Source organism: Burkholderia sp. E168m15, assembly GCF_016586105.1.
Lineage (GTDB): Bacteria > Pseudomonadota > Gammaproteobacteria > Burkholderiales > Burkholderiaceae > Burkholderia > Burkholderia orbicola.
Genome location: NZ_BCPO01000070.1, coordinates 1 through 55852, shown reverse-complemented (window position 1 = coordinate 55852; position 55852 = coordinate 1). Strand labels below are relative to the sequence as shown.

The 55852-nt window shown below is 65.2% G+C and carries 57 protein-coding genes, 1 tRNA gene and 1 pseudogene (1 of these 59 cut by a window edge); 37 read left to right on the top strand and 22 right to left on the bottom strand.

Features of this window, described 5'->3' with window-relative positions:
- The 11 genes from JMF86_RS11310 to JMF86_RS11260 form a co-directional block, all read right to left on the bottom strand.
- Window positions 1-199, bottom strand: the 5' portion of a protein-coding gene (locus JMF86_RS11310) for a glycosyltransferase family 39 protein (protein WP_054928016.1). It extends 1694 nt beyond the left edge of the window; 199 of the gene's 1893 nt are visible here — the first part of the coding sequence; its start codon is at window positions 197-199; its stop codon lies off the left edge, out of view.
- Between the two features lie 227 nt (window positions 200-426).
- Window positions 427-1188, bottom strand: coding sequence for an SDR family oxidoreductase (locus JMF86_RS11305; RefSeq protein ID WP_054928015.1), 762 nt, complete (start codon window positions 1186-1188; stop codon window positions 427-429).
- Window positions 1189-1210: 22 nt separating this feature from the next.
- A complete protein-coding gene (locus tag JMF86_RS11300) occupies window positions 1211-1792 on the bottom strand; it encodes a TIGR00730 family Rossman fold protein (RefSeq protein ID WP_054928014.1) in 582 nt (193 codons plus the stop codon).
- Complete coding sequence (locus JMF86_RS11295; protein ID WP_006478243.1) at window positions 1789-2547, bottom strand: TetR/AcrR family transcriptional regulator; 759 nt, start codon at window positions 2545-2547, stop codon at window positions 1789-1791. Before JMF86_RS11295 ends, JMF86_RS11300 begins: the two co-directional genes overlap by 4 nt.
- A 201-nt stretch (window positions 2548-2748) precedes the next feature.
- Window positions 2749-3285, bottom strand: coding sequence for a diacylglycerol kinase (locus JMF86_RS11290; protein ID WP_011694335.1), 537 nt, complete (start codon window positions 3283-3285; stop codon window positions 2749-2751).
- Window positions 3282-4316: a glycosyltransferase family 1 protein gene (locus JMF86_RS11285; RefSeq protein ID WP_043888581.1), complete on the bottom strand. Its 1035-nt coding sequence runs from the start codon at window positions 4314-4316 to the stop codon at window positions 3282-3284. Before JMF86_RS11285 ends, JMF86_RS11290 begins: the two co-directional genes overlap by 4 nt.
- A gap of 28 nt (window positions 4317-4344) precedes the next feature.
- Window positions 4345-5283 carry a UDP-2,3-diacylglucosamine diphosphatase gene (locus JMF86_RS11280; protein WP_006478246.1) on the bottom strand — a complete coding sequence of 313 codons (939 nt, stop codon included), beginning with the start codon at window positions 5281-5283 and terminating at the stop codon, window positions 4345-4347.
- A 225-nt stretch (window positions 5284-5508) separates the two neighbouring features.
- Window positions 5509-6015 carry an RDD family protein gene (locus JMF86_RS11275; protein ID WP_054928013.1) on the bottom strand — a complete coding sequence of 169 codons (507 nt, stop codon included), beginning with the start codon at window positions 6013-6015 and terminating at the stop codon, window positions 5509-5511.
- A gap of 6 nt (window positions 6016-6021) precedes the next feature.
- Window positions 6022-6789: a DUF3106 domain-containing protein gene (locus tag JMF86_RS11270; RefSeq protein ID WP_011545824.1), complete on the bottom strand. Its 768-nt coding sequence runs from the start codon at window positions 6787-6789 to the stop codon at window positions 6022-6024.
- Window positions 6790-6815: 26 nt separating this feature from the next.
- A complete protein-coding gene (locus JMF86_RS11265) occupies window positions 6816-7235 on the bottom strand; it encodes a DUF3619 family protein (protein WP_011545823.1) in 420 nt (139 codons plus the stop codon).
- Entirely contained in the window at window positions 7232-7795 is a 564-nt protein-coding gene (locus tag JMF86_RS11260; RefSeq protein WP_006478250.1) for an RNA polymerase sigma factor, read from the bottom strand. Before JMF86_RS11260 ends, JMF86_RS11265 begins: the two co-directional genes overlap by 4 nt.
- A 355-nt stretch (window positions 7796-8150) precedes the next feature.
- Between JMF86_RS11260 and JMF86_RS11255 the strand changes: the two genes are divergently transcribed.
- From JMF86_RS11255 to JMF86_RS11230, 6 genes are all read left to right on the top strand, one after another.
- Window positions 8151-9914 carry an acetolactate synthase 3 catalytic subunit gene (locus tag JMF86_RS11255; RefSeq protein ID WP_006478251.1) on the top strand — a complete coding sequence of 588 codons (1764 nt, stop codon included), beginning with the start codon at window positions 8151-8153 and terminating at the stop codon, window positions 9912-9914.
- 111 nt (window positions 9915-10025) lie between these two features.
- A complete protein-coding gene (ilvN, locus tag JMF86_RS11250) occupies window positions 10026-10517 on the top strand; it encodes an acetolactate synthase small subunit (protein ID WP_006398781.1) in 492 nt (163 codons plus the stop codon).
- Between the two features lie 105 nt (window positions 10518-10622).
- Entirely contained in the window at window positions 10623-11639 is a 1017-nt protein-coding gene (ilvC, locus tag JMF86_RS11245) for a ketol-acid reductoisomerase (protein ID WP_006478252.1), read from the top strand.
- 127 nt (window positions 11640-11766) lie between these two features.
- Window positions 11767-12411 carry a phosphatidylserine decarboxylase gene (locus JMF86_RS11240; protein ID WP_006478253.1) on the top strand — a complete coding sequence of 215 codons (645 nt, stop codon included), beginning with the start codon at window positions 11767-11769 and terminating at the stop codon, window positions 12409-12411.
- Between the two features lie 15 nt (window positions 12412-12426).
- Entirely contained in the window at window positions 12427-13299 is an 873-nt protein-coding gene (pssA, locus tag JMF86_RS11235; protein WP_006478254.1) for a CDP-diacylglycerol--serine O-phosphatidyltransferase, read from the top strand.
- 342 nt (window positions 13300-13641) lie between these two features.
- A complete protein-coding gene (locus JMF86_RS11230; protein ID WP_011545821.1) occupies window positions 13642-15186 on the top strand; it encodes a 2-isopropylmalate synthase in 1545 nt (514 codons plus the stop codon).
- 72 nt (window positions 15187-15258) lie between these two features.
- Here the strand turns inward: JMF86_RS11230 and JMF86_RS11225 are convergent, their stop codons facing one another.
- From JMF86_RS11225 to JMF86_RS11215, 3 genes are all read right to left on the bottom strand, one after another.
- Complete coding sequence (locus JMF86_RS11225; RefSeq protein ID WP_011545820.1) at window positions 15259-16809, bottom strand: SulP family inorganic anion transporter; 1551 nt, start codon at window positions 16807-16809, stop codon at window positions 15259-15261.
- A gap of 41 nt (window positions 16810-16850) precedes the next feature.
- Window positions 16851-17495, bottom strand: a complete 645-nt coding sequence (locus tag JMF86_RS11220) for a carbonic anhydrase (RefSeq protein ID WP_011545819.1) — start codon at window positions 17493-17495, stop codon at window positions 16851-16853.
- A gap of 383 nt (window positions 17496-17878) precedes the next feature.
- Entirely contained in the window at window positions 17879-18391 is a 513-nt protein-coding gene (locus JMF86_RS11215; protein ID WP_006478258.1) for a hypothetical protein, read from the bottom strand.
- A 166-nt stretch (window positions 18392-18557) separates the two neighbouring features.
- On the opposite strand from JMF86_RS11215, the gene JMF86_RS11210 reads away from it, so the two are divergent.
- The 28 genes from JMF86_RS11210 (at window position 18558) to JMF86_RS11075 (ending at window position 45255) form a co-directional block, all read left to right on the top strand.
- Window positions 18558-19817 carry a branched-chain amino acid ABC transporter substrate-binding protein gene (locus tag JMF86_RS11210; RefSeq protein ID WP_011694333.1) on the top strand — a complete coding sequence of 420 codons (1260 nt, stop codon included), beginning with the start codon at window positions 18558-18560 and terminating at the stop codon, window positions 19815-19817.
- Window positions 19818-19924: 107 nt separating this feature from the next.
- Entirely contained in the window at window positions 19925-20194 is a 270-nt protein-coding gene (gene rpsO, locus JMF86_RS11205) for a 30S ribosomal protein S15 (protein ID WP_006398792.1), read from the top strand.
- A 290-nt stretch (window positions 20195-20484) separates the two neighbouring features.
- Window positions 20485-22632 carry a polyribonucleotide nucleotidyltransferase gene (pnp, locus tag JMF86_RS11200; protein WP_011545817.1) on the top strand — a complete coding sequence of 716 codons (2148 nt, stop codon included), beginning with the start codon at window positions 20485-20487 and terminating at the stop codon, window positions 22630-22632.
- 148 nt (window positions 22633-22780) lie between these two features.
- Window positions 22781-23800: an NAD(P)H-quinone oxidoreductase gene (locus JMF86_RS11195; protein WP_054928010.1), complete on the top strand. Its 1020-nt coding sequence runs from the start codon at window positions 22781-22783 to the stop codon at window positions 23798-23800.
- Window positions 23801-23940: 140 nt separating this feature from the next.
- A complete protein-coding gene (gene tpiA, locus JMF86_RS11190; RefSeq protein ID WP_006478261.1) occupies window positions 23941-24696 on the top strand; it encodes a triose-phosphate isomerase in 756 nt (251 codons plus the stop codon).
- A 72-nt stretch (window positions 24697-24768) separates the two neighbouring features.
- Window positions 24769-25146: a preprotein translocase subunit SecG gene (gene secG, locus JMF86_RS11185; RefSeq protein WP_034201508.1), complete on the top strand. Its 378-nt coding sequence runs from the start codon at window positions 24769-24771 to the stop codon at window positions 25144-25146.
- Between the two features lie 110 nt (window positions 25147-25256).
- A tRNA-Leu gene (locus JMF86_RS11180) sits at window positions 25257-25341 on the top strand.
- A gap of 153 nt (window positions 25342-25494) precedes the next feature.
- The gene (locus JMF86_RS11175) at window positions 25495-25854 is read left to right on the top strand and encodes an NADH-quinone oxidoreductase subunit A (RefSeq protein WP_006398798.1); all 360 of its coding nucleotides are present in this window, start codon (window positions 25495-25497) and stop codon (window positions 25852-25854) included.
- A gap of 62 nt (window positions 25855-25916) precedes the next feature.
- Entirely contained in the window at window positions 25917-26396 is a 480-nt protein-coding gene (locus JMF86_RS11170; protein WP_006398799.1) for an NADH-quinone oxidoreductase subunit B family protein, read from the top strand.
- Between the two features lie 21 nt (window positions 26397-26417).
- The gene (locus JMF86_RS11165) at window positions 26418-27020 is read left to right on the top strand and encodes an NADH-quinone oxidoreductase subunit C (RefSeq protein WP_006478264.1); all 603 of its coding nucleotides are present in this window, start codon (window positions 26418-26420) and stop codon (window positions 27018-27020) included.
- 9 nt (window positions 27021-27029) lie between these two features.
- Entirely contained in the window at window positions 27030-28283 is a 1254-nt protein-coding gene (locus tag JMF86_RS11160; RefSeq protein ID WP_006478265.1) for an NADH-quinone oxidoreductase subunit D, read from the top strand.
- Window positions 28284-28467: 184 nt separating this feature from the next.
- Window positions 28468-28953, top strand: a complete 486-nt coding sequence (gene nuoE / locus JMF86_RS11155; RefSeq protein WP_006478266.1) for an NADH-quinone oxidoreductase subunit NuoE — start codon at window positions 28468-28470, stop codon at window positions 28951-28953.
- Entirely contained in the window at window positions 28950-30260 is a 1311-nt protein-coding gene (gene nuoF, locus JMF86_RS11150; protein ID WP_006478267.1) for an NADH-quinone oxidoreductase subunit NuoF, read from the top strand. The genes nuoE and nuoF overlap by 4 nt, the downstream gene beginning before the upstream one ends.
- Window positions 30261-30342: 82 nt before the next feature.
- Complete coding sequence (nuoG, locus tag JMF86_RS11145; protein WP_054928009.1) at window positions 30343-32673, top strand: NADH-quinone oxidoreductase subunit NuoG; 2331 nt, start codon at window positions 30343-30345, stop codon at window positions 32671-32673.
- The gene (nuoH, locus tag JMF86_RS11140; protein ID WP_006478269.1) at window positions 32674-33741 is read left to right on the top strand and encodes an NADH-quinone oxidoreductase subunit NuoH; all 1068 of its coding nucleotides are present in this window, start codon (window positions 32674-32676) and stop codon (window positions 33739-33741) included.
- Window positions 33742-33751: 10 nt separating this feature from the next.
- A complete protein-coding gene (nuoI, locus tag JMF86_RS11135; RefSeq protein WP_006478270.1) occupies window positions 33752-34240 on the top strand; it encodes an NADH-quinone oxidoreductase subunit NuoI in 489 nt (162 codons plus the stop codon).
- A gap of 112 nt (window positions 34241-34352) precedes the next feature.
- On the top strand, window positions 34353-35003 hold the full coding sequence (locus tag JMF86_RS11130) for an NADH-quinone oxidoreductase subunit J (RefSeq protein WP_011545812.1): 651 nt from the start codon (window positions 34353-34355) through the stop codon (window positions 35001-35003).
- An 18-nt stretch (window positions 35004-35021) separates the two neighbouring features.
- Window positions 35022-35327, top strand: a complete 306-nt coding sequence (gene nuoK, locus JMF86_RS11125) for an NADH-quinone oxidoreductase subunit NuoK (protein ID WP_006478272.1) — start codon at window positions 35022-35024, stop codon at window positions 35325-35327.
- Between the two features lie 17 nt (window positions 35328-35344).
- Window positions 35345-37393 (top strand): NADH-quinone oxidoreductase subunit L, encoded by a 2049-nt coding sequence (gene nuoL / locus JMF86_RS11120; protein ID WP_124464122.1) that lies wholly within the window; start codon window positions 35345-35347, stop codon window positions 37391-37393.
- 18 nt (window positions 37394-37411) lie between these two features.
- Window positions 37412-38902: an NADH-quinone oxidoreductase subunit M gene (locus JMF86_RS11115; protein WP_006484881.1), complete on the top strand. Its 1491-nt coding sequence runs from the start codon at window positions 37412-37414 to the stop codon at window positions 38900-38902.
- Window positions 38903-38938: 36 nt separating this feature from the next.
- The gene (gene nuoN / locus JMF86_RS11110; RefSeq protein ID WP_023476907.1) at window positions 38939-40393 is read left to right on the top strand and encodes an NADH-quinone oxidoreductase subunit NuoN; all 1455 of its coding nucleotides are present in this window, start codon (window positions 38939-38941) and stop codon (window positions 40391-40393) included.
- Entirely contained in the window at window positions 40393-40689 is a 297-nt protein-coding gene (locus JMF86_RS11105; protein ID WP_006478276.1) for a DUF2818 family protein, read from the top strand. Before nuoN ends, JMF86_RS11105 begins: the two co-directional genes overlap by 1 nt.
- A 39-nt stretch (window positions 40690-40728) precedes the next feature.
- Complete coding sequence (locus JMF86_RS11100) at window positions 40729-41319, top strand: NUDIX domain-containing protein (RefSeq protein WP_006478277.1); 591 nt, start codon at window positions 40729-40731, stop codon at window positions 41317-41319.
- Window positions 41320-41455: 136 nt separating this feature from the next.
- On the top strand, window positions 41456-41878 hold the full coding sequence (locus tag JMF86_RS11095; protein WP_006478278.1) for a DUF1178 family protein: 423 nt from the start codon (window positions 41456-41458) through the stop codon (window positions 41876-41878).
- A gap of 54 nt (window positions 41879-41932) precedes the next feature.
- Window positions 41933-43129: an acyl-CoA dehydrogenase family protein gene (locus JMF86_RS11090; RefSeq protein WP_011545811.1), complete on the top strand. Its 1197-nt coding sequence runs from the start codon at window positions 41933-41935 to the stop codon at window positions 43127-43129.
- A 19-nt stretch (window positions 43130-43148) separates the two neighbouring features.
- Window positions 43149-44282: an acyl-CoA dehydrogenase family protein gene (locus JMF86_RS11085; RefSeq protein WP_011545810.1), complete on the top strand. Its 1134-nt coding sequence runs from the start codon at window positions 43149-43151 to the stop codon at window positions 44280-44282.
- 38 nt (window positions 44283-44320) lie between these two features.
- A complete protein-coding gene (locus tag JMF86_RS11080; protein WP_012328898.1) occupies window positions 44321-44782 on the top strand; it encodes a MaoC family dehydratase in 462 nt (153 codons plus the stop codon).
- Window positions 44779-45255: a MaoC family dehydratase gene (locus tag JMF86_RS11075; protein WP_006496999.1), complete on the top strand. Its 477-nt coding sequence runs from the start codon at window positions 44779-44781 to the stop codon at window positions 45253-45255. Before JMF86_RS11080 ends, JMF86_RS11075 begins: the two co-directional genes overlap by 4 nt.
- Before the next feature lie 47 nt (window positions 45256-45302).
- On the opposite strand, the gene JMF86_RS11070 is transcribed toward JMF86_RS11075, so the two are convergent.
- Complete coding sequence (locus JMF86_RS11070; protein ID WP_054928012.1) at window positions 45303-45995, bottom strand: glutathione binding-like protein; 693 nt, start codon at window positions 45993-45995, stop codon at window positions 45303-45305.
- Window positions 45996-46214: 219 nt separating this feature from the next.
- The gene (locus JMF86_RS11065) at window positions 46215-47006 is read right to left on the bottom strand and encodes an oxepin-CoA hydrolase, alternative type (RefSeq protein WP_012328896.1); all 792 of its coding nucleotides are present in this window, start codon (window positions 47004-47006) and stop codon (window positions 46215-46217) included.
- 202 nt (window positions 47007-47208) lie between these two features.
- Between JMF86_RS11065 and JMF86_RS11060 the strand changes: the two genes are divergently transcribed.
- Window positions 47209-47865, top strand: a complete 657-nt coding sequence (locus JMF86_RS11060) for a glutathione S-transferase (RefSeq protein WP_054928007.1) — start codon at window positions 47209-47211, stop codon at window positions 47863-47865.
- Between the two features lie 42 nt (window positions 47866-47907).
- Here the strand turns inward: JMF86_RS11060 and JMF86_RS11055 are convergent, their stop codons facing one another.
- Both JMF86_RS11055 and JMF86_RS11050 read right to left on the bottom strand, forming a co-directional pair.
- Window positions 47908-49080: a pyridoxal phosphate-dependent aminotransferase gene (locus tag JMF86_RS11055; RefSeq protein WP_054928006.1), complete on the bottom strand. Its 1173-nt coding sequence runs from the start codon at window positions 49078-49080 to the stop codon at window positions 47908-47910.
- Window positions 49081-49107: 27 nt separating this feature from the next.
- Window positions 49108-49605 carry a putative toxin-antitoxin system toxin component, PIN family gene (locus tag JMF86_RS11050; RefSeq protein WP_054928005.1) on the bottom strand — a complete coding sequence of 166 codons (498 nt, stop codon included), beginning with the start codon at window positions 49603-49605 and terminating at the stop codon, window positions 49108-49110.
- Between the two features lie 57 nt (window positions 49606-49662).
- Between JMF86_RS11050 and yaaA the strand changes: the two genes are divergently transcribed.
- Window positions 49663-50445, top strand: a complete 783-nt coding sequence (gene yaaA, locus JMF86_RS11045; RefSeq protein WP_054928004.1) for a peroxide stress protein YaaA — start codon at window positions 49663-49665, stop codon at window positions 50443-50445.
- Window positions 50446-50579: 134 nt separating this feature from the next.
- Window positions 50580-51734 carry a M14-type cytosolic carboxypeptidase gene (locus JMF86_RS11040; protein ID WP_011545803.1) on the top strand — a complete coding sequence of 385 codons (1155 nt, stop codon included), beginning with the start codon at window positions 50580-50582 and terminating at the stop codon, window positions 51732-51734.
- Between the two features lie 84 nt (window positions 51735-51818).
- Here the strand turns inward: JMF86_RS11040 and JMF86_RS35030 are convergent.
- The 4 genes and pseudogenes from JMF86_RS35030 to JMF86_RS11015 form a co-directional block, all read right to left on the bottom strand.
- Window positions 51819-52476: pseudogene (locus JMF86_RS35030) on the bottom strand (BspC domain-containing protein).
- 139 nt (window positions 52477-52615) lie between these two features.
- On the bottom strand, window positions 52616-53290 hold the full coding sequence (locus JMF86_RS11025; RefSeq protein WP_011545801.1) for an energy-coupling factor ABC transporter permease: 675 nt from the start codon (window positions 53288-53290) through the stop codon (window positions 52616-52618).
- 76 nt (window positions 53291-53366) lie between these two features.
- Window positions 53367-54203 carry a response regulator transcription factor gene (locus tag JMF86_RS11020; protein WP_054928003.1) on the bottom strand — a complete coding sequence of 279 codons (837 nt, stop codon included), beginning with the start codon at window positions 54201-54203 and terminating at the stop codon, window positions 53367-53369.
- 210 nt (window positions 54204-54413) lie between these two features.
- On the bottom strand, window positions 54414-55631 hold the full coding sequence (locus JMF86_RS11015; protein ID WP_012328889.1) for a DUF2863 family protein: 1218 nt from the start codon (window positions 55629-55631) through the stop codon (window positions 54414-54416).
- Window positions 55632-55852 lie beyond the last annotated feature (221 nt).

Here is a 55852-nt window from a genome sequence, read left to right as displayed (position 1 = left end):
CGGCGATGAACAGCCAGGCGCGCCAGCCGAGCAGCAGCGAGCGGTCGCGCGGGGCGCTGATCGTGGCGGTCGAGGCGGCGACGGGCGTACCGGCGACGTCGAGCGTCGCGAGGACGTCGGTATCGGCGGTCGAGCGGGTGTGCGCGGCCGGGGCGGGCACGGACGTGCGTCGTCGGCTGGGCGCTGCGGTTCCAGGCATGGAAAAGATCTCGGGTCGAGTCGAGCCGGTCCGGCGACATGGGCGGGACCGATAAGGGATTACATCCGGCTAACGGACAGGATGTTTAAGACACCTGTCTGAATGACCGCTAGTAGAGCACGGAATTGTTACGGATGTTTACTGAAACTGTCACGGAATTGTGGAGATTTGTGGCACCGTGACCACGGGGCGTTTTCGTCAGCCGTATTGTTGCGCCGCGTGTCAGCTTAGCGGCCGCCGCCGACGTCGAGCAGGGCGCCCGTCGTGTAGGACGCCGCATCGCCGAGCAGCCAGACGATCGCCTCGGCGATCTCCTGTGCCTCGCCCGCGCGGCCGAGCGGCGTTTGTGCGCCGAGGCGGGCGGCGCGGCCCGGCTGGCCGCCGCTTGCATGAATTTCGGTCTCGATCAGGCCGGGGCGCACCGCGTTGACGCGCACGCCGTGCGGGCCGAGTTCCTTTGCCAGGCCGATCGTCAGCGAATCGACCGCGCCTTTCGAGCCCGCGTAGTCGACGTACTCGTTCGGCGAGCCGAGCCGCGACGCGATCGACGACACGTTGACGATCGCGCCGCCGCGGCCGCCACGGTCGGTCGACAGCCGGCGCGCCGCTTCCCGCGCGCACAGATAGGCGCCGAGCACGTTGGTATCGAACATCCGCCGCAGCCGGTCGACCGGCATGTCGGCGAGCGGCATCGACGGCGCGACGATGCCTGCATTGTTCACGAGCGCGTCGAGGCGCCCGAACTCGGTCGCAACCGTATCGAACATCGCGACGACGTCGGCCTCGTTCGCGACATCGCCCGCGACGATGCACGCGCGGCCGCCCGCGTCGCGCACGGCCTGCGCGGTCAGTTCGGCCGCTGCCGCGTCGCGCGCGTAGTTGATGCCGACGTCCCAGCCGCGTTCGGCCGCGAGCACGGCGGTCGCGCGGCCGATGCCGCGGCTCGCGCCGGTGATGAGGACTGCCTTGCGGTCGGACGGTGCGGTCATCGCGTGCGGTTTCCGGTGAGGATCACTTCGCTGCGTCTGGCGCCCACTTGTCGCGGGCGGGCGGCAGGTAGTGGCGCAGCCGCTCGATCAGCGCGACGGGTTCCGATTCGACGCACAGCGCGTCGAAATAGGCGGGCCGCATGAAGCCTTCGTCGACCGTATGGCGCAGTAGCGCGATCAGCGGATCGTAGAACGAATCGATGTTGTAGAGCGCGACGGGCTTGCGGTGATAGCCGAGCTGCGCCCACGTGTAGACCTCGAAGAGCTCCTCGAGCGTGCCGGCGCCGCCGGGCATCGCGACGAACGCGTCGGAGAGGTCGGCCATCATTTTCTTGCGATGGTGCATGTCGGGCACGACGTGCAGTTCCGACAGCCCCGTATGGCCGACTTCCTTGTCGACGAGCAGCTCGGGGATCACGCCGACCGCACGGCCGCCGGCCGCCATCACTTCGTCGGCGATCACGCCCATCAGGCCGACGCGGCCGCCGCCGTACACGAGCGTGAGGCCCGCATCGACGAGCGCGCGGCCGAACGCGCGCGCGGCGTCGGCATAGACGGGCCGCACGCCGGACGACGAGCCGCAGTAAACGCAGACTGCCTTCATTGCTTGGAATCCTTGGCGGACGCCTGCCCGGTGACGACGGGGCTGTCGGCGGGGCGCGGGGAGCCGTCGCGCGGCGGCAGGTAGTCGGTGAACTGGCGCTTGGGCAGCTTGCCGGAGACGAGGTCGTCGAACAGCTGGCGCGAACGGCCGCGCAGGTACGGGGCCATGATCGAGATCACGTGCATGCTCACCTGGTGCAGCTCTTCGCGGATCGCGTCCTGGTCGTTGTATTTGCGCGGATGCATCACGTACTGGTACGACAGCCAGTAGGTCGAGATCACCGCCATGTTGGTGGCGATGACTTCGATCTCGGCGGGCGTCGCGACCATTTCGGCATCGGAGACGAGCAGCTCGCACATGTCGTGCGCGAAGCGCACCTTGTGGCTGATGATCTGCTTGAAGTGCGTCTCGAGCGTGCGGTTGCGCGCGAGCAGGTCGTTGAGGTCGCGATACAGGAACCGGTAGGTCCACATGAAATCGGCCATGTACTGCAGGTACGACCAGGTTTCGTCGATCGTCGGACGGTGATCTTCGGGGAAGCGCAGCCGCCGTTCGATCTGCTGCTCGAACTGCGCGAAGATGCTGTTGATGATGTCGTCCTTGTTGCGGAAATGGTAGTACAGGTTGCCTGGACTGATTTCCATTTCCTCGGCGATCGTCGTGGTGGTGACGTTCGGCTCGCCGATCTCGTTGAAGAGTTTCAACGACAACTCGAGAATCCGTTCGCGGGTGCGGCGGGGAGGTTTCGCTTCCATGTCGTCCGGCCCTGTGTGTGCCGGACTGGCGGGCGCTGCAATCGATGCTGCGTGATTCGTCCGGCGCGGGTTGCTGTTCTATGTCTAGCGGACGATTATAAACCGGGGTTCCGCCACATCGGGGCATTTCATGATCGCGGCCCCGCGCGGCGCATGGTGCAGCGCCGCATGCGGGCGACGGGAAGGACGCCGGGCGGTTGCCTAGAAGCCGAGCCAGCGTGCGACGACCGGCCCGAGCACGAAGCCCCACGTCGTCACGCACGCGAACAGCGCGACCGTCACAGCCGCGCTGCCGAGGTCCTTCGCGCGCTTCGAGAGTTCGTGGCGCTCGAGCGAGATGCGGTCGATCGCGGCTTCGACGCTCGAGTTGAGCAGCTCGACGATCAGCACCAGCAGCACCGAGCCGATCAGCAGCGCGCGCGATGCGGCCGGCACCGGCGCGAACGCGCCGATCGGCAGCATCAGCGCGGCGAGCGTGAGCTCCTGGCGAAACGCGCTTTCCTCGCGGATCGCGACGCGAAAGCCGTTCAGCGAATGCTTGAGCGCGAACCACGCACGCGTGATGCCGCGGTGGCGCTTGTACGGGTTCGGCGGCAACGGCGCGAGCCGGTCGTCGGGGCCGAGCGGCTCGTGCGGGTGCACGTCCGCATCGGCGTGCGGTTCTTCCTCGTCGAACGGGCGGTGCCGTGACGGCGTCGCGGCGGGGGGCGGGATCTTGTCGTTCAGGTCTCGTTTCAAACGGCGGCACCTTCGGCTGGCGAGTACGCGGTCTTCGGCAGCGGCTTCAGATGCGACGCGAACTGCTCGGATGCCGCGCGCCACGAGAAGCGTTCCGCCCACGCGCGCGCAGTCGTGCGTTCGATCTTCAGCGCCTCGAGGCAGGCTTCCTGCAGGTCCTCGTGCATCGCGCCCGCGTCGCCGCCGCTGAGCACGTCGATCGGGCCCGTGACGGGATACGCGGCCACCGGCGTGCCGCAGGCGAGGGCTTCGAGCAGCACGAGGCCGAACGTGTCGGTGCGACTCGGGAATACGAACACGTCGGCCGCAGCATACACCTTCGCGAGCTCGGTCTGTGACAGCACGCCGAGATAGTTCGCCTCCGGGTAGCGCGACTTCAGCTCCGCGAGCGCGGGGCCTTCGCCCGCGACCCACTTCGAGCCGGGCAGGTCGAGGCGCAGGAACGCCTCGACGTTCTTCTCGATCGCGACGCGGCCCACGTACAGGAAGATCGGCCGCGCGGTGTTGAGCACCTTCGACTCCATCGGCCGGAAGATGTCGAGATCGACGCCGCGGGTCCACAGCACGACGTTCGTGAAGCCGAATTTCTCGAGGTCCTGCTTGACGACCGGCGTCGGCGCCATCACCGCGAGCGACGGGCCGTGGAACCAGTGCAGGAAGCGGTAGGTGGCGGCGAGCGGAATACCGAAGCGCGCCTGCACGTATTCCGGAAAGCGCGTGTGGTACGCGGTGGTGTACGGCAGCTTGCGGGCGCGCGCATAGCGCCGCGCGGCCAGGCCGAGCGGGCCTTCGGTCGCGATGTGCAGCGCATCGGGTGCGAACGCATCGATCCGCGCGCGCAGCTTGCGGTACGGCAGGATCGACAGGCGGATCTCGGGGTAGGTCGGGCAGGGCACCGTGCGGAATTCCAGCGGCGTCAGCAGTTCGACGCGGTGGCCGAGCGCCGTGAGTTCGCGCGCCGTGCTCTTCAGCGTGCGCACGACGCCGTTGACCTGCGGTTCCCACGCGTCGGTGACGATCATGATCTTCATCGCGGCATGTCCTGTAAGTAGGGTTGTGTCAGGCAGCGGCCTTGGCCTTGCGCGACGTGGTCTCCGACGGCGCGGTGCGCATCACCGTCCAGTAGACGATCTTCAGTTCGCCTTCCATCGTTTCGACGAGCGCGGACAGGCTTTCGACCCAGTCGCCGTCGTTGCAGTACAGCACGCCGTCGATGTCGCGGATCTCGGCCTTGTGGATGTGGCCGCACACGACGCCGTCGCAGCCGCGGCGGCGCGCCTCGTCGGTCATCACGGTCTCGAACTGCGAGATGAAGTTGACCGCGTTCTTGACCTGGTGCTTCAGGTACTGCGACAGCGACCAGTACTGGAAGCCGAGCCGGCTGCGGATCCGGTTGAACCAGCGGTTCAGCACGAGGATCAGCGTGTAGAGCGTGTCGCCGAGGTACGCGAGCCATTTCGCGTGCTGGATCACGCCGTCGAACAGGTCGCCGTGCACGATCCACAAACGTTTGCCTGCGAGCGTCGTGTGGAATGCCTCGCCGCGCACCTGGATGTCGCCGAACGCGAGATCGCAGAACTGCCGCGCGCCTTCGTCGTGGTTGCCGGGGATGTAGACGACCTGCGTGCCCTTGCGCGCCTTGCGCAGGATCTTCTGCACGACGTCGTTGTGCGCCTGCGGCCAGTACCAGCCCTTTTTCAGCTGCCAGCCGTCGATGATGTCGCCGACGAGGTACAGGTATTCCGAGTCGTTGTGACGCAGGAAATCCAGCAGGTAGGGCGCCTGGCAGCCGCTCGAGCCGAGGTGGATGTCGGACAGCCAGATGGTGCGGTAGCGATGGGCGGACGGCTCGGGGTCCTCGTGCTGCGTGGTGTGCGCGACGGGCGGCTTGTGCGACACCACGCCGTCGGTTGCCCCCGAGCCGGACAGGAACGCAGTGGCGGCGCGGGCGCCGATGGGGTGACGAAACAGTGAGGTCGCGGACGTTTTCTGGCCCATGCATGACTCGCGCCGGTTGACATTACCGGCATTCCGCCATGCGGGCGTGACTGTGCCATGACAGTCACGAGACGTTCTTATTACGACCGTTGAAGGGTGTTTAGCAGTGAACGAGCGGGCGTTGCGTCATCTGCCGTACTGAACCGCCGACGCTTGTCAGGCAAGGCCGTCTGGCTGGAGGGAAGGGCACCGAGCGAGCGGCTTTCGTCTGGCGAATGCGGCGCGTCAGCGCGGTATCGCGACGACGCGGGTGCGCGCGATCCGGTCGTGCGGGAACTGACGGCCGGCGTGCAATCGGGCGGCGCCGGCCCATACGACGATCCACGCGGCGGCGAGCGCGAGCGTGACGGGTACCGACAGGCCGAGGAGCGGGTGCAGCGCGAGCGGCGGCAGGAACCACAGCCAGCCGAGCACGTAGCGGACGAGCGCGTGGCTGGCGCTCAGCGGTCGGCCGCTGGACGATTCGAGCCGCAGCCGCCAGGTTTTCATCGGCAGCGTCTGGCCGCCGTGCGTCCAGAACCACACGAAATACGCGCCGACGACGAGCGCGATCCACGTGGCAAGCAGGTTGTGATGGACGAGGCCGTTGCGTTGCTGCGTCGCGAGGCTGAACGCGAGCCCGGCGAAGAACACGACGCCGAACAGCAGCACGCCTTCGTAGAGCAGCGCGGCGAGGCGCCGCCGCACGGACGGCGCGGCGGCCGGGGTGTCGGGCGCGCGGACGTTCGCCACGGCCGTTCAGGAGCCCTTGAACAGCGAAGGCGCGTCGGCGGGCGACACCGGCGCCACGGCGGCCGGTGCGGACGCGGTGCCGGACGTCGACGACGCGGGCACCGGCTGCGCGGCGACGCCGGCCGACGCGGGCGCCGGGGCGGCGGCCGCACCGCTGGCCGGGTGTTCGTGCGAATTGACGAGGCGGCGGACGTCACGGTCGGCGACGGTCGGCGGCGCGCTGACGACGCTCGGCTTGCGGCGGCGTTCGGCGGCGGCAAGCCGTTCCTTCTGCTCCTCGGGGAGTTGCTGGTAGGCCTTCCACGCGCGCTCGCGCGCCTGCGCGGACAGCTCCTTCGCGCTCTGGTAGTTCTCGCGTGCGACGCGGCGCTGCTCGGGCGTCATTTTCGCCCATTCGGTCATCCGCTCCTGCAGGCGCTTCTGGTCATCCGGCGACAACTTCGCGAAACGCGATGCGATCTTCAGCCATTTACGCTTGCGGGCATCGCTGAAGCCGTCCCACTGGTCGGCGAACGGGGCGAGGGCCGCATGCTGCGCCGGCGTGAGGCGCGCCCACGACAGCGGGCCGGCGGCGGCCGGCAGCGGCAGGGGAAGCGGCAGCGGGGGAAGTTCGGTGGTCAGCCCGGCCGCGGCCGACGCCGGTGCGGCGGAACTGGTGGTCGCGACGGGCGTCGTCGCGGGGGCCGGGTGGAATCGGGGATACGTGGCGACGTAGGAAACGGCGATCGCGATCACGCATCCGAAAAATACGGCCAGGCCGCGCTTCTGACTCACCCGTACGATCCCCTCGTTATTGTCTGTTAGTGAGCGCGCGAAAGATACGCGTTGAACCCGTGGTCGAGATACGCGTTGAGCGGCAGGTCGTCGCTGAGCATCGCCGCGTCGATGTCGGCGAGTTCGGCGGTGCGCTGCATGTCTTCCCAGTACGCGATGCCGACGAGCCCCGCGAGCAGCAACGCGAGCGGCCATGCGCGCAGCAGGCGGCGGCCGAACGACGTCGGCGGGCGGTTCGCGGGCGTCGGGCCGTAGGCGCCGGCCGCGCCGGCGAAGGCCGGCACGAACACCGGCGCGGTCGCGGCTTCGGGCTTCTTGCGCGCGAGCGCGGCCCGGCGGGCGACGGCCAGCCGATCGGTGGTCGCGGCAGGCAGCGCGGCCGCGCGCTCGTCCAGCGCGCGGCGCACCTTCAGCGCGAATTCGTGTTCTCGGTTTGCGGAGCTCATAGCGTGATTCCTTTGGCCTTGAGCGCTTGCGCCAGGGTATGAGTGGCTCGTGAGCAGTGCGTCTTGACGCTGCCCTCGGAGCACCCCATTGCGGCGGCAGTCTCGGCGACATCCATATCTTCCCAATAACGCATCAGGAACGCTTCCCGTTGACGCGCCGGAAGTTTCTGGATTTCTTCGTCGATCAGGGCCAGAACCTGCTCTCGTTCGAGGCGGTGCTCGCTGCTCTCGACGCCCGCGTTGTCGTCCGCGGATTCGAGTGTTTCGAGCGGGTCGAAGTCGTCGTCGTCGGTGTTGTTCAGCGACGAGAAGAGCGTCACCCACGTATTGCGGACCTTCTGCCGGCGGAACCAGTCGTGGATCGCGTTCTGCAGGATCCGCTGAAAAAGCAGCGGCAGCTCGGCCGACGGCCGGTCGCCGTACTTTTCCGCGAGCTTGATCATCGCGTCCTGCACGATGTCGAGCGACGCATCGTCGTCACGCACGGCGTACGCAGCCTGCTTGAACGCGCGCCTTTCGACGCCCGCCAGAAAGTCGGCGAGTTCCTTGTCTGATGCCATTCCGTGAAGGTATGCGCTGCGGCCCGCTGCGTGGTGTAAAAGGTCGAAAAATTTCGTAAAACCCGCGGATGCTATCAAATTTTCGCGCGGCTTGGCACCGGGTCGGGCGCCGCACGTTGCGCGCGAGCCGCGCCGGCGGGGCGCCCGGCGGCGTGCATGATGCGCTGCGGGATATTTTGCTTGACGGCCCCAGCGCGACCCGCTATCGTCAACGATTCGCAACATGAAGTGATGGTCTCATTTGAGGCTGGCCCAAGAAGCCCGCCCTTCAAACTGGACGCGCCGCTTGAACCCGAGCCACAAGCCCGGCAGAGAGCACCCGATCAATTTTTTGCCGAAAATTCGAAAGGTCAAAATGAACATGCCCAGCGCGGAATTCTCCACGTCGGAACCCCTTTCCCCTCCCGATAGCGACTCCATCGGCGGTACCGTGCTCATGAAGGCACTGGCCGACGAAAACGTCGAATTCATCTGGGGCTACCCCGGCGGCTCGGTTCTCTACATCTACGACGAGCTGTACAAGCAGGACAAGATTCAGCACGTGCTGGTGCGCCATGAACAGGCGGCCGTGCACGCAGCCGATGCGTATGCGCGCTCCACCGGCAATGTCGGCGTCTGCCTCGTGACGTCGGGCCCCGGTGTCACCAACGCGGTGACCGGCATCGCAACGGCTTACATGGATTCGATCCCGATGGTCGTGATCAGCGGCCAGGTGCCGACTGCCGCGATCGGCCAGGATGCGTTCCAGGAATGCGACACCGTCGGCATCACGCGTCCGTGCGTGAAGCACAACTTCCTCGTGAAGGACGTGCGCGACCTCGCGGCAACCGTCAAGAAGGCGTTCTATATCGCCCGCACCGGCCGTCCGGGCCCGGTGCTGATCGACATCCCGAAGGATATCTCGAAGACGCCGTGCCAGTACGAGCCGATCAAGAGCGTGTCGCTGCGTTCGTACAACCCCGTCACGAAAGGCCATTCGGGCCAGATCCGCAAGGCCGTGTCGCTGCTGCTGACCGCGAAGCGTCCGTACATCTACACGGGTGGCGGCATCATCCTCGCCGACGCGTCGCGTGAACTGAACCAGTTCGCGGACCTGCTCGGCTACCCGGTCACGAACACGCTGATGGGCCTCGGCGGCTATCGCGCGTCGGACAAGAAATTCCTCGGCATGCTCGGCATGCACGGCACCTACGAAGCGAACATGGCGATGCAGCACTGCGACGTGCTGATCGCGATCGGCGCCCGCTTCGACGACCGCGTGATCGGCGACCCGGCGCACTTCGCGTCACGCCCGCGCAAGATCATTCACATCGACATCGACCCGTCGTCGATTTCGAAGCGCGTGAAGGTCGACATCCCGATCGTCGGCGACGTGAAGGAAGTGCTGAAGGAGCTGATCGAGCAACTGCAGACGGCCGAGCATGGCCCCGACACCGAGGCGCTCGCGCAATGGTGGAAGGACATCGAAGGCTGGCGCGCGAAGGACTGCCTGAAGTTCGACCGCGAAAGCGAGATCATCAAGCCGCAGTACGTGGTCGAAAAGGCGTGGGAGCTGACGGACGGCAATGCGTTCGTGTGCTCGGACGTCGGCCAGCACCAGATGTGGGCCGCGCAGTTCTACCGTTTCAACAAGCCGCGTCGCTGGATCAACTCCGGCGGCCTCGGCACGATGGGCTTCGGCCTGCCGGCGGCGATGGGCGTGAAGATGGCCCATCCGGACGACGACGTGCTGTGCATCACGGGCGAAGGCTCGATCCAGATGTGCATCCAGGAACTGTCGACCTGCCTGCAGTACGACACGCCCGTGAAGATCATTTCGCTGAACAACCGCTACCTCGGCATGGTCCGCCAGTGGCAGCAGATCGAATACAGCAAGCGCTATTCGCATTCGTACATGGATGCGCTGCCCGATTTCGTGAAGCTCGCCGAAGCGTACGGCCATGTCGGCATGCGGATCGAAAAGACTTCGGATGTGGAGCCGGCGCTGAAGGAAGCGTTGCGCCTGAAGGACCGCACCGTGTTTCTCGACTTCCAGACCGATCCGACCGAAAACGTCTGGCCGATGGTACAGGCCGGCAAGGGCATCACCGAGATGCTGCTCGGATCGGAAGATCTGTAACGGCGCGACGCGCGTCTGGCCCGATGCGGCCGCCTTCACGAAGGGCGGTGCGGCACGCGGCGGCGCGCGGCGCGAGTGAATCGACACGGACACATTCTGGAAGAAGCGAACATGAGACACATCATTTCCGTCCTGCTGGAGAACGAACCGGGCGCGCTGTCGCGCGTGGTCGGCCTGTTTTCCGCACGCGGCTACAACATCGAAACCTTGACGGTGGCGCCGACCGAAGACCAATCGCTGTCGCGGCTCACCATCGTTTCCATTGGCTCCGACGACGTGATCGAACAGATCACGAAGCATCTGAACCGCCTTATCGAGGTGGTGAAAGTGGTGGACCTGACCGACGGTGCACACATCGAACGCGAGCTGATGCTGATCAAGGTACGTGCAGTGGGCAAGGAGCGCGAAGAAATGAAGCGGATGTCGGACATTTTCCGCGGCCGCATCATCGACGTGACCGAGAAGACCTACACGATCGAATTGACGGGCGCGAGCGACAAGCTCGACGCATTCATCCAGGGGCTGGACGCGGGCGCGATCCTCGAGACCGTGCGCACCGGCAGCTCCGGCATCGGACGCGGCGAGCGCATCCTGAAGGTGTGATGCCGACATAGCCAAAGAGGCACGCCGGGTGCGCCGTCATGTCCCGGCCCGCAGTACTCCATCCGAACGAATTATTGAATTTTTTGAATTAGCGAAGGAACCATCATGAACGTTTTCTACGACAAAGACGCTGACCTCTCCCTCATCAAGGGCAAGCAAGTCACGATCATCGGCTACGGCTCGCAAGGCCATGCACACGCGCTGAACCTGAAGGACAGCGGCGTGAACGTGACGGTCGGCCTGCGCAAGGGCGGCGCGTCGTGGAGCAAGGCCGAAAACGCCGGCCTGTCGGTCAAGGAAGTCGCGGAAGCGGTGAAGGGCGCGGACGTCGTCATGATGCTGCTGCCGGACGAGCAGATCGCCGACGTGTACGCGAAGGAAGTCCACGCGAACATCAAGCAGGGCGCGGCGCTCGCATTCGCGCACGGCTTCAACGTGCACTACGGCCAGGTGATCCCGCGCGCCGACCTCGACGTGATCATGATCGCGCCGAAGGCGCCGGGCCACACCGTGCGCGGCACGTACTCGCAAGGTGGCGGCGTGCCGCACCTGATCGCGGTGGCGCAGAACAAGTCGGGCGCGGCACGCGACATCGCGCTGTCGTACGCGGCGGCAAACGGCGGCGGCCGTGCAGGCATCATCGAGACGAACTTCCGTGAAGAAACCGAAACCGACCTGTTCGGCGAACAGGCCGTGCTGTGCGGCGGTACCGTCGAGCTGATCAAGGCGGGTTTCGAGACGCTGGTCGAAGCCGGCTACGCGCCGGAAATGGCGTACTTCGAGTGCCTGCACGAGCTGAAGCTGATCGTCGACCTGATCTACGAAGGCGGCATCGCGAACATGAACTACTCGATCTCGAACAACGCCGAGTACGGCGAGTACGTGACCGGCCCGCGCGTCGTCACGGAAGAGACGAAGAAGGCGATGAAGCAGTGCCTGACCGACATCCAGACGGGCGAGTACGCGAAGAGCTTCATTCTCGAGAACAAGGCAGGCGCCCCGACGCTGCAGTCGCGCCGCCGCCTGACGGCCGAGCACCAGATCGAGCAGGTCGGCGCGAAGCTGCGTGCGATGATGCCGTGGATCGCGAAGAACAAGCTCGTCGACCAGACGAAGAACTAAGCACCTCGTGCTGTTCCGGCCCTTCGAGTGGAGGGTCGGCATCAAAAAGCCGTCCGAAGGCAGCAGTGCCCCGGGCGGCTTTTGTTATGCTACGTGCTTTGCAATTCACCGAACACAGAACGAATCCATGAACTATCCTCATCCGATCATCGCGCGCGAAGGCTGGCCGTTCATCGCGATTGCAGCCGTCGTCGCGCTGTTGATCCATGCCGTCGGGGGCTTCGGCTTCGCGTGGCCGTTCTGGCTGCTGCTCGTCTTCGTCGTCCAGTTCTTCCGCGATCCGCAGCGCCCGATCCCGGCGCAGCCGAACGCGGTGCTGTGCCCGGCAGACGGCCGCATCGTCGCGGTCGAGACCGCGCAGGATCCGTACGCGAACCGCGAAGCGCTGAAGATCAGCGTGTTCATGAATGTCTTCAATGTCCATTCGCAGCGTTCGCCGGTCGATGGCGCGATCAGCAAGGTCGAGTATTTCCCGGGTGCGTTCCTGAACGCGGCGATCGACAAGGCGTCGACCGAGAACGAGCGCAATGCGGTCGTGATCCAGACGGCGAGCGGCAAGACCGTCACGTCCGTGCAGATCGCCGGCCTGATCGCCCGCCGGATCCTCTGCTACGTGCGCGCCGGCGAGCCGCTGTCGCGCGGCCAGCGTTACGGGTTCATCCGCTTCGGTTCGCGCGTCGACGTGTACCTGCCGCTCGGCAGCCGCGCGAAGGTGTCGATCGGCGAGAAGGTCTACGCGTCGTCGACGATCCTCGCCGAGCTCGAACAGTAAGCGGCGGGGCGCACGATGGCCGCATTCAAACCGCGTCGGCCGCGTAACGGCTCCGGCCAGACGCCACGCCCGTTCCGCCGCAACAAGGTGATGGCGCCCGATGCGGCGCCGCTCGAGAGCCGCCGCGCCGCGCGCCAGCGGTTCCTGAAGACGCGCGGCATCTATCTGCTGCCGAACGCATTCACGACCGCCGCGCTGTTCTGCGGCTTCTTCGCGGTCGTGCAGGCGATGAACGTACGCTTCGAGATCGCCGCGATCGCGATTTTCGTGGCGATGGTGCTCGACGGGATGGACGGGCGCGTCGCGCGCATGACCCATACGCAGAGCGCGTTCGGCGAGCAGTTCGATAGCCTTTCCGACATGGTGTCGTTCGGCGTCGCGCCCGCGCTCGTGATGTACGAGTGGGTGCTGAAGGATCTCGGCCGCTGGGGCTGGCTCGCCGCGTTCGTCTATTGCTCGGGCGCCGCGCTGCGCCTCGCGCGCTTCAACACGAACATCGGCGTGGTCGACAAGCGCTTCTTCCAGGGGTTGCCGAGCCCGGCCGCCGCCGCGCTGATCGCCGGCTTCGTGTGGCTCGCGACCGACAACCGCGTGCCGATGAAGCTCGGCTGGCTGCCGTGGGTCGCGTTCGTGCTGACGATCTACGCGGGCGTGACGATGGTGTCGAACGCGCCGTTCTACAGCGGCAAGGCGCTCGACGTGCGGCACCGCGTGCCGTTCGCGGCGATCCTGCTCGTCGTCGTCGCGTTCGTGCTCGTGTCGTCCGATCCGCCGCTGATGCTGTTCTGCCTGTTCGTGCTGTACGGTCTGTCCGGCTACGTGTTCTGGGCCTACATGGCCATCCGCGGGCGCGCGAATCCGGCGCGCTCGTCGCAGCGCGATCACTGACGCCGACGCACGATTTGCCCGGAAACGGCGGTCTCGGGGCCGCCGTTTTCATTTGCCCCTTTTTCGAGCCGGGCCGCGCCGGTTCACGGTTTCCGGGTGCCGTCCCCGGGTGTCGTCCAATTGCGCGGTCCACGGAATGTCGCTATAGTCTGCGGCATGACTGCATTTCCCCGCTTCTCCCTCCTTCTAGCCGGTGCGCTGCTACGCGCGCCAGCTTCGGCGCGCCTGCCGCGCTGACTGTTCTCGCCCTCCGTCTCAAGCCTCGTCTGTTGTTGAGCGTCGCCAGCGGTGGCGCGATCTCGTTACGTTTGACTTCCGTATAAAAGAGCCCTGGAGCCCCCCATGACAGACAAGCTGATCATTTTCGATACGACGTTGCGTGACGGCGAGCAATCGCCCGGCGCGTCGATGACGAAGGAAGAGAAAATCCGCATCGCGAAGCACCTCGAGCGGATGAAGGTCGACGTGATCGAGGCCGGTTTCGCCGCCAGCTCGAACGGCGATTTCGACGCGATCCACACGATCGCCGGTCTCGTGAAGGACAGCACGATCTGTTCGCTGGCGCGGGCCAACGACAAGGACATCCAGCGCGCGGCGGACGCGCTCAAGCCGGCCAACAGCGCGCGGATCCATACGTTCATCGCGACGTCGCCGCTGCACATGGAGAAGAAGCTGCGGATGACGCCGGACCAGGTGTTCGAGCAGGCGCGTCTCGCGGTGCGTTTCGCGCGCAAGTTCACCGACAACGTCGAATTCTCGCCGGAAGACGGCAGCCGTTCGGATCTCGATTTCCTGTGCCGTGTGCTGGAAGCGGTGATCGCCGAGGGCGCGACGACGATCAACATCGCCGATACGGTCGGCTACGGCGTGCCGGAACTCTACGGCAACCTCGTGAAGACGCTGCGCGAACGCATTCCGAACTCGGACAAGGCGATCTTCTCCGTGCATTGCCACAACGACCTCGGGATGGCGGTGGCGAACTCGCTCGCCGGCGTGAAGATCGGCGGTGCGCGGCAGATCGAATGCACGATCAACGGTCTCGGCGAGCGCGCGGGCAACACGTCGCTCGAGGAAATCGTGATGGCCGTGAAGACCCGCAAGGACTACTTCGGTCTCGACGTCGGCATCGACACGACGCAGATCGTGCCGACGTCGAAGCTCGTGTCGCAGATTACCGGCTTCGTCGTGCAGCCGAACAAGGCGGTGGTCGGCGCCAACGCATTCGCGCACGCATCGGGCATTCACCAGGACGGCGTGCTGAAGGCGCGCGACACCTACGAGATCATGCGTGCGGAAGACGTGGGCTGGACCGCGAACAAGATCGTGCTCGGCAAGCTGTCGGGCCGCAACGCGTTCAAGCAGCGTCTGCAGGAGCTGGGCGTGTCGCTCGACAGCGAAGCCGAACTGAATGCCGCGTTCATGCGCTTCAAGGATCTGGCCGACCGCAAGGCCGAGATCTTCGACGAGGACATCATCGCGATCGTGTCCGAGGAATCGGCGCTCGCGCAGGAACAGGAGCACTTCAAGTTCGTGTCGCTGTCGCAGCGTTCGGAAACGGGCGAGCAGCCGCAGGCGAAGGTCGTGTTCGCGGTCGAAGGCAAGGAAGTGACCGGCGAGGCGCGCGGCAACGGCCCGGTCGACGCGACGTTCAATGCGATCGAGGGTGAAGTCGGCAGCGGGTCCGAGCTGCTGCTGTACTCGGTCAACGCGATCACGACCGGCACGCAGGCGCAGGGCGAAGTGACCGTCCGGCTGTCGAAGAGCGGGCGGATCGTCAACGGCGTGGGCACCGATCCGGATATCGTCGCCGCATCCGCGAAGGCGTACATTTCCGCGCTGAACAAGCTGCACTCGAAGGACGACAAGCTCAACCCGCAGCGCGCGTAAGCGCCGCGCGTTGCGCGGCACCGAGACGCCCCGTGCGGCCCTGCGCCGCCGGGGCGTTTTTTCATTGGCCGCTCATTCCGCGGCCGGCGCGCGGAACAGCCAGCGGCGCGCCGCCGGGCGTGGCGCCGGATTGCGCCGGCGGAACTCGACCGCGATCCCGCGCCGCGGCGCATCGGCGACGAACGCATCGAGCAGTTCGAGCACGTCGTGATCGATGTAGTCGGCGCGCGTCGCGTCGATGATCACCGCCGCCCGGTCCGGAATGTGCCGCAGGTGGTGCTTGACCTGCACCTTGCCGAGAAACGACACGTCCTTGCGGAACGACAGCAGGAAGTGATCGTCATGCTGCGCGAGCGTGACGGGGCTCTTCAGGTTCGCGACGGCGACGGCCAGCACGCTGCATGCGAGGCCGAGCGCGATGCCGAACAGCAGGTCGACCGCCAGCACACCCGCGATCGTCGCCGCGAACGGCGCGAACGCGGCCGGGCCTTGCTTCATGACCGAGCGGAACAGCGCGGGCTTCGCGAGCTTCAGACCGGTGTGGATCAGGATCGCGGCCAGGCTCGCGAGCGGGATCAGGTTGATCAGGCCGGTGAGCGCAAACACGCTCGCGAGCAGCAGGACCCCGTGCACGATCGCGGACATCCGGCTTTGCGCGCCGGCGTTGACGTTGGCCGAACTGCGCACGATCACCGACGTGATCGGCAGGCCGCCGACGGCGCCCGCGACGAGGTTACCGACGCCCTGCGCCTTCAGCTCGCGATCGGGTTGCGTCGGCCGCCGCTTCGGATCGATCTGTTCGACCGCTTCGAGGCACAGCAGCGTCTCGAGGCTTGCGACGACCGCAAGCGTGATCGCCACGCGCCATACGTCCGGATTGAGCAGTTGCGCGAAGTTCGGGCCGAGCTCTGCATGCTTGAGCGATGCCGCGAGCGCCGCGAACGAGTCGAATTCGGGCAGCGTGACGCGATGGGCGGCGCCCGGTGCGGCTGCCGGTGCGACCACGCCGAGCACGAGCGTCGCGCCGATGCCGAGCACGACGACCGCGAGCGGCGCGGGTACCGAGCGCACCCACGCGAAGCGCTTGAGAGCCGGCGTGTCCCACGCGATCAGCAGCCCGAGCGACGCAAGCGCGATCACCGTGGCGGCCCATGCGGTCGGCAGGCTCGGCCAGTTCGCAAACGATTGCGCGGCCTGGCCGCCGAGGCCGAATGCGAACGGAATCTGCTTCACGATCAGCAGCAGGCCGATCGCGGCGAGCATGCCCTTGATGACCGGCGATGGCACGTAAGCGGCGAAGCGGCCGGCGCGCAGCATGCCGAAGCCGAACTGCAGCACGCCGGACAGCAGCACCGCGAGCAGGAACGCGGAGAAGCTGCCGAGTTGCGCGATCCCTTCGACGACGATCACGACGAGGCCGGCGGCCGGCCCGCTGACGGACAGCGACGAGCCGCTCAGCAGTGCGACGACGATGCCGCCGACGATGCCCGACACGAGCCCGGCGAACGGCTCGACGCCGGACGCATTGGCGATGCCGAGACAGAGCGGTAGCGCGACGAGGAAAACGACGATGCCGGCGACGATGTCGCGCGGCAGGGTGGATAGGCGCTCGTTCAGTTTCATGGTTGGGGTGGTTTCGTTGGCGTGGAGGGGCAGGGCGCGGGTCAACCGAGCGCGACGGCGGCAGCGCGCTCGGGCTCGGGCTCGGCTTCGGTCGGCGACGCCGCATAGCCGGAATCGAGCTCCTTCAGGCGGCCGTCGGCGAGCGAAAAGATCCAGCCATGCACGAGCGGTGGCCGCTCGCGGCCGCGCACGATCGGCGACGCGCGCAGCAGCCGCACCTGTTCGAGCACGTTCAGCTCGGCGAGGCGGTCGGCGGCGGCCATGTCGTCGAGCCCGTCGAGCGTGTCGCGATGGCGCCGCGCGAGTGCGCAGAGCGGCGCGATGCGGCGCGCGACGTGTGGCAGGTCGGCGGGCGGCGGCAGCAGCGATGCACGCACGCCGCCGCACCCGTAGTGACCGCACACGATCACGTGGTCGACCTTCAGCACCCGCACCGCGTACTCGAGCACGCTGGCGGAATTGTCGTCGTCGGGGTGGAACAGGTTCGCGATGTTGCGATGGACGAACAGCTCGCCGGGCGCGCAGTGCGTGATGGTTTCGGCTGGCACGCGGCTGTCCGCGCAACCGATCCACAGTACGCGCGGATTCTGGCCGCGCGCGAGCGCGTCGAAAAAGCCGGGCGTGTGTTCGCGCGTCTCGCGGGCCCAGGCAATGTTGGCAACCAGCATGCTCTTGGGGCGATTCATGAGGACTCCTTTTTGATAAAGGCAAATAAATATCGAACGAAATGGCGCAATCGCATGCTTTCTAAATTGAAAGGTTGGATTTTCGACTGATATTAGGGGTATGCCCTAGCACTGCGGGTGGGTTGATACAAATTGTTTCAAATTGATTGGGCGTAGTGCATTGCATGCACCAGTGCGACGCATGACATGCCCCGGGCGTGCCTGTTTCCCGCTACGGCCCGCATGACGGGGCGTTCAGTGTATTGCCATCGCAATGTCATCGATCGGAAAAGTTTTCCGTCTTATTCGTTGAATTAAATAAGGCAGCGGAAAAAATGAAATGGCCATTCACGCAATAATTCGTGAATGGCCATTGCGACAATTGCGTATAAATACGCAATCGGTCAGAACAGGGTGCGGCGATCGGGATCGTGCAGCGGGTCCGGTGTTTTCTGCGTGGTGCGCAGGATGCCCTGCGGATCGAAGTAGAAGCTGTACATCATGTACCAGACGTTGTCCTCGAGATACCGGTACGTCCAAACCTCGCGTTTCATCAGCGGGAAGTAGGAAGTCTCGACCGGGCGTCCGAAATTGACGAGGACGTCTGTCTTCGTCCACTTGCCGATCTCCGCGCGATAGAACTCGCTCGGCTGCAGTACCTGGCGCACGTTGACGATCCGGTGGGCTGCGTCGACGTCGGCCGCGACCGTGATTTCGCCCATCGGCTGAGTCGGCCACATCAGGCGCTTGCCGCCGCCGGGCAGGTCGTAGATCTCGCGCGGCGGGCCCATGCGCGCGACGATCGCCGACTCGTCCTGGCCGGCCTGGTATTGCTGCCACGGTTGCGCGCAACCGGCCAGCAGCGCGGCGGCACCGGCGATCAGCACGGGCAGGCGCGCGGGAATGCGAATGCGCATCGGATTCTCCAGAACACGGAAACAAGTCCCGTTTTATCACGGACGGCGCGCGACGGCGCATCGCGCGGAAAAAATCGGTGCGGATCGCAGGCTGTCGCGCTTGCGGGTGGCGGGCGCGGCGGCCTATGATCCGCGCTTCTCGGGCAGATTGAAGGGCAGGTGGCCGATGCAGGGGTGGAAACGGTGCGCGCTCGCGTGGAGCGCGGGGTGGATGCTGGTGTCGTCCGCGTTTGCCGGCGGCGAGCCGGTGCGGATCGCGCTGATCGAGGGGATGTCGGGCCCGTTCGCGAACGCGGGCGCGGCGGTGGAGCGCAACCTGCGCTTCGGTGTCGAGCGGGTCAATGCGGCGGGCGGCGTGAAGCTGCGTGACGGCGCGCATCCGCTCGAACTCGTCGTGCTCGACAGCAAGGGCAGCCCGGAGGAGGCGCTCGTGCAGTTGCGCGCGGCCGCCGACCGGCATGTCGGCTTCGTCGCGCAGGGCAACAGCTCGGCCGTCGCGGCCGCGCTCGTCGCCGCGCTCGACAAGCTGAACGCGCGCGATCCGGACAACCGGATGCTGTTCCTGAACTATTCGGCCGACGATCCGGCGCTGACCGGCGCGCGTTGCAGTTTCTGGCATTTCCGCTTCGATGCGCATGCCGGCATGCGGATGGCCGCGCTTGCGGACGTGATGGCGCGCGATCGCGCGCTGCGAAAGGTCTATCTGTTGAACCAGGACTACAGCTTCGGCCACGACGTCAGCACCCTCGCGCGGCAGGCGCTCGCGGCGCGGCGCCCGGACGTGACGATCGCGGGCGACGAATTCCACCCGATCGGCCGGATCAAGGATTTCTCGCCGTATATCGCGAAGATCCGCGCCAGCGGCGCGGACGCCGTCGTGACCGGCAACTGGGGCAACGACCTCACGCTGCTCGTGAAGGCGGCGCGCGAACAGGGGCTCGACGCGAAGTTCTATACGTTCTACGGCAACAGCCTCGGCGCGCCGGCGGCCCTCGGCGACGCGGGTGTCGGCCGCGTCGTGGCGGTGGCCGACTGGCACCCGAACGCGGGCGGCGCCAAGTCCGACGCGTTCTACCGCGCGTTCCGGACCCGTTTCCCGGCCGCGCAGGACGACTACCCGGTGCGGCGGATGAGCCAGATGATCGAGATGCTGGCCGCGGCGATGACCCGCGCGGGTTCGGCCGACCCGGTCGCGGTCGCGCGTGCGCTCGAGGGCCTGCCGTTCGACGACGGCTTCCACGCGTCGCGGATGCGCGCCCAGGATCACCAGTTGATCCAGCCCCTTTACGTGATGGAAATGGACAAGGTCGGCACGCCGGGCGTGCGCTTCGACAACGAGGGATCGGGCTACGGCTTCCGGACGGTGCTCGCGGTGCCGGCGCAGCGTACGGAGATGCCGTCGACGTGCTCGATGACGCGCCCGTGACGGAGGGCGGTAAGAACGGCACCGAGTTGTGCTACAATGCGCGCCGGTTGTAAGTCACGGCACGGCCATTCTTCCGTGTCCGCCTGTTCAGTTAGAAAGGAAATCACATGTCTGTTGCAGATATCAAGAAGTCGGAAGTCGTTGCTCAGTTCGCCCGCGGTACCAACGACACGGGGTCGCCCGAAGTCCAGGTCGCACTGCTGACCGCACGTATCGTCGAACTGACGGGTCACTTCAAGACCCACGCGAAGGATCACCACAGCCGCCGCGGCCTGCTGCGCATGGTGAGCCGCCGCCGCAAGCTGCTCGACTACCTCAAGGGCAAGGATGCCGACCGTTACCGCGCACTGATCGAGAAGCTGGGTCTGCGTAAGTAATCGAGGCGATTGCCGCCAGCAAGATGCCTGTGTCAGTCCGCTGATACAGGCATTTTGTTTTTGCGCGGTGCGTAGCGTCACACGCATCGCAGGCTGTCCGGCACGTTCGTGCGGGGCCGCCGCCACGACCGATACCGGGGCAGGATTTGTGTCATTCCAGCGCGCCGCTGCCTGAGCGCCGCGCTGGAATGGCATAAAAAACACACCTTGCTCCGGGTGATTCGGTCGGGACGCCGCCGCGCGGGATGGCCGGCGCGGCGAATGAAATGCATGAATACAAAGGAGCAACCATGTCCATGTTCAACAAGGTCGTGAAGGAATTCCAGTGGGGCCAGCACAAGGTGCGCCTCGAAACCGGTGAAGTCGCCCGCCAGGCGAGCGGTGCCGTGATCGTCGACGTCGAAGACACCGTCGTGCTGGCAACCGTCGTCGGCGCGAAGTCGGCGAAGCCGGGCCAGGATTTCTTCCCGTTGACCGTCGACTACCTCGAGAAGACCTACTCGGCCGGCAAGATCCCGGGCGGCTTCTTTCGCCGCGAAGGCCGTCCGTCGGAGCACGAGACGCTGACGTCGCGCCTGATCGACCGTCCGCTGCGCCCGCTGTTCCCGGAAGGCTTCTACAACGAAGTCCAGGTCGTGATCCACGTGCTGTCCGTGAACCCGGAAATCCCGGCCGACATCCCCGCGCTGATCGGCGCATCGGCCGCGCTCGCCGTGTCGGGCCTGCCGTTCAACGGCCCGGTCGGTGCCGCACGCGTGGCATACATCGACAACGCGTACGTGCTGAACCCGACGCGTGACCAGCTCAAGGCATCGAGCCTCGACCTCGTCGTCGCGGGTACGGAGCGCGCCGTGCTGATGGTCGAGTCGGAAGCCGACCAACTGTCGGAAGAAGTGATGCTGGGCGCCGTGGTGTTCGGCCACGAGCAGATGCAGATCGCGATCGACGCGATCCACGAACTGGTGCGCGACGGCGGCAAGCCCGAGTGGGACTGGCAGCCGGCGCCGAAGAACGAGGCGCTGATCGCGCGCGTGACCGAGCTGGCGCAGAACGATCTGCTCGCCGCTTACCAGCTCCGCGACAAGCAGGCGCGTTCGGCGAAGCTGAAGGAAGTCTATGCGGCAACCTCGGCGAAGCTCGAGGAAGACGCGCTGGCGGCCGGTACGGTCGCGGCCGACAAGGCCACGGTCGGCAACGTGCTGTTCGACATCGAAGCGAAGATCGTCCGTTCGCAGATCCTGAACGGCGAGCCGCGCATCGACGGCCGTGACACGCGCACCGTGCGTCCGATCGAAATCCGCACCGGCGTGCTGCCGCGTACCCACGGCTCGGCGCTGTTCACGCGCGGCGAAACGCAGGCGCTGGTCGTCGCGACGCTCGGCACGAAGGGTGACGAGCAGATCATCGACGCGCTCGAAGGCGAATACCGCGAGCGCTTCATGCTCCACTACAACATGCCCCCGTTCGCGACCGGCGAAACGGGCCGCGTCGGCTCGCCGAAGCGCCGCGAAATCGGCCACGGCCGTCTGGCCAAGCGCGCGCTGGTCAAGTGCCTGCCGAGCGCCGACGAATTCGGCTACTCGATCCGTGTCGTGTCGGAAATCACCGAGTCGAACGGTTCGTCGTCGATGGCGTCGGTGTGCGGCGGCTGCCTCGCGCTGATGGACGCCGGCGTGCCGATGAAGGCGCACGTCGCGGGTATCGCGATGGGCCTGATCCTCGAAGGCAACAAGTTCGCGGTGCTGACCGACATCCTCGGCGACGAAGATCACCTCGGCGACATGGACTTCAAGGTGGCCGGCACGGAGCAAGGCGTGACGGCGCTGCAGATGGACATCAAGATCCAGGGCATCACGAAGGAAATCATGCAGGTCGCGCTCGCGCAGGCGAAGGAAGGCCGCCTGCACATCCTCGGCAAGATGACGTCGGCGGTGTCGGGTGCGAACACGCAACTGTCGGAATTCGCGCCGCGCATGATCACGGTCAAGATCAACCCGGAAAAGATCCGCGACGTGATCGGCAAGGGCGGTTCGGTGATCCGCGCGCTGACGGAAGAAACGGGCACGACCATCGACATCTCGGATGACGGCGTCGTGACGATCGCCAGCACGAGCAGCGAAGGCATGGCCGAAGCGAAGAAGCGCATCGAGCAAATCACGGCCGAGATCGAAGTCGGTCAGGTGTATGAAGGCACGGTGCTCAAGCTGCTCGATTTCGGCGCGATCGTGAATCTGCTGCCGGGCAAGGATGGCCTGCTGCACATCTCGGAAATCGTCAACGAGCGCGTGAAGGACATCAACGACTACCTGAAGGAAGGTCAGCAGGTGAAGGTCAAGGTGATCCAGACGGACGAGAAGGGTCGCGTGCGTCTGTCGGCCAAGGCGCTGCTGAATGAAGCAGCGGCGGCAGCGCAGTCGGATACGCCGCCGCAGCAGTAAGCGGACAGGCGGATCAACGGCCGGCAGTGCGAAAGCGTGCCGGCCGTTTTTTCTGTAGCATCGTTGTGCGGCGCAGCAGCGCCGGCGAGGCGCCCGCGCCGTGCGCACGGGCGTGCCATCCGATTCCGATCCTGGAGCGACTCTCACCATGAAAGCCATCGAAATCACCGAATTCGGCGCCCCCGACGTGCTGAAGCTCGCGGAGCGTCCGCGCCCCGAACCGAAGCGCGGCGAGGTGCTGATCAAGGTGGCGGCTTCCGGCGTGAACCGGCCCGACGTGTTCCAGCGCAAGGGTGCCTATGCGCCGCCGCCGGGTGCGTCGGATCTGCCGGGCCTCGAGGTCGCGGGCGAGATCGTCGGCGGCGATTTGTCCGATGCGGCCCTGAACCCGTTCGGGCTGAAACTGGGCGATCGCGTGTGCGCGCTGCTCGCGGGCGGCGGCTATGCCGAATATGCGGTCGCGCCGCTGCCGCAGTGCCTGCCGGTGCCGGATGGTCTCACCGATATCGAGGCCGCCTCGCTGCCCGAAACGTTTTTCACCGTGTGGAGCAACGTGTTCGACCGTGCGCAGCTCGGCGCGGGCGAGGGCGGTGAGCAGGAGACCCTGCTCGTGCAGGGCGGCTCGAGCGGCATTGGCGTGACGGCGATCCAGATCGCGCATGCGCTCGGCTTTCGCGTGTTCGCGACGGCCGGCACCGCCGACAAATGCCGTGCGTGCGAGGCGCTTGGCGCCGAGCGCGCGATCAACTACAAGACCGAAGACTTCGTCGAAGTCGTGAAGTCGCTGACGCACGATCGCGGTGTCGACGTGATCCTCGACATGGTGGCGGGCTCGTACGTGCCGCGCGAGCTGGCCGCGCTCGCGGACGGCGGCCGTCTCGTGCTGATCGCGCTGCTCGGCGGCGCGAAGGCCGAGGTCAACCTGAGCGAGATCCTGCGCCGCCGGCTGACCGTGACCGGTTCGACGCTGCGTCCGCGCCCGGTCGAATTCAAGGCCCGTATCGCCGCGCAGCTGAAGGCGCGCGTGTGGCCGCTGCTCGCCGACGGCCGCATCAAGCCGGTGATCTATCGCGTGTTGCCCGCCGCGGACGCCGCACAGGCGCATGCGCTGATGGAAAGCAGCGAGCATACCGGCAAGATCGTGCTCGATTGGGGAACGAACGCCTGACGGCCCGTGCGGCGGGCTTGACATGCGCGGTTTGACCGGTTCAAGCCGCGCGCAGTAAAATCGCGGGTTTGCTTCGCCAGATCCAACCTGACGGCCGGGTTCCGGCACGTTAATGACAAGATAGTGACGAGACAGACACGATGTCGAAACAACGAACAAAGCGAGTGATCGGCAACTGGAAGATGCACGGCCGGCTGGCCGGCAACCAGGCGCTGCTGAACGAAGTGGTGCAGGGCGCGGGCACGGTGGCGGCTGAAACGTCGATCGGCGTGTGCGTGCCGTTCCCGTATCTCGCGCAGGTTCAGGCGCAGCTTGGCGGTGGCCGTGTCGCGTTCGGTGCGCAGGACGTGTCCGCGCACGAGCAAGGCGCATTCACCGGTGAGGTGGCGGCTGCGATGGTGGCGGAGTTCGGCGCGCGGTATGCGATCGTCGGCCACTCGGAGCGTCGCGCGTATCACGGCGAAAGCAACGAGACGGTCGCGGCGAAGACGCAGCGCGCGCTCGCGGCCGGCCTCGTGCCGGTCGTGTGTGTCGGCGAGACGCTCGACGAGCGCGAGTCGGGTGCGACCGAGCAGGTCGTCGGTGCGCAGCTCGACGCGGTGCTGGCCGTGCTGACGGCTGACGAGGCCGCGCGTATCGTCGTCGCGTACGAGCCGGTCTGGGCGATCGGCACGGGCAAGAGCGCGACGTCGGCGCAGGCGCAGGACGTGCATGCGTTCCTGCGGACGCGTCTCGCGGCAAAGGGTGCGGCGGACGTGTCCGTGCTGTACGGCGGCAGCGTGAAGCCGGACAACGCGGAAGAGCTGTTCGCGCAGCCGGACATCGACGGCGGCCTGATCGGCGGCGCGTCGCTGAAGGCGGAAGATTTCCTGGCGATCTGCCGGGCCGCGCGTTGAGCGGTCCGAGATCGAATTGAACCATGACGGCGGCCGGTCGGTCCGGTCGCCCGATCCAATCGGGTGGGTGTGATGCTGTTATTCAAGACGCTGATTATTGTGGTGCAGGTGCTGTCTGCACTCGGTGTGATTGGGCTCGTGCTGCTGCAGCACGGCAAGGGTGCCGACATGGGCGCCGCATTCGGCAGCGGCGCGTCGGGCAGTCTGTTCGGTGCGACGGGCTCGGCGAACTTCCTGTCGCGCACGACGGGCATTCTCGCGACGATCTTCTTCGTCGCGACGCTCGCGCTGACGTACCTCGGTTCGTACAAGTCGACGCCGTCGGCAGGCGTGCTCGGCACGGCAGTGACCGCGCCGGCATCGGCCCCCGCGGCATCGGCGCCGGCTGTCGCGGCGTCGGCTGCCGCCGGTTCGGCCGCAAGCGCGCCGGGCCAGGATGTCCCGAAATAAAAAGTTAATTTTTTTGCGGTTGTGCGTTGAACAAATCCGGAACTCGGGTTAGAATTTAATTCTTGAAGCGATTCGCGGGAACGAGCAGCACAACCCGAGTTGCATGCAGTGCCGACGTGGTGAAATTGGTAGACACGCTATCTTGAGGGGGTAGTGGCGAAAGCTGTGCGAGTTCGAGTCTCGCCGTCGGCACCAAAGTTACTCAATGCCAGCCGCTTCCAGTGGCTGGCATTTTTCATTTGTGGGGTGGGCTTGCGGTTGTCTTGCGATCGCCTGCACTCCGAAATGATTCCTTCCGCCGGAAGTGGTATTCTCCGGACGCTCAGAACCAACCGATAGAGGATTGCCTTGAACCTCGCAGCCTATTACCCCGTCTTGTTGTTCCTCCTCGTGGGCACTGGTTTAGGTATAGCGCTGGTCAGCATCGGCAAGCTCCTTGGTCCCAACAAGCCGGACGTCGAGAAGAACGCACCGTACGAGTGCGGCTTCGAAGCCTTTGAAGACGCCCGGATGAAATTCGACGTCCGGTATTACCTCGTCGCCATCCTGTTCATCATCTTCGATCTCGAAACCGCATTCCTGTTCCCGTGGGGCGTCGCGCTCCGGGACATCGGCTGGCCGGGTTTCATCGCAATGATGATTTTTCTGCTCGAATTCCTGCTGGGCTTTGCCTATATCTGGAAGAAAGGCGGGCTCGACTGGGAGTGATGGGTTAATCGCCGGTTTGCATGAGCGGCCACGCTCGGTCGCTCGTCTGGAGTGGAAAGCAAATGAGTATCGAAGGGGTCTTGAAGGAAGGGTTTGTCACCACGACGGCTGACAAGCTGATCAACTGGACGCGTACCGGCTCGCTGTGGCCGATGACGTTCGGGCTCGCGTGTTGCGCCGTCGAGATGATGCATGCGGGCGCGGCCCGTTACGATCTGGACCGGTTCGGCGTCGTGTTTCGCCCGAGCCCGCGTCAGTCGGACGTGATGATCGTCGCCGGCACGCTGTGCAACAAGATGGCGCCCGCGCTGCGCCGCGTGTACGACCAGATGGCCGAGCCGCGCTGGGTGATCTCGATGGGGTCGTGCGCCAACGGCGGTGGTTATTACCACTACTCGTACTCGGTGGTCCGCGGCTGCGACCGGATTGTGCCGGTCGACGTCTATGTGCCGGGCTGTCCGCCCACGGCCGAGGCGCTGGTCTACGGCGTGATCCAGCTTCAGGCGAAGATCCGCCGCACCAATACCATCGCCCGTCAATAAAGCCCCGAGCGTCCCCTCAATATGGCAAGCAAAATCGAGACCCTCAAGGCAAACCTCGAAGCCGCGCTCGGCGCGCGCGTGGTGAGCCTCACCGAAGCGATCGGTGAACTGACGCTCGTCGTGAAGGCGAGCGATTACCTCGAAGTCGCAAAGACGCTGCGCGACGATCCGAAGCTCCGTTTCGAGCAACTGATCGACCTCTGCGGCGTCGACTACCAGACCTTCGGTGACGGCGCCTACGACGGCCCGCGCTTCGCGGCCGTGTCGCACCTGCTGTCGGTCACGAACAACTGGCGCCTGCGCCTGCGCGCATTCGCGCCGGACGACGATCTGCCGATCGTGGCGTCGCTGGTCGACATCTGGACCTCGGCGAACTGGTACGAGCGCGAAGCGTTCGACCTGTACGGCATCGTGTTCGAAGGCCACCCCGACCTGCGCCGCATCCTCACCGACTACGGCTTCATCGGTCACCCGTTCCGCAAGGACTTCCCGGTGTCGGGCTACGTCGAAATGCGTTACGACCCGGAAGAGAAGCGGGTCGTGTACCAGCCGGTGACGATCGAGCCGCGCGAAATCACGCCGCGCGTGATCCGCGAGGATCGCTATGGCGGTCTGAAACATTAAGGGGGCGTCATGGCAGAAATCAAGAACTACACGCTCAACTTCGGCCCGCAGCACCCGGCAGCGCACGGCGTGCTGCGCCTCGTGCTCGAGCTCGATGGCGAAGTCATCCAGCGTGCCGATCCGCACATCGGCCTGCTGCACCGCGCGACCGAAAAGCTCGCGGAATCCAAGACCTTCATCCAGTCCGTGCCGTACATGGACCGTCTCGACTACGTGTCGATGATGGTCAACGAGCACGGCTACGTGCTCGCGATCGAAAAGCTGCTCGGCATCGAAGTGCCGGAGCGCGCGCAGTACATCCGCGTGCTGTTCGACGAAATCACGCGCGTGCTGAACCACCTGATGTGGATCGGCGCGCACGCACTCGACGTCGGCGCGATGGCCGTGTTCCTGTACGCTTTCCGCGAACGCGAAGACCTGATGGACGTGTACGAAGCGGTGTCCGGCGCCCGGATGCACGCGGCCTACTATCGTCCGGGCGGCGTCTATCGCGATCTGCCTGACGCAATGCCGCAATACAAGGCGTCGAAGATTCGCAACGAGAAGGCGCTTGCGAAGATGAACGAAGCGCGCAGCGGCTCGGTGCTCGACTTCATCGACGATTTCTTCACGCGCTTCCCGAAGTGCGTCGACGAATACGAAACGCTGCTGACCGACAACCGGATCTGGAAACAGCGTCTGGTCGGGATCGGCGTGGTGAGCCCGGAGCGTGCGCTGCAGATGGGCCTGACCGGCCCGATGCTGCGCGGCTCGGGCATCGCGTGGGACCTGCGCAAGAAGCAGCCCTACGAAGTGTACGATCGGATGGATTTCGACGTGCCGGTCGGCGTGAACGGCGATTGCTACGACCGCTATCTTGTGCGCGTCGAAGAAATGCGCCAGTCGATCCGCATCGCGAAACAGTGTATTGAGTGGCTCCGCAAGAATCCGGGCCCGGTGATGACGGACAATCACAAGGTTGCCCCGCCGTCGCGCGTCGGCATGAAGACCAACATGGAAGACTTGATTCACCACTTCAAGCTCTTCACCGAAGGTTTCCATGTGCCGGAAGGCGAAGCGTACGCGGCGGTCGAGCATCCGAAGGGTGAGTTCGGCATCTACCTCGTGTCCGATGGCGCCAACAAGCCGTATCGCCTCAAGATTCGCGCGCCGGGTTTCGCGCACCTGGCGTCGCTCGACGAAATGGCGCGCGGTCACATGATCGCCGACGCCGTCACGATCATCGGTACGCAGGACATCGTGTTCGGCGAAATCGATCGCTAATGGTTGCGCCGCCCGCGAGCGCGGGCGGCGAGCAGTCAGTCACACGCGAAGTCACAAGCGGTATGCGCCGAACCGGCGCGGCTTCGCAAGCTGTCAACAGAGTGAGCGCCAGGTCTGCCGTCCATGCACCCCAGTGTGCGGCAGGTTGTTCGTTCGGTAGGAATTGAAAGAGTCGTGTCTGAAAATGATCTCAGCTGAAGGCCTGAAGGAAATCGATCGAGCGTTGACGAAGTATCCCGCCGATCAGAAACAGTCCGCCGTGATGTCGGCGTTGGCCGTCGCTCAAGAAGAGCACGGCTGGCTGTCGCCCGAACTGATGCAGTTCGTCGCGGACTATCTCGGCATGCCGGCCGTTGCCGTGCAGGAAGTCGCGACGTTCTACACGATGTACGAGCTCAAACCGGTCGGCAAGCACAAGATCACGCTCTGCACGAACCTGCCGTGCCAGCTCGGCCCGCACGGCGGCGCGGAAGCGACTGCCGACTACCTGAAACAGAAGCTGGGCATCGGCTTCGGCGAGACCACGCCCGACGGCAAGTTCACGCTGAAGGAAGGTGAATGCATGGGCTCGTGCGGCGATGCGCCGGTGCTGCTGGTGAACAATCACAGAATGTGCAGCTTCATGAGCCGCGAGAAGATCGACCAGCTGCTTGAGGAGCTCTCGAAATGACGTCCCTCCACGACCGTCACATCAAACCGCTGATCCTCGCTGGTCTGAACGGCGAGAACTGGCACCTCGAAGACTACGTTGCGCGCGGCGGCTACAAGCAGCTGCGCCGCATTCTCGAAGAAAAGATTCCGCCCGAGCAGGTGATCGCCGACGTGAAGGCGTCGGGCCTGCGCGGCCGCGGCGGCGCGGGCTTCCCGACCGGCCTGAAGTGGAGCTTCATGCCGCGTCAGTTCCCGGGGCAGAAGTACCTCGTCTGCAACTCGGACGAAGGCGAGCCGGGCACGTTCAAGGATCGCGACATCCTGCGCTGGAACCCGCACGCGCTGATCGAAGGCATGGCCATCGGCGCATACGCGATGGGCATCACCGTCGGCTACAACTACATCCACGGCGAGATCTTCGAAGTGTATCGACGCTTCGAAGCCGCGCTCGATGAAGCACGCGCGGCCGGGTTCCTCGGCGACAACATCATGGGCTCGGAATTCTCGTTCCAGCTGCACGCGCACCACGGTTACGGCGCGTACATCTGCGGCGAGGAAACGGCGCTGCTCGAGTCGCTCGAAGGCAAGAAGGGCCAGCCGCGCTTCAAGCCGCCGTTCCCGGCGAGCTTCGGCGTGTACGGCAAGCCGACCACGATCAACAACACCGAGACGTTTGCCGCGGTGCCGTTCCTGCTGTCCATCGGGCCGCAGAATTACCTCGAGATCGGCAAGCCGAACAACGGCGGCACGAAGATTTTCTCGGTGTCGGGCGACGTCGAGCGCCCGGGCAACTACGAAGTGCCGCTTGGCACGCCGTTCGCGACGCTGATGGAGCTCGCCGGCGGGATGCGCGGCGGCAAGAAGATCAAGGCCGTGATTCCGGGCGGGTCGTCGGCGCCGGTGATCCCGGGCGACATCATGATGCAGACGGATCTCGACTACGACTCGATCGCGAAGGCCGGCTCGATGCTCGGTTCCGGTGCGGTGATCGTGATGGACGAGACGCGCTGCATGGTGCGTTCGCTGCTGCGCCTGTCGTACTTCTACTACGAGGAATCGTGCGGTCAGTGCACGCCGTGCCGTGAAGGCACCGGCTGGCTGTATCGCGTCGTGAACCGTATCGAGCACGGCGAAGGGCGCCAGGAAGATCTGGACCTGCTGAACTCGGTGGCCGAGAACATCATGGGCCGCACGATCTGCGCGCTCGGCGATGCGGCGGCGATGCCGGTTCGCGGGATGCTCAAGCACTACTGGGACGAATTCGCGTACCACGTCGAGCACAAGCACTGCATGGTCGGCGGCCACGCGCACGCGGCGGCAGCCTGAAGCGAACCCGGTTGCGGAATTTGAGCGCACGGTCGGGCCAAGGCGCGAACGGGCGGAAATAGGTTAAGGACCATTCACCATCATGGTTGAACTTGAAATAGACGGCAAGAAGGTCGAGGTGCCCGAAGGCAGCATGGTGATCCAGGCTGCGCACAAGGCGGATACGTACATTCCTCACTTCTGCTATCACAAGAAACTGTCGGTCGCGGCCAACTGCCGGATGTGTCTCGTCGAAGTCGAGAAGATGCCGAAGGCCGTACCTGCCTGCGCGACCCCCGTGTCGGCCGGCATGATCGTCCGCACGCAGTCCGACAAGGCTGTGAAGGCGCAGCAGTCGGTGATGGAATTCCTCCTCATCAATCACCCGCTCGATTGCCCGATCTGCGATCAGGGCGGCGAATGCCAGTTGCAGGATCTGGCGGTCGGCTACGGCAAGTCGTCGTCGCGCTACTCGGAAGAAAAGCGCGTGGTGTTCCACAAGAACGTGGGCCCGCTGATCTCGATGGAAGAAATGTCGCGCTGCATCCACTGCACGCGCTGCGTCCGCTTCGGCCAGGAAATTGCCGGCGTGATGGAGTTCGGCATGCTGGGCCGCGGCGAGCATTCGGAAATCACGACGTTCGTCGGCAAGACGGTCGACTCCGAAATGTCGGGCAACATGATCGACCTGTGCCCGGTCGGCGCGCTGACCAGCAAGCCGTTCCGCTACAGCGCCCGTACGTGGGAACTGTCGCGCCGCAAGTCGGTGAGCCCGCACGATTCCGTCGGCGCGAACCTCGTCGTGCAGGTGAAGAACAACCGCGTGATGCGCGTGCTGCCGTTCGAGAACGAAGCGATCAACGAATGCTGGATCTCGGACAAGGACCGCTTCTCGTATGAAGGCCTCAACAGTGAAGAGCGCCTGACGAAGCCGATGCTGAAGCAGGGCGGCCAGTGGATCGAGACCGACTGGCAGACCGCGCTCGAATACGTCGCGAAGGGCCTGAAGGGCATCGCCGCGGATCACGGCGCGAACGCGCTGGCGATGCTCGCGAGCGCGCACAGCACCGCGGAAGAGCTGTTCCTCGTGAAGCAGCTCGCCAACGAACTGAAGACGCCGAACGTCGACTTCCGTCTGCGTCAGCAGGATTTCTCGGCACCGGTCCAGGGCGCGCCGTGGCTCGGCATGCCGATCGCCGATCTGTCGAACGTGGACGCCGCGTTCGTCGTCGGGTCGTTCCTGCGCCGCGACCACCCGCTGTTCGCATCGCGCCTGCGTCAGGCTGCGAAGAACGGCGCGAAGCTGCATTTCCTGCACGCGACCGGTGACGATTCGCTGATCCCGACCGCGCAACGCATCGTCGCCGCGCCGTCCGCATGGCTCGACGAGCTGGCCGGCATCGCCGCCGCCGTCGCGCAACTGCGCAGCGTCGCGCTGCCCGACGCGCTCGCGGGCGTCACGGCATCGCCGGCCGCCCAGGCTGTCGCGCAGTCGCTCGCGAACGGCGAACGCCGCGCGGTGCTGCTCGGCAACGTCGCGGTCCGTCATCCGCAATTCGCGAAGCTGCACGCCGTCGCGCAGTGGATCGCCGACAACACCGGCGCCACGTTCGGCTTCCTGACGGAAGCGGCGAACACGGTCGGTGCGCACGTCGTCGGCGCACTGCCGGGCGAAGGCGGCCTGAACGCACGCGAAGCGTTCGAGCAGCCGCGCAAGGGCTATGTGCTGCTGAACGTCGAACCGGAATTCGACACCGCCGATCCGGCACAGGCGCTTGCCGCGCTGAACCAGGCTGAAATGGTCGTCGTGATGTCGCCGTTCAAGCACGGCCTCGACTACGCCGACGTGCTGCTGCCGGTCGCGCCGTTCACGGAAACGGCCGGTACGTTCGTCAACGCGGAAGGCACCGTGCAGAGCTTCAACGGCGTCGTGCGCCCGCTCGGCGACACGCGTCCGGCCTGGAAGGTCCTGCGCGTGCTGGGCAGCCTGCTCGGCCTGCCGAGCTTCGAATACGAGACCGCGGAAGAAGTGCGTCTCGCCGCGCTCGGCGACGCCGGCGTCGCGGGCCGCCTGTCGAACCAGACGTCGGTCGCGCCGGCCCGTGCCGCGGCGAATGCCGCGAATGGCGGTTTCGAGCGCCTGGCCGATGTGCCGATCTATCACGCCGACGCACTTGTGCGCCGCGCGGGTGCGCTGCACCTGACGGCCGCCGCGAAGGCGGCGAATGCCGCAGCCCTGCCGGCCGCGCTGTTCGACAAGCTGGGCTTGAAGGAAGGCGACGCCGTGCGCGTGCGCCAGGGCGAGCGTGCGGTGCAGTTGCCGGCCGTGCGCGACGCGAATCTTGCGGAGACGGTCGTTCGCGTGTCGGCGGCGACGCCTGCCGGCGCAGCGCTCGGCAGCCTGTCCGGTGAACTGGTGGTGGAGAAGGCGTAAATGAGCTTGTTCGATACGATCAACGCGGGCGGGGCCGAGCTTCTCGGCTTCGCGTGGCCGACGGTGTGGGCAGTCGTGCGCATCCTCGTCGTCTCCGTCGTCATCCTGCTGTGCGTCGCGTACCTGATTCTGTGGGAACGCAAGCTGATCGGCTGGATGCACGTGCGTCTCGGCCCGAACCGCGTCGGCCCCGGCGGCCTGCTGCAGCCGATCGCCGACGTGCTGAAGCTGCTGCTGAAGGAAGTCATTCAGCCGAGCGCCGCCAGCCGCTGGCTGTACCTGATCGCGCCGGTGATGACGGTCGTGCCGGCGTTCGCGGTGTGGGCGGTGATTCCGTTCCAGGCGGAAGCCGTGCTCGCGAACGTGAACGCGGGCCTGCTGTACGCGATGGCGATCTCGTCGATCGGCGTGTACGCGGTGATTCTCGCCGGCTGGGCGTCGAACTCGAAGTACGCGTTCCTCGGCGCGATGCGCGCCGCGGCGCAGATGGTGTCGTACGAAATCTCGATGGGCTTCGCGCTGGTGCTCGTGCTGATGACGGCCGGCAGCCTGAACCTGTCGGAAATCGTCGGCTCGCAACAGCACGGCTTCTTCGCCGGCCACGGCGTGAATTTCCTGTCGTGGAACTGGCTGCCGCTGCTGCCGGCGTTCGTCGTCTACTTCATCTCGGGCATCGCCGAAACGAACCGTCACCCGTTCGACGTGGTGGAAGGGGAGTCGGAGATCGTCGCGGGTCACATGATCGATTACTCGGGCATGGCGTTCGCGCTGTTCTTCCTCGCCGAGTACATCAACATGATCGTGATCTCGGCACTGGCCGCGACGCTGTTCCTCGGCGGCTGGGACGCACCGTTCGAATTCCTGTCGTTCATCCCGGGCATCTTCTGGCTGGTGCTGAAGGTCTTCGCGCTGCTGTCGGTGTTCATCTGGGTGCGCGCGACGTTCCCGCGCTACCGTTACGACCAGATCATGCGTCTGGGCTGGAAGGTGTTCCTGCCCGTCACGGTGGTCTGGGTGATCGTGGTTGGCTTCTGGATGATGTCGCCGCTGAACATCTGGGTGAAGTAAGGACGAAATCATGACGGCTATCCAACACTTCTTTAAGACTTTCTTCCTGACCGAGCTGCTGAAGGGGCTCGCGCTGACCGGTCGCTACACGTTCAAGCGCAAGTTCACCGTGCAGTTCCCGGAAGAGAAGACCCCGATTTCGCCGCGTTTCCGCGGGCTGCACGCGCTGCGCCGCTACGAAAACGGCGAAGAGCGCTGCATCGCGTGCAAGCTGTGCGAGGCCGTGTGCCCCGCGCTGGCGATCACGATCGAATCGGAAACGCGCGCGGACAACACGCGCCGCACGACGCGCTACGACATCGACCTGACGAAGTGCATCTTCTGCGGTTTCTGCGAAGAGAGCTGCCCGGTCGATTCGATCGTCGAGACGCAGATTCTCGAGTACCACGGCGAAAAGCGCGGCGACCTGTATTTCACGAAGGAAATGCTGCTCGCGGTGGGCGATCGCTACGAGAAGGACATCGCCGCGGCGAAGGCTGCCGACGCGCCGTATCGTTGATTGTGTTTGCAGTGCCGGCCCGGCATGAACGATGCACGGGCCGAGCCGCCGCGACGGGTGCGGGCGTTCCGCAAGCCGCGCCTGACTATGGCCTAACGATGAACCGGTAATCATGGAATTCACGACCGTACTGTTCTACATCTTCGCGCTGCTCCTGGTGGTATCAGGGCTGAAGGTGATCACTTCGCGCAACCCGGTGGCGTCTGCGCTTTTCCTTGTGCTGGCGTTCTTCAACGCCGCCGCGATCTGGATGCTGCTGGAAGCGGAGTTCCTCGCGATCCTGCTGGTTCTGGTCTACGTGGGCGCGGTGATGGTGCTGTTCCTGTTCGTCGTGATGATGCTGGACATCAACATCGACTACCTGCGCCGCGACTTCAAGCGCTTCGTGCCGATGGCGACCGTGGTCGGCGCGATCATCGTGATCGAAACCGCGCTGATCCTGTGGCGCGGTTACGGCGACACGCACACCGTGCATGCGATGGCGACGGGCGAGATGGCCAACTGGTCGAATACGCGCCTGATCGGCAAGGTGATCTACACCGACTACATCTTCGCGTTCGAAATCGCCGGCCTCGTGCTGCTGGTCGCGATCATTGCCGCGATCGGGCTGACCGAACGCAAGGGCAAGGACAGCAAGCGCCAGCGCGTGTCGGATCAGGTCAAGGTGCGCCGCAACGACCGCGTGCGCCTCGTGAAGATGGAAGCGGACAAGCCGCAGCCGGAAACGGCGCAGAGCGAAGCCGGTTCGGGCACCAACGGCTAAGCGGAGGAAAAGAAAACCATGCTGACTCTTGCTCACTACCTTGTGCTCGGCGCGATCCTGTTCGCGATCGCGATCGTCGGGATTTTCCTGAACCGCCGCAACGTCATCATCATCCTGATGTCGATCGAACTGATGCTGCTGGCGGTGAACACCAACTTCGTCGCGTTCTCGCATTACCTCGGCGACGTGCACGGCCAGATCTTCGTGTTCTTCGTGCTGACCGTCGCCGCCGCGGAAGCCGCGATCGGCCTCGCGATTCTGGTGACCCTGTTCCGTAAGCTCGACACGATCAATGTCGAGGATCTCGATCAGCTCAAAGGTTAATTTCAGGCTACGCTGTTATGTCAACGACACTCAATGAAAACCTGCTGCTGGCGATTCCGCTCGCTCCGCTGGCCGGCTCGCTGATTGCGGGGCTGTTCGGGAACGCAGTCGGGCGCAAGGGCGCACACCGGATCACGATCCTCGGCGTATTGATCGCGTTCCTCCTGTCGGCGAAAGTCTTCTTCGACGTGATGGGCGGCGCGAGCTTCAACGCGACCGTCTACGAATGGATGAACGTCGGCTCGCTGAAGCTCGAAGTCGGCTTCCTCGTCGATTCGCTGACCGCGATGATGATGGTCGTCGTGACCTTCGTCTCGCTGATGGTGCACGTGTACACGATCGGCTACATGGCGGAGGAAGACGGCTACCAGCGCTTCTTCTCGTACATCTCGCTGTTCACGTTCTCGATGCTGATGCTCGTGATGAGCAACAACTTCCTGCAGCTGTTCTTCGGCTGGGAAGCGGTGGGTCTGGTGTCGTACCTGCTGATCGGCTTCTACTTCACGCGTGAGAGCGCGATCTACGCGAACATGAAGGCGTTCCTCGTGAACCGCGTGGGCGACTTCGGCTTCCTGCTCGGCATCGGCCTGCTGCTCGCGTTCGCCGGCTCGATGAACTACGGCGAAGTGTTCGCGAAGCGCGCCGAACTGGCGAGCCTGCACTTCCCGGGCACCGACTGGGGCCTGCTGACCGTTGCCTGTATCTGCCTGTTCATCGGCGCGATGGGTAAGTCGGCCCAGTTCCCGCTGCACGTGTGGCTGCCGGACTCGATGGAAGGCCCGACCCCGATCTCGGCGCTGATTCACGCGGCGACGATGGTGACGGCCGGCATCTTCATGGTGTCGCGCATGTCGCCGCTGTTCGAACTGTCGGATACCGCGCTGTCGTTCATCACGGTGATCGGCGCGATCACGGCGCTCTTCATGGGCTTCCTCGGCATCGTCCAGAACGACATCAAGCGCGTGGTCGCGTACTCGACGCTGTCGCAGCTCGGCTACATGACCGTCGCGCTCGGCGTGTCCGCTTACCCGGTCGCCGTGTTCCACCTGATGACGCACGCGTTCTTCAAGGCGCTGCTGTTCCTCGGCGCCGGCTCGGTCATCATGGGCATGCACCACGACCAGGACATGCGCAACATGGGCGGCCTGCGCAAGTACATGCCGATCACGTGGATCACGTCGCTCGTCGGTTCGCTCGCGCTGATTGGCACGCCGTTCTTCTCGGGCTTCTACTCGAAGGACTCGATCATCGACGCGGTGAAGCTGTCGCACCTGCCGGGTTCGGGCTTCGCGTACTTCGCGGTCGTCGCGAGCGTGTTCGTCACGGCGCTGTACTCGTTCCGCATGTACTTCCTGGTGTTCCACGGCGAGGAGCGCTTCCGCAAGCCGAAGCATCCGGAATCGCCGATGGGCATGGCGGCCGCGCACGGTCACGACGATCACGGCCACGGTCATGACGACCACGCGCACGAGCCGCACGAGACCCCGTGGGTCGTGTGGGTGCCGCTGGTCCTGCTGGCGATCCCGTCGGTGATCATCGGCGCGATCGCGATCAGCCCGATGCTGTTCGGCGATTTCTTCCAGCACGGCGTCGCATTCGACAAGGTGATCTTCATCGGCGAAAACCATCCGGCACTCGCCGAGATGGCCGAAGAGTTCCACGGCTGGGTGGGCATGGGCCTGCACTCGGTGTCGGGCCTGCCGGTGTGGCTGGCGCTCGCCGGTGTGGTCGTCGCGTGGTTCCTGTACCTGAAGCGTCCGGAGCTGCCGGCGTCGATCCGCCGCGCGTTCGGCCCGATCTACACGCTGCTGGACAACAAGTACTACATGGACAAGATCAACGAAGTGGTGTTCGCCCGCGGTTCGGTGGCGATCGGCCGCGGCCTGTGGAAGGAGGGTGACGTCGTGGTGATCGATGGCCTCGTCAACGGCAGCGCCCGGTTCATCGGCTGGTTCGCCGGCGTGATCCGCTTCCTCCAATCCGGTTACATCTATCACTACGCGTTCGCCATGATCATCGGCATGCTGGGGCTCCTGACCCTGTTTGTAACGCTCGGCGGCAAATAAGGCGGGGAGACAACACTAATGCACGCTTTTCCGATTCTCAGTACCGCGATCTGGCTGCCGATCGTTTTCGGCCTCCTCGTGTTGGCGGTAGGTAACGACAAAAATCCGGGGACGGCCCGCTGGGTTGCGCTGATCGGCGCGCTGCTCGGCCTCGCGGTCACGATCCCGTTGATCACGGGCTTCGACTCGAGCACGGCCGCGCTGCAGTTCGTCGAGAAGTCGACCTGGATCGAACGCTTCGACATTGCGTATCACCTCGGCGTCGACGGCATCTCGATGTGGTTCGTCGTGCTGACCGCGCTGATCACGGTGATCGTCGTGATCGCCGCATGGGAAGTGATCACCGAGAACGTCGCGCAGTACCTCGCGGCATTCCTGATCCTGTCCGGGATCATGATCGGCGTGTTCTCGGCGGCCGACGGCCTGCTGTTCTACGTGTTCTTCGAGGCGACCCTGATCCCGATGTACATCATCATCGGCGTGTGGGGCGGCCCGAACCGCGTGTATGCGGCATTCAAGTTCTTCCTGTACACGCTGGCCGGCTCGCTGCTGATGCTGGTCGCGCTGATCTACCTGTACACGGAAACGCATTCGTTCGACCTCGCGACGTGGCAGAACGCGAAGATCGCGATGACGCCACAGATCTTGCTGTTCATTGCCTTCTTCCTCGCGTTCGCGGTGAAGGTGCCGATGTGGCCGGTGCACACGTGGCTGCCGGACGCGCACGTGGAAGCGCCGACAGGCGGCTCGGTCGTGCTGGCTGCGATTATGCTGAAGCTCGGCGCATACGGTTTCCTGCGCTTCTCGCTGCCGATCACGCCTGACGCGAGCCACTTCCTGGCACCCGTCGTGATCACGCTGTCGCTGATCGCGGTGATCTACATCGGCCTCGTCGCGATGGTGCAGGCCGACATGAAGAAGCTGGTCGCGTATTCGTCGATCGCGCACATGGGCTTCGTCACGCTCGGCTTCTTCATCTTCAACCAGCTCGGCGTCGAAGGCGCGATCATCCAGATGATCTCGCACGGCTTCGTGTCGGGCGCGATGTTCCTCTGCATCGGCGTGTTGTACGACCGCGTGCACTCGCGCCAGATCGCCGACTACGGCGGCGTCGTGAACGTGATGCCGAAGTTCGCGGCATTCGCGATGCTGTTCTCGATGGCCAACTGCGGCCTGCCGGGTACGTCGGGTTTCGTCGGCGAGTTCATGGTGATTCTCGCGGCCGTCCAGTACAACTTCTGGATCGCATTCGGCGCGGCATTCACGCTGATCCTCGGCGCGGCCTACACGCTGTGGATGTACAAGCGCGTGTATTTCGGCGCGGTGGCGAACGATCACGTCGCCAAGCTGAAGGACATCGGCCGTCGCGAATTCCTGATGCTGGCCGTGCTCGCCGCGTTCACGCTGCTGATGGGCCTGTATCCGAAGCCTTTCACCGACGTGATGCACGTTTCCGTCGAAAACCTCCTCTCCCACGTCGCGCAGTCGAAGCTGCCGCTGGCCCAGTAATCGCGAGCGGAGGAACTCAAGATCATGAACGCTCCTATGAATGTCCTGTTGCCCGACGCGCTGGTGATGGCCGCCATCGTCGTCGCATGGCTGAACGACACCTTTGCCGGTGCTTCCGGTCGCCGCCTGACCTATCTGATCGCAGTCGTCTCGTCGGTGGTCGCCGGCGTGTGGTTCGCGGTCCAGGCGCTCGACCCGCAGCCGTACTACTTCTTCTCGAAGATGATCGTCGTCGACTCGTTCGCGAGCATGATGAAGGCGGTCGTGTCGTTCGGTTTCGCGGTCTCGCTCGTCTATTCGCGCAAGTACCTCGAAGACCGCGACATGTTCCGCGGCGACGTGTTCCTGCTCGGCATGTTCTCGCTGCTCGGTCAGCTGGTCATGGTGTCGGGCAACAACTTCCTGACGCTGTACCTCGGCCTCGAACTGATGTCGCTGTCGCTGTACGCGGTCATCGCGCTGCGCCGCGACGCCGCACAGTCGAGCGAAGCCGCGATGAAGTACTACGTGCTGGGCGCGCTCGCGTCGGGCTTCGTGCTGTACGGCATCTCGATGCTCTACGGCGCGACCGGCTCGCTCGAACTGGGTGAGGTGTACAAGGCGGTCGGCGGCAACACCGACGCGGCCGTGCTGATGTTCGGCGTGATCTTCATCGTCGCCGGTATCGCGTTCAAGCTCGGCGCCGTGCCGTTCCACATGTGGGTGCCGGACGTCTACCAGGGCGCACCGACCGCGATGACGCTGTTCGTCGGCGGCGGCCCGAAGGTTGCCGCGTTCGCATGGGGCCTGCGCTTCCTGGTGATGGGCCTGCTGCCGCTCGCCCAGAACTGGCAGACCGCGCTCGTGATCCTCGCCGCGCTGTCGCTGATCGTCGGTAACATCACCGGTATCGTCCAGCGCAACATCAAGCGGATGCTCGCGTACTCGGCGATCTCGAACATGGGCTTCGTGCTGCTCGGCCTGCTCGCGGGCATCGTGAAGGGCGACGCGGCGGCACCGGCGAACGCGTACAGCTCGGCGATGTTCTACGCGATCGTCTACCTGATCACGACGCTCGGCTCGTTCGGCGTGGTGATGCTGCTCGCGCGCCGCGATTTCGAAGCGGAAACGATCGACGACTTCAAGGGCCTCAACAAGCGCAGCCCGGTGTTCGCGTTCGTGATGATGGTCATGATGTTCTCGCTGGCCGGCATCCCGCCGACCGTCGGCTTCTACGCGAAGCTGGCCGTGCTCGAGGCGACCGTCAACGCGGGCCTCACGTGGCTGGCCGTGCTGGCCGTGATCACGTCGCTGTTCGGTGCGTTCTACTACCTGCGCATCGTGAAGCTGATGTACTTCGATGCCCCGCAGGATTCGACGCCGATCTCGGGCGATTTCTGCAAGCGCACGATCCTCGTGCTGAACGGCCTGGCGGTCGTCGTGCTCGGCCTGATCCCGAGCCCGCTGCTGACTGCCTGCCTGCAGGCAATCCGTCACACGCTGCCGCTGTAATGTCGGCAGCCGGCTGGTTCATCGTGCTGTTGGCGCTCGTCTGCGCCAACCTGCCGTTCCTGAACCAACGCCTCTTCGCCGTCGTGCCGTTCGGCGCGACCAAGAAGAACGCGTGGGTGCGGATCGGCGAGCTGATCGTGCTGTACTTCGTCGTCGGCGCGCTCGGCTTCTGGCTCGAGTCGCGCGCCGGCAACCGCTTCGAACAGGGCTGGCAGTTTTACGCGATCACGTTCAGTCTCTTCGTCGTGTTCGCGTTTCCCGGCTTCACGTTCCAGTATCTCGTCAAACGACGCTGACGGCTTCGGCCGTCCGTCGTGCTCATTCAGGAGCCGCCGATGGCCGAACTACCCAATCACGACGCCGCACTGACCGAAACCTGCCTCGAGAGCGAGGCGATCTTCGAAGGCGCGTTCCTCAAGCTCAAGCGCGACACCGTCCGTCTGCCGGACGGCAAGAAGGCCACGCGCGAATACGTCCAGCACCCGGGTGCGGTGATGGTGATCCCGCTGTTCGACGACGGCCGCGTGCTGATGGAAAGCCAGTTCCGCTATCCGATCGGCAAGGTGATGGCCGAATTCCCGGCCGGCAAGCTCGACCCGAACGAAGGCGCGCTCGCGTGCGCGGTGCGCGAACTGCGCGAGGAAACCGGCTACACGGCGCGCGAGTACGTGTTCCTGGCCCGCATCCACCCGATCATTTCCTATTCGACCGAATTCATCGACCTGTACCTCGCGCGCGGGCTCACGGCCGGCGAGCGCAAGCTCGACGAAGGCGAATTCCTCGAAACCTTCACCGCGACGCTGGCAGATCTGCAGGAATGGGTGCGCACGGGCCAGATCTCCGACGTGAAGACGATCATTGGCACGATGTGGCTCGACAAGGTGCTGTCCGGCACGTGGCCGCTCGGGCCGGTCGTCACGCCCTGAGCACGGCGTCAGCGGCGGCCGGGGCACCGCGTTACAATCCCGTGATGTGGCGCATTCGCGCCGCGTGATCGCGATTTAGCACGATCGTTCACAAAACCGCTTTTTGCGCTACACTCGTCACACGCCCTGATTCAGCATGAAGGTCCTCGATTTACAGTGCCCGCACGGTCATCGGTTCGAAGGCTGGTTCGCTTCCGCCGATGAATTCGAAGCGCAGTTGTCCCGCAAGCTGGTCGAATGTCCGGTGTGCGGGACCACCGAGGTCAACCGTCTGCCGTCGGCGCCGCGCCTGAACCTGTCGGGCGCGACGCAGGCGCAGCCGGCCGATCCGCGTGCGCTGCAGGCGCAGGTGATGCGCGCGCTGCGCGAGGTGCTGGAGAAGACCGAGAACGTGGGCGAGCGCTTCGCCGAGGAAGCGCGGCGCATCCATTACAACGAGGCGCCCGCACGCAGCATTCGCGGCGTCACGACGCCAGAGGATGCGCAGTCCTTGGTCGAAGAAGGCATCGACGTGATGCCGCTGCCGATTCCAGCCGCGCTGAAAGAACCGCTGCAATGACGTACGCAGTGTGTCCTGGCCGGCCCGGACGGTCGCGGACAGGAGACACTGCGCATGGATCTGGATTATTCCCCCGCCGACGACGCGTTCCGCGTTGACGTCCGCGCCTGGCTCGAGGCCAACCTGCCTCACGCACTGCGCGCCAAGGTACTCGATCACAAGCGACTCGACCGCGAGGATTTCGCGAGCTGGCACCGGATTCTGGGCCAGCGCGGCTGGTCCGCACCCGCGTGGCCGGTCGAATATGGCGGCCCGGGCTGGAACGCGACGCAGCGGCACATCTGGGACGAGGAGTGCGCGCGGATCGGTGCGCCGACCGTGCTGCCGTTCGGGGTGTCGATGGTCGCGCCGGTCCTGATGAAATACGGCAGCGATGCGCAGAAGCGCCACTATCTGCCGCGTATTCTCGACGGCTCGGACTGGTGGTGCCAGGGTTATTCGGAGCCGGGTTCCGGGTCCGACCTCGCGTCGCTGCGCACGCGCGCCGAGCGCCACGGCGATCACTACGTCGTCAACGGCCAGAAGACCTGGACCACGCTCGGCCAGTACGCCGACATGATGTTCTGCCTCGTGCGCACCGATCCGGCCGCGAAGAAGCAGGAGGGCATCTCGTTCCTGCTGATCGACATGAAGACGCCCGGCATCACGGTGCGCCCGATCGTGATGCTCGACGAGGACCACGAGGTCAACGAGGTGTTCTTCGAGGACGTGAAGGTGCCGGTCGAGAATCTCGTCGGCGACGAGAACCGCGGCTGGACCTACGCGAAATACCTGCTTGGCCACGAGCGCACCGGCATCGCGCGCGTCGGCGCGTCGAAGCGGGAGCTTGCGTTCCTGAAGCGCGTCGCATCGAATCAGCGCAAGAACGGCAAGCCGTTGCTCGCCGATCCCGTGTTCGCCGCGAAGGTCGCAGCACTCGAAGTCGAGTTGATGGCGCTGGAAGTGACGGTGCTGCGCGTCGTCAGCCGCGAGACGAGCGGCAAGGGGCCCGGCCCCGAGGCGTCGATGCTGAAGATCAAGGGCACCGAGGTGCAGCAGGCGCTTACCGAGCTGATGGTCGAAGCGATCGGCCCGCTGGCCGCCCCATTCGACGTGCCGTTCCTCGACGGCGAGCGCGAGCACAGCATCGCGGGCGACGACGATGCGGCGCCGCTCGCCGCGTACTACTTCAATTACCGGAAGACGTCGATCTACGGCGGTTCGAACGAGATCCAGAAGAACATCATCGCGCAGATGATTCTGGGGCTGTGATCAGGGAACGGAGACAACCATGGATTTCAGCTTTACCGATGAGCAGCAGCAGTTCGCCGACGCGCTGCGCCGGTATCTCGGCGAGCAATATGGCTTCGAAGCGCGCCAGGCGATCGTGCGTAGCGATGCCGGTGTGTCGGACGCGCAGTGGCGCGCATTCACCGAACTCGGCTTGACCGCGTTGCCCGTGCCGGACGCACAGGGCGGCTTCGGCGGCGGCCCGGTCGACATGCTGGTCGTGATGCAGGAGCTGGGCCGCGCGCTCGTGATCGAGCCGTACTGGGCCACGGCGGTCGGCGTCGAGGCGTTGCGGATCGCCGGCTCCGGCGCAGGCGACGATGCCGCGCTGCTGGAGGCGGTCGCGCAAGGGCAAAAGCGCGTGGCGGTCGCATTCCACGAACCGCGGGCGCGCTACGATCTATACGAACTCGACACGCACGCACGCGAGCAGGGCGGCACGTACCGGCTGACCGGCGCCAAGTCGGTGGTTCAGCACGGCGCGCAGGCGCACGTGTGGATCGTGCCTGCGCGAATCGACGGTGGCGGCATCGGCCTCTTCGTCGTCGAACGCGATGCAGCGAACACGAAGGTGGTCGACTACCGGACCATCGACGGCCAGCGTGCCGCGACGATCACGTTCGACGACACGCCGGCCCGACTGCTGACGGGCGGTGCGCGCGACGCGGTGGCCCTCGAGCAGATCGCCGATTACGCGACCTTCCTGCTGTGCGCGGAAGCGGTTGGCGCGCTCGACGAGCTGAATCGCGCGACGGTCGAATATACGAAGACGCGCGAGCAGTTCGGCGTGCCGATCGCGCGTTTTCAGGCGCTGCAGCACCGGATGGTCGACATGCTGATCCATGCCGAGCAGGCGCGTTCACTGACCTATCTCGCGGCAGTGCGCTACGCGAACGGCGATGCCGATGCACGGCGCAAGGCCGTGTCGGCCGCGAAGGCCCGGGTCGGGGCGGCCGCGCGCTTCGTCGGCCAGCAGGCGGTCCAATTGCACGGCGGCATGGGCGTGACCAACGAGGTGGCCGCCGCGCACCTGTTCAAACGGCTGTCGATCATCGAGACGACGCTTGGCGATACCGATCATCACCTCGCCCGCATCACGGCGCTGCCCGATTTCGCGCAGACCGACGTAGCATGACGGTGACGCGCGAGCGCGTCAGACAAGGAGACTTATCAGTGGGCATCAGTTACGAAGATCTGGTGGTCGGCAGTACCACCGAAGTGGGCCGCTACACGTTCGAGCCGGACGACATCAAGACGTTCGCGAAGCGCTACGATCCGCAGCCGTTCCATGTCGACGAGGCAGCGGGGAAGGCCTCGCATTTCGGCGGGCTCGTCGCGAGCGGCTGGCATACGTGCTCGGTGTTCATGAGCCTGCTGGTTCAGAAGCTCGGGCCGGATTCGACCAGCATGGGCTCGCCGGGCATCGATTCGATCCGCTGGCTGAAGCCGGTGCGCGCCGGCGACACGATCACGATGTACCAGAAGGTGCACGACAAGCGCGTGTCGGAGAGCAAGCCCGATCGCGGCATCGTGTCGACCGAATGGGTCGGCGTGAACGAAGCCGGCGAGACGGTGATCAGCGTGCACACCAAGGTGATTTTCGGGCTGCGCCATCCGGGAGGCGCGAACCCATGACCGACGTGACCTTGCCGCTGATCGCCTCGGCCCAGGCGCTGCAGGCGCGGGTCGGCGCGGAGCCGCTCGCGAGCGGCTGGATCGAGATCGACCAGCCGCGCGTCGACGGTTTCGCCGACGCGACCGGCGATCATCAATGGATTCACGTCGACCCCGAACGCGCGCGGCGCGAGTCGCCGTTCGGCGGCCCGATCGCGCACGGATTCCTGACGCTGTCGCTGATTCCTGCGTTGATGACCGACGCAATGCGCTTCGAGCAGAAGATGGGCGTGAACTACGGCTTGAACCGCGTGCGGTTTTTGAAGCCGGTGCCGGTGGGGGCACGCGTGCGTGCATTGTTCGCGGTGAAGGAAACCGCCGACGCCGCGCGCGGCGGCATTCAGGTGACGTGGTCGGTATCGGTGCAGGTCGAGCGCCCCGACGCGCCGTTGCCGGTGTGCGCGGCGGAGTTCATCACGCTGCATTATTTCTGACGCACGGAGCGGCATGCACGGATGCCGCTCCGACCGCCACGTGCGTGTCAGCGCTTCGCGTATTGCGTTGCGCCGAACAGCACCTCGCGTGCCTTGTCGTCCTGCAGCGCCTTGCGCATCGACGCAAGCACTTCGACGCCGCGCTGCACGGCCGGTCGCGCGGCGATCGTCTCGTGCCAGCGCTTCACGTTCGGCAACGCGTCGAGCACGATGCCCTGGTTCTGCCATGAGCGTGTCCACGGGAACGTCGCAATGTCCGCGATCGTGTACGTGTCGCCCGCCAGATACTCGGATTCGCCGAGGCGCTTTTCCATCACGTTGTACAGGCGCTTCGCTTCGTTCGTATAGCGGTTGACCGCATACTCGATCTTCTCCGGCGCATAGAGGCGGAAGTGATGCGCCTGCCCGAGCATCGGGCCGACACCGCCCATCTGGAACATCAGCCACTCGAGCGTCGCATAGCGCGCGGCCGGATCGGTCGGCAGGAACTTGCCGGTCTTCTCCGCGAGGTAAATCAGGATCGCGCCCGATTCGAACAGCGAGATCGATTGGCCGCCGGGGCCCTCCGGATCCACGATTGCCGGGATCTTGTTGTTCGGGCTGATCTTCAGGAACTCGGGCTCGAACTGGTCGCCCGCACCGATATCGACCGGATGCGCACGATACGCGAGGCCGGTTTCCTCGAGCATGATGTGTACCTTGTGGCCGTTCGGGGTCGCCCAGCTATAGACGTCGATCATCGTCAACTCCTGTGTGGCATGCGCGAAAACGGCGCCGGCGGCGCCGCGACAGGCGGTCATTAGAGCATGGATCGACACGGGCTGCTGACGACGCAGACGCGCGTGCCGACGGGCAGGCCCGGCGGGGCCGGAGAGCATCGCCGACATGGCGTACGCGTCGGCGGGCCGCATCGGATGGACCCGGCGGCGTGGCGTCGGTTCGAAGTCCGACGCGGTGGATCAGCGCTTGTAGCGCGGCTGACGCTTCTCGAGAAAAGCGGTGATGCCTTCGAGCCCGTCCGCATGATGCAGCGACGCGACGAAATGATCGCGCTCGGTGCCGAGGTGCGCGTCCAGCGGTTGCGCGGTCGCGTCGTCGAGCAGCGACTTGATGCGCGTGAGCGCATTCGGCGAGATGCCGGCGAGTGCGTCGGCCCAGGCCAGTGCGTCGCTCAATGCGGTGCCTGGCGCGGCGAGCCGGTTGACGACGCCGAGCGCATGCAGGCGTTCGGCGGCGACCGGTTTGCCTTCGAACAGGATTTCGGCCGCGATCGCACGCGGCAGCGCGCGGGCGAGAAACCACGAGCCGCCGCCGTCGGGCGTCAGGCCGACGCGCGCATACGACATCACGAATTTCGCATCGTGTGCGGCGACGATCAGGTCGCACGCGAGCGCGAGCGAGAAGCCCGCGCCGGCCGCGGCGCCTTCGACGGCCGCGATCACCGGTTTCGTCGATGCGCGGATCGCCGTGACCCATGCCGCGAGCTGATCGATGCTGTCGGCCTGGAAGGACGGATCCTTCGAGCGATTCTCGAGCAGCCGGTTCAGGTTGCCGCCGGCGCAGAAGAAGCGATCGGCGCCCGTCAGCACGACGGCGCGAATCGCCGGATCGCGCTCGGCGGTGGCGAGCGCTTCGATGCCCGCCGCGTACATGTCGGGATGCAGCGCGTTGCGCGCGCCAGGATTGGACAGCGTGAGGACGAGCGTCGATTCGCTCTCGGGCGGACGCGAGGCCAGCAGTTCAGCACTCATGCGAGCGTGTCTCCATCGGGTGGCGCGGCGACGACGCCGCGTGTGTCGTGCGGACGGCCAGAGCCGACGCCGCAGTGGATGTAATGTTGTCGTGACGAACGCAAAACTTGCTTTAGACTAGCACGAACGTGCTTTTCGGCGTGATGAATCCCGATGCGGCTGGCGTCGATGCGGCCGCCCCTGAGCAAGGAAGGAGACTTCGATGTTACAGCTGTGCGGTATTCCGTTGTCCAACTACTACAACAAGGTGAAGTTCGTCCTGCTCGAGCACGACATTCCGTTCGAGGAAGCGGTGTGCGGTTTGCCGATCAGCGATCCGGCGCAGCTTGCCGATTCGCCGCTCGGCAAGATTCCGTTCCTGAAGACCGAAGAGGGGGCGCTGTTCGAGTCGCAGGCGATCATCGAATACCTGGCGGCGCGCTATCCCGAGAAAGGCATTTTCCCCACGAGCCCGTTCGCGGCGGCGAAGGTGCGCGAACTGGTCGAGACGCTCGAGCTGTATCTCGAATGGATGGCGCGCGAGGTGTACACGGAAGCGTTTTTCGGCGGCAAGGTGAGCGACGGGATGAAGGCGCACGTCGAGAAGCGCCTGCCCCGCGCGATCGATGCATTCAAGCAGATGACACGGTTTTCGCCGTATGTGCTCGGCGACTCGTTCGGCCTCGCCGACATCGCCGCGTGGGTCCATCTGCCGGTCATCGGCATGGCGACGAAGGCCATATACGGGCGCGATTTCCTGCTCGATGCAGGCATCGACTGGAAGGGGCACGCCAAGATGGTGAGTGAACGCCCTGCCGCGCAGCGCGTGGCCGCCGAGCGCAAGGCGTATGTCGAAGCGGCGAACGTCGCGCGTTCGTAACCGCGGTTCTCGAAGGGCGGCGTGCGGCCGCCCGTGCGGGGCTTACAGGCGGGCCAGCCGTTCGAGCGCGGACGCGAGCGTGCTTTCCTGCTTCGCGAAGCAGAAGCGCATGACGCCCGATTCGTGCGGCTCGTGATAGAACGCCGACACCGGAATGGCGGCCACGCCGATCTCCGACGTGAGCCACTTCGAGAATTCCGCTTCGGGCAGGTCGCTGATCGCCGAGTAATCGACGCACTGGAAGTACGTGCCCGTGCACGGCAGCAGCTTGAAGCGCGTGCGCTCGAGGCCGGCCCGGAAGAAGTCGCGCTTGCGCTGATAGAAGCCCGCGAGCGACAGGTACGGCGCCGGGTCCCGCAGGTAGTCGGCGAGCCCGATCTGCATCGGCGTGTTCACCGTGAACACGTTGAACTGGTGGACCTTGCGGAATTCCGCGGTCAGCGCGGCAGGCGCCGCGACGTAACCGACCTTCCAGCCCGTCACGTGATAGGTCTTGCCGAAGCTCGACACGATGAAGCTGCGCGCGGCGAGTTCCGGATAGCGCGCGACGCTCTCGTGGCGCGCGCCGTCGTAGACCATGTGCTCGTAGACCTCGTCGGACAGGATCAGCACGTTGGTGCCGCGCACGATGTCCTCGAGCTTGCGCATGTCCGCCTCGCGCCACACGGTGCCCGTCGGGTTGTGCGGCGTGTTGATCAGGATCATCCGCGTTTTCGGCGTGATCGCGGCCGCGAGACGGTCGAACGGGATCGCGTAGTCGGGCGCCTCCAGCGTGACGAACACGGGCTTGCCGCCGGCGAGTTCGATCGACGGCAGATAGCTGTCGTAGGTTGGCTCGACCACGATCACTTCGTCGCCCGGATGCACCGCGCACAGGATCGCCGTCAGCAGCGCCTGGGTCGCGCCGGCCGTCACGGTGATTTCGGTGGCCGGATCGTAGCGCCGGCCGTACACCTGCGCGATCTTGTCGGCGATCGCGTCGCGCAGCGGCGCGACGCCGGCCATCGGCGGGTACTGGTTGTGCCCGTTGCGCATCGCGGCGGCGACTGCATCGACGATGCGCGGATCGCAATCGAAATCCGGAAAGCCCTGGCCGAGGTTCACCGCACCTTTTTCGGCGGCAAGCGCGCTCATGATCGTGAAGATCGTCGTGCCGACGTTCGGCAGGCGCGAGGGGAAAACGGGAGTCGTTGGCATATCTGAAGGAGCGTTCATCGATACGGTCGAATTCGGATTGGGGCGTCAGGCCGGCGTCGCCGTGGCGGGCGGCGCGGCATCGAGTGCGCAGGCTTCGGCAAACGGCGCGGGTTGCGCGATTCGGAAACCGAAGTCGCGTGCGGTGCGTTTCGCGAGCTTCAGCAGCGCGCGGTCTTTCGACACGAGCCAATCGGCCTGCGCGGCGCGGGCGAGTTCGAGAAATTTCTGATCGTCGCGGTCCTTGCACTTCGGCAGCGGCGGCGCGTCGGCGTCGATGGGCGGCGGTTCGACGAGGCTCGCGAGCCGGGCGACCGTTGCGAGCGCGGCCGCCTTGTCGATCGCGCGCGACTGGAACTGCGGATAGTCGAGCACGTATTCGAGTTCGGTCAGGCAGCGGCCGTCGATCACGGCGGCCAGCGTGCCGTGCTCCAGCGCGGCACGGATCGGGCGCGTGGCGGGGTCGTCGAATACGAGAATGTCGATCCAGACGTTCGAGTCGAGCACGACGCGGTGTGCGGCATGCGGGGCGAGAGAGCGGGTCATTCGTTACAATCGGTGGTTTTCGTCTGACCGCAAGGCACGGCGTGCCAGCGAGCCTCTATGATAATCGTTCTCTCTCCCGCCAAATCCCTCGACTACGAGACGCCCGCGCATGTCGAGTCTTACACGAAGCCTGCATTCGTCGACGACGCGTCGGAGCTGATCGACGGCCTGCGCAAGCTGTCGCCGCAGGACATCGCCACGCTGATGGATATCTCCGATCCGCTCGCGCGCCTGAACTTCCAGCGCTACGCCGACTGGTCGCCGACCTTCACGCCGGCCAACGCGAAGCAGGCCGTGCTGGCGTTCAACGGCGACGTCTACGAGGGGTTCGACGCGAAATCGCTGTCGTCCACCGATCTCGACTATGCGCAGCAGCACGTGCGCGTGCTGTCGGGCCTGTACGGGCTGCTGCGCCCGCTCGATCTGCTGCAGCCGTATCGGCTCGAGATGGGCACGCGGTTCGCGAACGCGCGCGGCAAGGATCTGTATGCGTTCTGGGGCGACCGCATCACGCGGGCACTGAACGAGCAGCTCGAGACGCGCAGCGGTGCGGCGCGCGTGCTCGTCAACTGCGCGTCGACCGAATACTTCAAGTCGGTCAAGCCGAAGCTGCTGGCCGCACCGGTCATCACGCCGGTATTCGAGGACTGGAAGGGCGGACGCTACAAGATCATCAGCTTCCATGCGAAACGCGCGCGTGGCCTGATGGCGCGTTTCGTCGTCGAGAACCGTATTACCGACCCGAAGGCGCTGAAGGAATTCGCGACGGATGGTTATGCGTTCGATGCGGCTGCGTCGAACGATTCGACTTACGTATATCGCCGGCGCGTCGGCGAGTAACCCTGCCGGCGTTCACGAGACGGCCGGCGCTTATGAGGCCGGACAGGCGGTACACCGTCTGCTTCGGTCGCGAGCTTTGCATGGGACTGGTGTAAGCGCCAAAGCGCTAACTCCGGTCGACAAAGGAGAGATAGATGGCCCTTTCGATCACCAGTAATTTCGACGCAGGCGCAATCGACGTCGTGTCGTGCGACAGCCCCGACGCGATCCGGCTGCGCGTGCGCGGCGACAATCGTTCGGAGTTCGCGCAATGGTTTTACTACCGCTTGACGGGTGCGCGCGGCGAGCGATGCGTGATGACGTTCGAGAACGCAGCCGAATGCGCGTATCCGTCGGGCTGGCGCAACTACCACGCGGTGGCGAGCTACGACCGGGTCGACTGGTTCCGCGTGCCGACGACGTTCGACGGCAAGACGATGACCATCGACCATACGCCGGAGTTCGACAGCATCTACTACGCGTATTTCGAACCGTACTCGGAAGAGCGTCACGCGGCGTTTCTCGGTGCGGTCCAGCAGTTGCCGCAGGCGAGCGTCGTCGAGCTCGGCCGTACGGTCGAAGGCCGTCCGATGTCGCTGCTGACGCTCGGCACGCCGGAAACCGATGGTGCGCCGAAGAAGAAGGTGTGGATCATCGCGCGTCAGCATCCGGGCGAATCGATGGCCGAGTGGTTCGTCGAAGGCCTGGTCAAGCGGCTGGCCGGATGGGGCGACTGGGCTGGCGATCCGGTTGCGCGCAAGCTCTACGATCGCGCGACGTTCTACATCGTCCCGAACATGAACCCGGACGGCAGCGTGCACGGTAACCTGCGCACCAATGCGGCCGGCGCGAACCTGAACCGCGAGTGGATGGCACCCGATGCCGAGCGCAGCCCCGAAGTGCTGGCCGTGCGCGATGCGATCCACGCGATCGGTTGCGACATGTTCTTCGACATTCACGGCGACGAGGATCTGCCGTACGTGTTCGTCGCCGGCTCGGAGATGCTGCCGAGCTTTACCGAGCAGCAGGGCAAGGAGCAGGCTGCGTTCATCGACGCGTTCAAGGTCGCAAGCCCCGACTTCCAGACCGAGCATGGCTACGCGGCGAGCAAGTACAAGGAAGATGCGCTGAAGCTCGCGTCGAAGTACATCGGCCACCAGTTCGGCTGTCTGTCGTTGACGCTCGAAATGCCGTTCAAGGACAACGCGAACCTGCCCGACGAGCGCGTCGGCTGGAACGGCGAGCGCAGCGCGGCGCTCGGCGCGGCGATGCTCGCCGCGATCCTGGTGCACATCGACACGTTCGGTTAAGCACGGCCGTCGTCGCATGAAAAAAGCCGACGCATCTTGCGATGCGTCGGCTTTTTTTGCTGCTGTCGTTGCCGCTCCGTCGTATCAGGACTTCTTCGCGGTTTTTTTTCTTCACGGCTTTCTTCTGGCCACTTGATTTCTTCGTCGCGACGGCCTTCTTGCTGCCGGTGCGACCCGATGCCTTCGCCTTGGCCTTGCCGCGATGCGACTTGCCCTTGAACTTCTTCGTCGAAGACGACGAGCGCTCGACGCGTGGCTTCAGCGGCGGAACCGGGTCGTTCCAGCTGAACGCGAGCATTTGCTGGCCGACGTAGCCGCAACGGAATTTCAGCGGCGTCGGATCGCTGCCGTTGCTGTGGATGCCGAGCCCGTCGACGGTGACGATGTTGTCGACCTTCACGCGCTGCTTGCCCTGGTCGAACGAGTCGTTCCACGGCGTGATCGTCGCGTTGCCGCTGTCGAATGCGTTCGGCGCGAAGTCGACGCGGTCGAACGCCGTCGACGTGCTGGCGATGAAGCTGCCGTGCGCCGCACAATCGGCGGCGAGCGGATCGGCATGCATCTCGTTGACGAATTTGTTGATCAGTTCGGAGCGCTGGTCGAGCAGATCGGCGAATACCGGTGCGGGAAGCGCAAGCGACAGGCCCGCGATACAGGCTGCCAGCTTGCCGAGCGCCCGGAAAATCCGGAGCGAGGCAGGAGAGCTGTCCATCTGGTTATTGGTGAGGAGCGAAGGAGACATCGGGCACGTATAGATGCCCGATGAAGAACAGGAGTTCAATCTTAGCGTAAAAAAGTTGTGCAGCAGTAGGTGGCGTATTCGGCGCGCGCCGCGGAAGTACCGCCGGTACGCGTGTGCGCCGAGCCGATCAGGGGGATTTTCAGGCGCGCGGGCCGCCGAGGCGGTAGCGCCGGACGTCGAAGGTCGTGACCCACGCGGGGCGATAGACGGCGATGAGTGCCGTTGCCATGCCGGTGAACCATGCTTCGCCGAGCGCCAGCAGTGCGGTGTTCAGCAGATAGCCGGCCGGAATCACGACGGGCACGCCGTCGGCGAGTGCGAGCTGGACACCTGCCGCCGCGGCGGCGACCGCGACGATCGCGATGGCCGGCGACAGGAAGCCCTGCCCGGTGATGAACGAGGCGAGGTTATGCGGTAGCCAGGCGAGCGCGGCGCGTTGCAGCAACGCCGACACGCCGACAGGCAGCGCACCGTAGATCAGATAGGTCAGGCCGATGCCTTGCCACGGCGCGTCAAAGATGACCGCGGCAATCGCCGTGACGGCGCCCATCGCGACCAGCGCGAGTGTCCAGTCGAACAGCGTGACGAGCAGGGTGGCGCCAAGCAGATGCATGACGATGCCATCCTCGAGCCATGCGTTCGAGGCCCACAGGACCGTGATCGCGGTGACGAGCGCGAGCCACACGTGCTGAAGCGTGGCGTCTTGCAGACGTACGAACGGGCGATTCCAGATCGCGAGCGCGAGCAGGGCCACGGCGGCGATCCAGCCACCGATGCCAACCCAGAGCGGAAGCGGTGTGAAAAGAAAACCCATGCGTCCATATTACTCGTTGAGCATCAAAGGTGGGAATCTGCACATGCCCGATCGTCGCAATATCGAGACTGTTTGCCTAGCGTCCGCGCCGGAACCGTGGCCGCGGTTCGGCGGCGAGCGGCAGGTCCTGCGTGCCGGCATGGGCGGTAGGCAACGGGTACGGACGGTCATGCCGTTGTGTACGCAGCGGAACCGGGCCGTGTTCGCCGATGGCCGGTTTGCGGGTGCGGTTGCGGTTCGCCAGCAGCACCTCGAGATGGGGCGACAGCCAGCCGTTGTAGATCGCGACGGCGGCGGCGCGGTTTGCTGCGCCGAGCTGCTGGAAGATGCTCGCGAGGTGGATCTTCACGGTGCCTTCGCTGATGCCGAGCGTACGCGCGATCATCTTGTTCGTGCTGCCCATGTGGACGAACCGCATGATCTGCGCTTGCCGCGGCGACAGGAGGCCGCTCGGCGGGCGGCGGGGCAGCGAGCCGGCGAGCGTCTGGAAATGGGCATCCTGGCGTGCCGTCGTCGGGGTGGGCAGCAGGCTGAGGGCGATCGGCGGAATGTAGTGCCCGCCCAGCAGCACGATCTCGAGCGCACGTACGATCAGGTGCGGCCGCGTGGAATGCGGGATCACGCCCGCGACGCCGTAGTTGAAGAAGCGCTGGATGGCTTCGGGCGAGACTTCGTCGACCAGGACGGCGATCGGCGTCGGCGAGCACGCGTTGCCGAGTGCCTGGAGCTCGCTGAGCCGGCCCACGTCGAGCCAGTCGATCGCGACGAGGTCGAAACGCTGGGTGCGCAGTAGCCGGCGCGCCAGGAAACTGTCGGGCGCATCGTTGATGCTGGCGTGCCGGTCGATCTGCCGCAGCAGGGCCTTCAGTCCGTCACGCCGTTCGGCGTCTGAGTTAAGCACCAAGAACCGCATATTCAATCTCCGTAAGGTGAGTCATCGACTGCTATCGGGTATAAGCTGGTCCCGATAATGACAAAGACCTTACACGATGTCTGCTTGGCTGAAAGGCTTAGGAAAAGTTCGAAATTTTCGGCGACAGAGCATCGGACAAGAAAAAAAGCCGCTTCGGCAGGCACCGGAAGCGGCTTTTGGCGGGGCAGGCCGATGGGCCTGCGGGGACTGTCAGTGGAAGTGCGGCTGGGCGGGCGACGCGTCTTCCGGCATTTCCGCATGGACGATTTCGCCGAGCGGATCTGCGTAGAGCGGCACGCCGCAGTCGTCGCAGTATTCGGGTTCGAAACGGCCCGCGTGCCTGCGGACGTCGGTTACGCCGCATTCCTTCAGCAGGCTCACGATTTCTTCGAGCGGCCCTTCGATCGGCGCTTCGCCTTCGAGCGTCGCGCTGTCGGTCGATACGTCGCCGTTTTCACGGCCGTAGAGCGGCCACACGACACCGTAGATCACGTCGTTGCTGGCACGCCGCGTGAAGCCCACGCGATACTCATCGATACGACGCTCGCCGAAGCCGGCGACCACCGCCCGCAACTCTTGCGGCGCCGCACCAAGTGTGTCGAATAGATAACGAATGGCCGTTCGGACGGTGTGCGGACGCACACGTTCGTCCGCATCGCGACAGGCCGAGTAGTACGCGTCCGGAAGCAGGCATTCGAATTCGCATCCGGGCAGCGCGATCGACAGGTTCGGGCCGCCTTGTGCCGTCCACTGTTCAAGGCACTGGCCGCGCTCGATGCGGCTGCCGTTTTCTTCTTCCTGCCAGCGGAACAGCGGTGCGCCGGCCGGCGCGGCGACGACCGCCAGCAGGAAGCGCGGATCGGCCAGGATCGGCGAGGTTTCCGGCAGATCGCCGAAGCTCAGCTTCGGGGTGTGCTGACCGATTGCCGCATGGGCGAGTTGCTGCGCCAGCCGGTAGGTTTCCACGTGGTGCCGCGGCAACTGGTCGATGCTGTAGAGGAACGGGGCGAGCCCGACGAGCGTGCCGTTCGCCAGGACGTGCGCCTGCAGATGTGTTCGCAGCGCGTCGGCCACGTCGCCCTTGAGCGGACCGGACGGAATCATGTAACGCGTCCAGGCGAGAACCGGGACGGCGACCAGCAGCGCATCGTACGGTTGGCCGTCGTGCTCGATCACCATCGACTCGCTGTGCGTCTCGGCCATGTCGGCGAGCGCGCCGTAGGCGTCGGGATGATTCTGCTGGAGATGGTCGAGCGCGGCGTCGAGCGTGGTCTGATTGCCGTTGCGGACAATCTTGGCGAGCAGCGCATCGAGCTTCGCTTCCCAGAAGCGATCCTCGATGCGGCTGCCCGACGCGAAGAGCGCAAGCGACAGACCGACCAGTTTGTCGGCATCGGGGGGGAGGCGTTTGGCGATTCGCTGGCGCATATTAAAGACGTATATAGAAAGAGGCGAAGAACCTCACATTCTAGTCCGTTCTTTGCACCATAAGCGGTCTCGTGCCTCAGGCATGGCCGGACGGCCGAATTGCGGCGTTTGTGAAAAAGTTGCGTCAAACCCCTTGCGCGATTGCCGGGGGATGCGTAGAATCACGCCTCTTTCGCGCTAACGGAAACGCAGCGCGGAAGGAAGGGAAGCAGTGCTGTTGA

Bases quoted from the DNA above. Each gene is read 5' to 3' on its own strand.
- JMF86_RS11085 (WP_011545810.1), top strand. From the start codon at position 43,149: ATGGATTTCAGCTTTACCGATGAGCAGCAGCAGTTCGCCGACGCGCTG.
- nuoE (WP_006478266.1), top strand. From the start codon at position 28,468: ATGATCTCAGCTGAAGGCCTGAAGGAAATCGATCGAGCGTTGACGAAG.
- rpsO (WP_006398792.1), top strand. From the start codon at position 19,925: ATGTCTGTTGCAGATATCAAGAAGTCGGAAGTCGTTGCTCAGTTCGCC.
- JMF86_RS11100 (WP_006478277.1), top strand. From the start codon at position 40,729: ATGGCCGAACTACCCAATCACGACGCCGCACTGACCGAAACCTGCCTC.
- JMF86_RS11170 (WP_006398799.1), top strand. From the start codon at position 25,917: ATGAGTATCGAAGGGGTCTTGAAGGAAGGGTTTGTCACCACGACGGCT.
- JMF86_RS11025 (WP_011545801.1), bottom strand. From the start codon at position 53,290: ATGGGTTTTCTTTTCACACCGCTTCCGCTCTGGGTTGGCATCGGTGGC.
- JMF86_RS11260 (WP_006478250.1), bottom strand. From the start codon at position 7,795: ATGGCATCAGACAAGGAACTCGCCGACTTTCTGGCGGGCGTCGAAAGG.
- nuoL (WP_124464122.1), top strand. From the start codon at position 35,345: ATGTCAACGACACTCAATGAAAACCTGCTGCTGGCGATTCCGCTCGCT.
- JMF86_RS11015 (WP_012328889.1), bottom strand. From the start codon at position 55,631: ATGCGCCAGCGAATCGCCAAACGCCTCCCCCCCGATGCCGACAAACTG.
- ilvC (WP_006478252.1), top strand. From the start codon at position 10,623: ATGAACGTTTTCTACGACAAAGACGCTGACCTCTCCCTCATCAAGGGC.
- JMF86_RS11090 (WP_011545811.1), top strand. From the start codon at position 41,933: ATGGATCTGGATTATTCCCCCGCCGACGACGCGTTCCGCGTTGACGTC.
- nuoF (WP_006478267.1), top strand. From the start codon at position 28,950: ATGACGTCCCTCCACGACCGTCACATCAAACCGCTGATCCTCGCTGGT.
- JMF86_RS11295 (WP_006478243.1), bottom strand. From the start codon at position 2,547: ATGGAAGCGAAACCTCCCCGCCGCACCCGCGAACGGATTCTCGAGTTG.
- JMF86_RS11215 (WP_006478258.1), bottom strand. From the start codon at position 18,391: ATGCGCATTCGCATTCCCGCGCGCCTGCCCGTGCTGATCGCCGGTGCC.
- JMF86_RS11225 (WP_011545820.1), bottom strand. From the start codon at position 16,809: ATGAAACTGAACGAGCGCCTATCCACCCTGCCGCGCGACATCGTCGCC.
- JMF86_RS11210 (WP_011694333.1), top strand. From the start codon at position 18,558: ATGCAGGGGTGGAAACGGTGCGCGCTCGCGTGGAGCGCGGGGTGGATG.
- JMF86_RS11160 (WP_006478265.1), top strand. From the start codon at position 27,030: ATGGCAGAAATCAAGAACTACACGCTCAACTTCGGCCCGCAGCACCCG.
- JMF86_RS11240 (WP_006478253.1), top strand. From the start codon at position 11,767: ATGAACTATCCTCATCCGATCATCGCGCGCGAAGGCTGGCCGTTCATC.
- JMF86_RS11115 (WP_006484881.1), top strand. From the start codon at position 37,412: ATGCACGCTTTTCCGATTCTCAGTACCGCGATCTGGCTGCCGATCGTT.
- JMF86_RS11095 (WP_006478278.1), top strand. From the start codon at position 41,456: ATGAAGGTCCTCGATTTACAGTGCCCGCACGGTCATCGGTTCGAAGGC.
- JMF86_RS11065 (WP_012328896.1), bottom strand. From the start codon at position 47,006: ATGAGTGCTGAACTGCTGGCCTCGCGTCCGCCCGAGAGCGAATCGACG.
- JMF86_RS11230 (WP_011545821.1), top strand. From the start codon at position 13,642: ATGACAGACAAGCTGATCATTTTCGATACGACGTTGCGTGACGGCGAG.
- JMF86_RS11130 (WP_011545812.1), top strand. From the start codon at position 34,353: ATGGAATTCACGACCGTACTGTTCTACATCTTCGCGCTGCTCCTGGTG.
- JMF86_RS11300 (WP_054928014.1), bottom strand. From the start codon at position 1,792: ATGAAGGCAGTCTGCGTTTACTGCGGCTCGTCGTCCGGCGTGCGGCCC.
- JMF86_RS11165 (WP_006478264.1), top strand. From the start codon at position 26,418: ATGGCAAGCAAAATCGAGACCCTCAAGGCAAACCTCGAAGCCGCGCTC.
- JMF86_RS11305 (WP_054928015.1), bottom strand. From the start codon at position 1,188: ATGACCGCACCGTCCGACCGCAAGGCAGTCCTCATCACCGGCGCGAGC.
- secG (WP_034201508.1), top strand. From the start codon at position 24,769: ATGCTGTTATTCAAGACGCTGATTATTGTGGTGCAGGTGCTGTCTGCA.
- nuoK (WP_006478272.1), top strand. From the start codon at position 35,022: ATGCTGACTCTTGCTCACTACCTTGTGCTCGGCGCGATCCTGTTCGCG.
- JMF86_RS11075 (WP_006496999.1), top strand. From the start codon at position 44,779: ATGACCGACGTGACCTTGCCGCTGATCGCCTCGGCCCAGGCGCTGCAG.
- nuoN (WP_023476907.1), top strand. From the start codon at position 38,939: ATGAATGTCCTGTTGCCCGACGCGCTGGTGATGGCCGCCATCGTCGTC.
- JMF86_RS11280 (WP_006478246.1), bottom strand. From the start codon at position 5,283: ATGGGCCAGAAAACGTCCGCGACCTCACTGTTTCGTCACCCCATCGGC.
- ilvN (WP_006398781.1), top strand. From the start codon at position 10,026: ATGAGACACATCATTTCCGTCCTGCTGGAGAACGAACCGGGCGCGCTG.
- JMF86_RS11050 (WP_054928005.1), bottom strand. From the start codon at position 49,605: ATGACCCGCTCTCTCGCCCCGCATGCCGCACACCGCGTCGTGCTCGAC.
- yaaA (WP_054928004.1), top strand. From the start codon at position 49,663: ATGATAATCGTTCTCTCTCCCGCCAAATCCCTCGACTACGAGACGCCC.
- JMF86_RS11220 (WP_011545819.1), bottom strand. From the start codon at position 17,495: ATGAATCGCCCCAAGAGCATGCTGGTTGCCAACATTGCCTGGGCCCGC.
- nuoH (WP_006478269.1), top strand. From the start codon at position 32,674: ATGAGCTTGTTCGATACGATCAACGCGGGCGGGGCCGAGCTTCTCGGC.
- JMF86_RS11195 (WP_054928010.1), top strand. From the start codon at position 22,781: ATGAAAGCCATCGAAATCACCGAATTCGGCGCCCCCGACGTGCTGAAG.
- tpiA (WP_006478261.1), top strand. From the start codon at position 23,941: ATGTCGAAACAACGAACAAAGCGAGTGATCGGCAACTGGAAGATGCAC.
- JMF86_RS11070 (WP_054928012.1), bottom strand. From the start codon at position 45,995: ATGATCGACGTCTATAGCTGGGCGACCCCGAACGGCCACAAGGTACAC.
- nuoG (WP_054928009.1), top strand. From the start codon at position 30,343: ATGGTTGAACTTGAAATAGACGGCAAGAAGGTCGAGGTGCCCGAAGGC.
- JMF86_RS11255 (WP_006478251.1), top strand. From the start codon at position 8,151: ATGAACATGCCCAGCGCGGAATTCTCCACGTCGGAACCCCTTTCCCCT.
- JMF86_RS11105 (WP_006478276.1), top strand. From the start codon at position 40,393: ATGTCGGCAGCCGGCTGGTTCATCGTGCTGTTGGCGCTCGTCTGCGCC.
- JMF86_RS11055 (WP_054928006.1), bottom strand. From the start codon at position 49,080: ATGAACGCTCCTTCAGATATGCCAACGACTCCCGTTTTCCCCTCGCGC.
- JMF86_RS11265 (WP_011545823.1), bottom strand. From the start codon at position 7,235: ATGAGCTCCGCAAACCGAGAACACGAATTCGCGCTGAAGGTGCGCCGC.
- pssA (WP_006478254.1), top strand. From the start codon at position 12,427: ATGGCCGCATTCAAACCGCGTCGGCCGCGTAACGGCTCCGGCCAGACG.
- JMF86_RS11020 (WP_054928003.1), bottom strand. From the start codon at position 54,203: ATGCGGTTCTTGGTGCTTAACTCAGACGCCGAACGGCGTGACGGACTG.
- nuoI (WP_006478270.1), top strand. From the start codon at position 33,752: ATGACGGCTATCCAACACTTCTTTAAGACTTTCTTCCTGACCGAGCTG.
- JMF86_RS11060 (WP_054928007.1), top strand. From the start codon at position 47,209: ATGTTACAGCTGTGCGGTATTCCGTTGTCCAACTACTACAACAAGGTG.
- pnp (WP_011545817.1), top strand. From the start codon at position 20,485: ATGTCCATGTTCAACAAGGTCGTGAAGGAATTCCAGTGGGGCCAGCAC.
- JMF86_RS11285 (WP_043888581.1), bottom strand. From the start codon at position 4,316: ATGAAGATCATGATCGTCACCGACGCGTGGGAACCGCAGGTCAACGGC.
- JMF86_RS11040 (WP_011545803.1), top strand. From the start codon at position 50,580: ATGGCCCTTTCGATCACCAGTAATTTCGACGCAGGCGCAATCGACGTC.